Raw genomic sequence first — 57671 nt, forward strand, 5'->3', positions numbered from 1 at the left:
GAAGGCCGTCTACCTGTACGGAGAGGGCTGGAACTTCGGCGAGGTGGCCGACAACGCCCTGTTTGAACAGGCTACCCAGGGAAACCTCGCGGGAACCGGTATTGGCACCTTTAATGACCGGCTGCGCGATGCCGTGCACGGCGGCAGCCCGGTGGATGCCGGAACCACGTTTGTTCAGGGGTACGGCACCGGCCTGGCCACCGACCCCAACGGGGATGCGATCAACGGATCCCCCGGGGAGGCCGCCGCGGCGCTGGCGCGGCACACCGACCTGGTGAAGCTTGGCCTGGCCGGCAACCTCAAGGAATATTCCCTGACGACGGCGGACGGCAGCGTGAAACGCGGAGATGCGCTGGATTACAACGGCCAGGCGGCGGGATACTCCGACGAGCCGCAGGAGACCATCAACTATGTGGATGCCCACGACAACGAGACGCTCTATGACCTGGGGGTGCTGAAGCTGCCGGTCCGGACGCCGATGGCGGACCGGGTACGAATGAACACCCTGTCGCTGGCCACCGCAGCCCTCTCGCAGTCGCCGTCGTTCTGGCACGCGGGAACCGAGCTGCTGCGTTCCAAATCGCTGGACCGCAACAGCTATAACTCCGGAGACTGGTTCAACCGCATTGACTGGACCGGCACCGAATCAACCTTCGGATCCGGCCTTCCGCCGGCGGCCGACAACGAGGAGAAGTGGCCGATCATGGGCCCCCTGCTCGCCGATCCGGCCCTTACCCCCACCGCGGCGGACATCGCCTCGGCGGAGGCCGGAGCACTGGACCTGCTGCGGCTGCGGTCCGGCGTTGAACTGCTGCGGCTGGGCTCCGCCGACCTCATCGGGCAGAAGGTGTCCTTTCCCGGCGGAGGCCCGGAGGCTGCCCCCGGCCTCATTGTGATGAGTATCGATGATCTGGCGGGTCCGGACGCCGACCCCGCCCTTGACGGCGCACTGGTGGTCTTCAACGCAGCCCCGGAAGCTGCCAAGCAGACGGTCCCGGAACTTGCCGGCCGCGGCTATGCACTCTCTCAGGTCCAGCAGGAGGGAGCGGATCCCGTGGTGAGGCAAAGCAGCTGGACGGCAGCAACGGGAACGGTCAGCGTGCCGGGCCGTACCGTTGCGGTGTTCCTGGATCCCCAGGGTGAAGTGCCCGGCGGGCCCGGAAATCCCGGTCCGGGCGATCCTGGTCCGGCCGATCCCGAACCCGCCGAACCCTCCGTGACGCTCAGCACGGGAACAGTACGGCCCGGCGACACCATCACGGCTGAGGGCACAGGCTTCGGCGCGGGAGAGACGGTACAGGTCTGGATCGAGTCGACACCGAAGCTGCTGGGCGCCCGGACGGCGGATGCTGACGGGTCGGTTGCTGTGCAGGTCACCATTCCCGCCGACACCGAACTTGGATCCCACTCCATCCGCATGAGGGGGCTGGCTTCCGGCCTGGATGCGGGTGCTGAACTTAAGGTGGTCGGTCCGCTGGCAGACACCGGCGCTAACCTCCGGCTGGTCTGGCTGGGCCTGTCGCTGCTCGCCCTCGGTGCGGCCCTGATGGGGCCGCGGGCGTGGAGGCTGGTGAGGCGCGGCTAGCGGCGGGTGCTGACCGTCACCGTGAACTTGGGATTGCGGGCCACTTCCCGGGTGGGTCCCACCAGCCGCGCCAAAGCGGACTTGTAGGTCAGGTGGCTGTTCCAAACCGTCCAGAGCTCGCCCCCCGGAGCCAGCACACGCCCGGCATCGGCAAACAGCTTCAGTGCAATGCCGGCATGAACGCTGGCACCGATATGGAACGGCGGGTTCAGCACGATCAGCTCCGCCGAACGGTCCGGATGCCCGGCCAGGGCGTCGCCGCGCCGCACCTGCACCCGGTCCGTGACGCCGTTGGCGGCCATGGTGGCGGCTGCGGAAGCAACCGCAGCCGCTGACTGGTCAGTGGCGATGACCCGCAGGTCCGGCCGGGTCAGCGCCAGGTAGGCGGCGATGGCCCCGGTTCCGCAGCCAAGGTCCACCGCGGTCTGTGCCTGCCGGGCGCCGGCAAGGTGCGGCAGCAGGAACCGGGTGCCAATGTCCAGCGCCGCACCGGCAAACGCTGCGCCGTGGGCCCGCAGCTCCAGCGGGGCCGGGAGCCCGACGTCGTGCCGCCGGGCCAGCGGAAAACGGTTCGCCGGCTGTTCCGCGGCCGGCAGCGGACCGCACACCGTCAGGACCCGGGACTTCTGCCGCGCCAGGCCGGCCGCCACCGAGCCGAACCAGCGCTCCAGCACGCTGTTCATCGCCATGGTCATGTGCTTGAGCCGGCCGCCCGCGTACACCGCCACATCGGGTGCGGCGTGCGCGGCGATGAGTGCGGCAATCTCCTCCAGGGCGTCCAGCGAGCGCGGCAGGCGCAGCAGCACCGTCCGCGCCCCTGACAGCAGTTCAGCATCCAGCGGCAGGGGCCGGTAAGCATCCGCCAGGCCGGCGGCCCGGGCGTTGCGCCCCAGCGCCAGCTCCCCCGAGTACGGGTCCTGATGAACCCGCAGGCCGCGCACACCGTGCAGGGCGGCAGCACCGAGCGTGAGTGCACCGTATGCGTCCCCGATGACGACGACGCCGCTTCCGTTGCCGCGCAGCCGTTCCGCCGCTGTGTCCAGGATCAGACGGTCGGCGGCGTCGTGGGCCTGGAGGTTCTCAGCCTCGACATCGGGCTGCCGGCTCAGCGACTCGAAGGAAAAAGCCGCTTCTCCGGGGAGGCGCCGGGCAGGGTCATGCGTCACAGGTCGATCCATTCTGTTCTCAGGTGTTCGGGGGTGCTGCCGCCGGCGGTGAAGGTGGCCAGGCGTTCGGAAAAGAGATCGATACTGCCGGGAGTGTCCGGCAGCGCCACGGTGATGGTGGCTCCCAGCGCCCCGTAGTCCGTGCCGGTGACGCTGATGCCGGCGTTGCGCAGGTCATTTTCAAGCCGGCCTGCCTCGGCATGTCCGGCGGGCACTGCGTAGAGCTGCATGCGGCGCCGGCGGAGCAGCGGAGCGGTTGCCAGCGCGGAGGAAACCGACTCGGAGTAGGCGCGGATCAGGCCCCCGGCGCCCAGCAGGATTCCGCCGAAGTATCGCACCGTCACCGCTGTGATGTCGCTCAGGTCCGTGGCGCCGTCAAATGTCTCGCGCTTTGTCAGGGCTTCCAGCATCGGCAGGCCGGCGGTGCCGGAGGGTTCGCCGTCGTCGTTGGAACGCTGGATTTCGCGTCCGGGACCGAGCACAAACGCACTGCAGTGGTGCCGGGCGTCATGGAACTCGCGGCGCAGCTCCGCGACCAGTGCGCGGGCCTGTTCCTCGGTTTCGGTGCGGCGGAGCACCGTGATGAAACGTGAGCGCCTGATCTCGAGTTCGGAACGGTGTTCCCCGGCGATGGTGGTGTAGCGCCCCGCCGCCGCGTCGATGTCACTCACCTCTTCAGTTTAGGCGCTGTTCGGGCGCCGGCCGCCGTCCGCGTCCGGCGTCGGCGCACGATAGCCTGAGTCCATGCTGAGAGTAGGACTGACCGGCGGGATCGCCGCGGGAAAATCATTGGCCGCCCGTACGCTCCGGGATCTTGGGGCCCTGGTCATCGATGCCGATGCCCTGGCGCGCGAAGTGGTGGAGCCGGGTACGGAAGGGCTCGCCGCCGTCGTCGACGCCTTTGGGCCGGGCATCCTCGACGGCGAAGGCCGGCTGGACCGGCCGGCGCTGGCGGCAGTGGTCTTCTCCGACGAGGCCAGGCGGGAGACCCTGAACGGCATTGTCCATCCCGCAGTGCGCGCCCGGGCGGCGGAACTGGAACAGGCCGCGGCTCCGGAAACCATCGTGGTTCACGACATGCCGCTGCTGGTGGAAACCGGGCAGCACCGGAACTTCGACTTTGTCCTGGTGGTTGACGCGCCGGAGGAGGAACGGATCCGGCGGATGGCAGCAGACCGCGGCATGAGCGAAGACGCGGCGCGGGCACGGATCGCAGCGCAGGCTTCGGCGGCGGAACGGGCAGCGGCGGCCGACGTCGTCCTCACCAATGACAGTACTGCCGGTGAGCTCGTAAAGGCGGTGCGGCAGTTGTGGGAAACCCGGCTGGTGCCGCTGAACGAGGAGCTGCTCCGGGCCGCGCAGTGACCTTCTCCGGGCCGGCGGATACTGTTCAGCCCTGAGCTAACCGCGCGCACTGCGGACGCATCCTGACCTCGGTGCGGAGTAGCTTTTAATCATGAGTCTTGCGCAGGACATCAACAGAGTTGTCGCCCCCTTTGAAGTAATCAGCGATTACTCGCCGGCGGGCGACCAGCCCACCGCCATCAGGGAACTCGCCGAGCGGATCAAGGCCGGCGAGAAGGACGTGGTCCTCCTCGGCGCCACCGGTACCGGTAAGAGCGCGACGGCGGCCTGGCTGGTGGAGCAGGTGCAGCGGCCCACGCTGATCATGGTGCAGAACAAAACCCTCGCGGCACAGCTGGCCAACGAGTTCCGTGAACTGCTGCCCAACAACGCGGTGGAATACTTTGTCTCCTACTACGACTACTACCAGCCTGAAGCGTACGTTCCGCAGACTGACACCTTCATCGAGAAGGACTCCTCCATCAACGAGGAAGTGGAACGGCTGCGGCACTCGGCCACCAACGCGCTGCTGACCCGCCGCGACGTCATCGTGGTGGCCACCGTGTCCTGCATTTACGGCCTGGGAACGCCTGAAGAGTACATCGAAGCCATGGTGACGCTGCGCAAGGGTCAGCAGATGAACCGCGATGACCTGCTGCGCCGCTTCGTCAACATGCAGTACGCCCGCAATGACATGGACTTCCACCGCGGCACCTTCCGGGTCCGCGGCGACACCGTCGAGATCATTCCGATGTACGAGGAAAACGCCCTGCGGATCGAATTCTTCGGCGACGAGATCGAGAACATTTACACCCTCCACCCGCTCACGGGTGACGTGATCCGCGAGGAAACGGAAATGTACGTCTTTCCGGCATCGCACTACGTGGCCGGAGAAGACCGCATGCAGCGCGCCATCCGCCAGATCGAGGACGAGCTGCAGGTGCGGCTGGCCGAACTCGAATCGCAGAACAAGCTGGTGGAAGCCCAGCGGCTGCGGATGCGCACCACGTATGACCTGGAAATGATGCAGCAGATGGGTTTCTGCAACGGCATCGAGAACTACTCCCGGCACATTGACGGACGCGGTCCGGGTACCGCCCCGCACTGCCTGCTGGACTACTTCCCCGATGACTTCCTGCTGGTGGTGGATGAATCGCACGTGACCATCCCGCAGATCGGCGCCATGTACGAGGGGGACATGTCCCGCAAGCGGACCCTCGTTGACCACGGCTTCCGGCTCCCGTCGGCCATGGACAACCGGCCGCTGAAGTGGGACGAGTTCCTGGAACGGATTGGCCAGACCGTGTACATGTCCGCCACACCGGGCAAGTACGAGCTGTCCAAGTCGGACGGGTTTGTCGAGCAGATTATCCGTCCCACGGGTCTGGTGGATCCGCAGGTGATCGTGAAGCCGAGCAAGGGCCAGATCGATGACCTGCTGGGTGAGATCCGCACCCGGACTGAGCGCAACGAGCGCGTGCTGGTCACCACGCTGACCAAGCGGATGGCCGAGGACCTCACCGGTTACCTGATGGAGCACGGCGTCAAAGTGGAATACCTGCACTCCGACGTCGACACCCTGCGCCGCGTGGAACTGCTGCGCGAACTGCGGATGGGTACTTTCGACGTACTGGTGGGCATCAACCTGCTCCGTGAAGGTTTGGACCTTCCCGAGGTGTCACTGGTGTCCATCCTCGATGCGGACAAGGAAGGCTTCCTCCGGTCCTCCACCTCGCTCATCCAGACCATTGGGCGTGCCGCCCGTAACGTCTCAGGTGAAGTTCATATGTACGCCGACCGGATCACCGATTCAATGGCCAAAGCCATTGATGAAACGAACCGCCGCCGTGCCATCCAGGTGAAGTACAACGAGGACCACGGGGTGGATCCCCAGCCGCTGCGCAAGAAGATTGCTGACATCACGGACTCCCTCGCCCGTGAGGATGCCGATACCAGGGCGCTGCTGGCCGAGGCGGCGGACAAGAAGAACCGCAAGACCACCGGCAAGGGCAAGGGCGGCATCCGAAAGGACGGTTTGGCTGCCGCCCCCGCGGAGGACCTGGCCGGACTGATCGCCTCCATGACCGAGCAAATGCACGCTGCCGCCGCGGAACTGCAGTTTGAACTGGCGGCACGGCTTCGCGACGAAGTAGGCGACCTGAAGAAGGAACTGCGGCAGATGCAGAACGCCGGCCACGCCTAAAGGCCGCACGCCCGGGAAGGATAGATTTTCCGCGCTTCAGCCAGCTTCAACGCGGTGAGAGTGTCCGCCTTGGTGCGCAGCGTCTTCTTCCCGGAGGGAAAGTCCTCGGCCGGAGAAGCCCGGGTGTCAAGGGCCCAGCCGGTTCCCAGCCGGATCAGCGACTGGTGCTTAACGTCGTAGTAACCCTCGCGGGCGGCATAGGCGATCCCCGGTGATCCTGCTGCCGAGGCGAGCAAATGAAAGTGAAACCGGGTGGTGAGCCACTGCTGGTCCGGCCCCGCCGGAATACCTTCGTCCCACACCCGCGTGAAGGGAAAGAAGTTCTCTTCGGCAATCAAATCGGAAAGCTGGTCGTACGCGCGGCGGTCAATGCCCGGGATGGCTTCGAGATAGTTCACCTGCCTGCCCTCGGACAGGGCGGCCTTGATCTGGAGACGGACGGCAGCCACTATCTCATCGAACCGGTTCGCATCCATCATGTCGGCCTGGATGCAGACATTCGTGGCTGCCGGGCGTCTGACGGCCAGCCGGGCAGCCGGGCGCAGGCCGAGGAAGGCATCATCGAGACCGGCGTTCAGTGAGTAAGCCCGGGCACTTTCCGCGTCGCGCACGGTTACGTGGTCAAAGCCGAGAAAGAGGTCGGCGGCTTCCCGCGGGGTGCCGATCAGAGGCATCAGTCCCTGCCCGGTTGCGTACAACCGGGCGCCGGTGAGCTCTTTGACGGCTTTCATGCCGCTGACCAGGGCCGTGTGGTGCGGCCACATCCCGTTGACGTACCCGCCGCCAAGCAGGTGCAGGGAGCTTGCCCGCCGAAGCCGCACCAGGCCCATGTCATAGCGGGGTGAACCAAGGTGCCGCACCAGATGGGAGACCCGCGGGCCCGCCTCGCCGGGCGGAAGTCCGCCGGAGTCCCGGACGGCACGCCAGAGGGTGTCGGTGATGCGCAGCCCCGGGTGCAGCCCTTCGAACAACAGCGACGCCGCACCGGGGTTCGGGCAATCAAGCCACACAACGGCGTTGGGGGCGTTCACGGCCAGGAACCGGAGCCAGGCGGCAGTGATGAACTCGTCGCCGAAATTGGGGTTACCGGCGGTGCTCACCAAATAGTGTTCAGGCTCAGTACTCATGCCTCCAAACGTAGCGGCACCGGGGCCGCGAACGCCGGATTGCCGCCGCCGATTCCGCAGATGACGCGGGTGCACCCGGCGGGTGCTGCGGTAGACTTCTTGGGCGGCGCAGGGGAGTATCCTTTGTCGCTGTACCCGTCAGCACGCGGGGCGTCATCGTTCCGCCGGGTGCAGCGGGCAGTCGCAGCAATGATCTGCTGCGGGTGTCGGAGAGACCTGCGTTTAGTGTCGTGCCCGAAAGGTTTTCCAAAAATGCCCGAGTTACCCGTCGTCTTTGAGGTCGGCACTTTTGTCGTCCTCGGACTTGTCCTGCTGTTTGACCTCCTGCTGGTGGTCAAGCGCCCGCACGAGCCGTCCATGAAGGAAGCCGGCCTGTGGGTCGGGTTTTATGTAGGGCTGGCCCTGCTCTTCGCCGCTGCCATGTTCGTGTTCACCGGCCCCGAGTACGGAAGCCAGTTCGTTGCCGGCTGGGTCACTGAATACAGCCTGAGCATCGACAATCTCTTTGTCTTCATCATCATCATGGCCCGCTTCTCGGTACCCCGTAAGTACCAGCAGGAAGTGCTGATGTTCGGCATCATCATTGCCCTGATCCTGCGCGGCATCTTCATCATCATCGGTGCCGCAGTCATCGAGAACTTCAGCTGGGTCTTCTTCATCTTCGGTGCCTTCCTGCTCTGGACCGCCTACAAGCAGGCCACTGACAACGGTGAGGACGAAGAAGAGGGCAGCGACAACAAGCTGATCGGCAAGCTGCGCCGTGTTCTTCCGATGACCGACAAGTTTGACCAGGGCAAGATCCGCACCGTGGTGGACGGCAAGAAGGTCTTCACCCCCATGCTGATTGTCTTCATCACCATTGGCGTCACGGACCTGATGTTTGCTGTGGACTCCATCCCGGCGATCTTCGGCCTGACGCAGAGCGCCTTCATTGTCTTCACCGCGAACATCTTCGCCCTGATGGGCCTGCGCCAGCTGTACTTCCTGCTGGGCGGCCTGATGGACCGGCTGATCTACCTCAAGCACGGCCTGTCCGTCATCCTGGCGTTCATCGGCGTGAAGCTGATCCTGCATGCGCTGCACGTGAATGAACTGCCGTTCATCAACGGCGGCGAGCATGTTGCCTGGGCTCCGGAAATCCCCACGTTCGTGTCCCTGGCAGTCATCCTCGGCACGATCGTGATCGCCACTGTGGCATCGCTGCTCAGCCCCAAGGCAAAGGCCGTCCAGGCTGTGGCTTCGCTGGAGAACGCACTGAAGGTGTACCGGAACCTTGAGGAGGACGCCCCGCACGAAGAGCGCGTGGAAGCCTATGACAAGGTCACCGAAACCTACCGCAACGCCACCGCAGTGGCCAAGGACCGCAACGACGTCGAAATGCCGGAAATCTCGGACGATGCCCGCGCTGAGTTCCGGGCGAGCAACCCGCGCCGGCAGAACCCTGCCCCGGTGAAGGACCAGGCCGAGCAGGCCGACAAGTAGGAAGCCCCCGACGGCAAAAGCGCCGCTCTTCCCGTGGGAAGAGCGGCGCTTGGCGTACTTTAGCCGGCCTGCGGTGATTCGCCGCGCACCATGGCCAGGAGGCGGTTGAAGATGCCCTCGCCGTCGTCGGCAATGCCGTCGTGGTGGAAGTCGGCGCTTTCCCATACCTGCAGGCCCCGCACGGCACCGGCGGTTTCGAGGGACAGGTCCCGGTCCACGTAGATGTCGTCCGTGTAGACGGCGGCGGCCACCGGCACGGTGTTCCGGGCCAGCACAGCGGTGTCATAGAGCGCCGGCCAGTCTTCTTTGGCGGCCAGCATCCCGGCCGTCTCCTTCAGCGGCACCAGGGCCGGATCCTCGTCGAAGTACCAGGGGTAGACCATTTCGCCGGTGTAGAGGGGTTCCGCCGCGTCCGGCTCGAACTCGGGGAACTCCCTCAGCACCCGCTCGGCAGCCCACCCGGTGGCAGCACCCTGGCCGTAGATGGATTCATGCATCACCGCGTAGAGCGGATTCGCTGCCCGGCTGACCAGCCCGTGGACGGCCTCCAGGAACGTATCGGACAGCCGGTCCCCGTCCGGAGCGGCCACAAAGGCCTCCTGCAGCAGGAGGTGCAGGCCGTCCATCCGGGTGTTGCCGCCCAGGAAGGAGCCGATCATCTGGAAGCGCCGGACGCTCAGCCGCTCACCCGAGGGCAGGTATTCCGGAACGTTGTCCAGATGCCGGGCGATCCGGGTGGTAAGGGCGCGGTCCTGCGGATATTTCGCGAAGTACTCTGCGTTGCGCGCCGCCACACGGGCAAACGTCGCCTGATAGACACGGTCCGCGGGGCCGGTCAGCGGAGCGAGCCCGCCGGTGATCAGCGATTCGCGCAGCCCGTGCGGAGCGAAGGACAGGTAGGTCAGGGTACAGAAGCCGCCGTAGCTCTGCCCATACGTAGTCCACGGTTCCGAGCCCAGTGCTCCGCGGATCATTTCCGCGTCCGCTACGATCGAGTCCGCCCGGAAATGCGTCAGGTACTCCGCCTGTGCGGCCGCGTCCCCGCGCAGGGGGAGGGTCTGCCGGTTGGCTGGAGCAGACAGGCCGGTGCCGCGCTGGTCCAGCATCAAAATGCGGAAGTGCCTGGACGCGGCTTTGGTCCAGCCGCTGAGGGACAGCAGCCGGGAGCCCTTGCCGCCGGGCCCGCCCTGCAGATAGAGCAGCCAGGGGAGCTGCTCGGCCTCGGCCTGCGGCAGCTCGGCGTCGCTGTATTCACGGGCGAAGACGGTGATGGTTTCGCCGTCGGGCACTGAATGATCCAGCGGAACGGAGAAACGATGGTCTGTGACGCGCATGCCGCGTACCTCATAGGGTGCCGAAGCCGTGTGCGGAACGCTCATGCGCCGGCACCGCCAAACGCGGTGAGGGCGTCACCGGTGAGCCGGAACGTGGTCCACTCATCCTGCGGCACGGCACCGAGGGCCTTGTAGAAGCGGATGGACGGCTCGTTCCAGTTGAGGACGCACCACTCCACGCGGGCGTAGCCGCGCTCGACGGCGATTTCCGCCAGGGTGCGCAGCAGCGCCTTTCCCATGCCCGTGCCCCGTGCCTCGGGCCGGACGTAGAGATCCTCCAGATAGATTCCGTGGACGCCCTCCCACGTGGAATAGTTCAAAAACCAGAGGGCAAAGCCCTGCACCGTTCCGGACTCGACCGCCACGTGGGCAAAGATGGCTGGATGCTCACCGAAAAGGTTCTTCTCCAGCGCCTCAACCGTGTTTTTGACGGCGTGCGGCTCTTTTTCATAGATCGCCAGGTCATGGATGAGTTCAAGGATCACGGGGACATCTTCGGGGCGGGCGGGACGTATCTGCATGCCCTCCAGCCTAATCCAGGCGACCTGCCGTGATGACCTTGATGACGGGGCTGCCGGCTTCATCCGAGGCTGCCAGGTCCACCTCTGCGGTGATCCCCCAGTCCAGATGGTTGGCCGGGTCCTTGAAGATCTGCCGGACCTCCCATTTGCCGGGCAGTTCCTTGATGATCAGCAGGTTGGGTCCGCGTCCGTCGGGACCGTCGTCGATGTCCTCGTGCTCTTCGAAGTACGCATCCAGCACGTCGGCCCAGCGGTCGGCATCCCAGCCGGAGCCGCCGTCGAGCTCGCCCAGTGCGCGGTCATCCTCATCCGCGAACAGCTTCACCCGCTGGAACATTTCGTTGCGGACCATGACGCGGAACGCGCGCACATTGGCCGTGAGCTTGTCCGGGACCGGCGGCAGGACCGGTTCGTCGCCGGCAGCAGGGTTGATGCCGTTGGTGAGCTCTTCCCATTCATCCAGCAGCGAGGAATCGGTCTGGCGGACCAGTTCGCCGAGCCACTCGATGATGTCTTCCAGATCCTCGCGCAGCCGCTCCGGGGGGACGGTGTGCAGCAGGGCCTTGTAGGTGTCCGAGAGGTAGCGCAGCAGCACGCCCTCGGAGCGGGCCAGGGAGTAGAACTGGATGTACTCGCCGAAGCTCATGGCCCGTTCGTACATGTCGCGCACAATCGACTTGGGGCTGAGTTCGAATTCACCCAGCCAGGGGGCACCCGAGCGGTACACCTCGAAGGACTGCTCCAGCAGTTCAGCCAGCGGCTGCGGATAGGTGACTTCTTCGAGCAGGGCCATCCGCTCGTCGTACTCGATGCCCTGTGACTTCATGGCCGCAATGGCCTCGCCGCGGGCCTTCTTCTCCTGGGCGGAGAGGACCTGCCGCGGTTTTTCCATGATCGCTTCGATCACTGAGACCACGTCCAGGGCGTAGGACGGGCTCTCCGGGTCCAGGATTTCCAGGGAGGCCATGGCAAACGGGGAGAGCGGCTGGTTCAGGGCGAAGTTCGGCTGCAGATGGACCTTCAGCCGCACGGTGCGGCCGTCAGCGTCGGGCTCGGGGAGGACTTCCACAATGCCGGCGGTCTTCAGCTCCCGGTAGATACTGAGGGCCTTCTTCATCAGGGCCAGCTGCGAGGAGCGGGTCTCGTGGTTGCTGGTCAGCAGCTTCTTGGCTGCGGCAAACGGATCCCCGGGACGCTCCAGCAGGTTCAGCAGCATGGAGTGGGTGATGTTGAAGCTGGAGGTCAAGGGCTCCGGGGTGCCGTCAACAAGCTTCTCGAAGGTCGGCTTGCCCCAGGATACAAATCCGGCCTGCGGCTTCTTCTTCACCACCTGGCGCAGTTTCTTCTGGTCATCACCGAACTTGGCGTGTGCCTTGGCCATGGCCTTGACGTTTTCAATCACGTGTTCCGGTGCCTGCACGACGACGGTGCCCGCCGTGTCATACCCGGCCCGTCCGGCGCGGCCGGCAATCTGGTGGAACTCGCGGACCTTCAGCGGGCGGGTGCGGGTGCCGTCGTACTTGGACAGTGCGGTGATCAGCACGGTGCGGATGGGCACGTTGATGCCCACGCCCAGGGTGTCGGTGCCGCAGATGACCTTCAGCAGTCCGGCCTGGGCCAGCTGCTCCACCAGGCGCCGGTATTTGGGCAGCATGCCGGCGTGGTGCACGCCGATGCCGTGCCGGACCAGCCGGTTCAGGGTCTTGCCGAAACCGGGGGCGAAGCGGAACCCGGCAATCAGCTCGGCGATCTTGTCCTTTTCCTCCCGGGTGCACACGTTGATGCTCATCAGGGCCTGCGCCCGGTCGATCGCTTCGATCTGGGAGAAGTGCACCACGTAGACCGGAACCTGCTTGGTGGCCAGCAGCTCTTCCAGGGATTCCTGGACCGGGGTTTCCACGTAGTAGTAGTGCAGGGGGATGGGCCGCTGCACCGAGGAGACCGTCACGGTGTCGCGGTTGGTGAGCTCGCTGAGTTCGTTGGCGATCCGGGTCATGTCGCCCAGGGTGGCGGACATCAGCAGGAACTGCGCCTGCGGCAGCTCCAGCAGCGGCACCTGCCAGGCCCAGCCGCGCTGCGGATCGGAGTAGAAGTGGAACTCGTCCATGATCACGGTGCCCAGATCCGCGTCCGGTCCCTCACGCAGGGCAATGTTCGCCAGGATTTCCGCGGTGCAGCAAATGATCGGGGCGTCCTTGTTCACGGACGAGTCGCCGGTGACCATGCCCACGTTCTCGGCGCCGAAGATCTCGCACAGGGCAAAGAACTTCTCTGACACCAGCGCCTTGATGGGTGCCGTGTAGTAGCTGCGTTCATCGTGCGCCATGGCGTGGAAGTGCGCGGCAATGGCAACCATCGATTTACCGGAGCCGGTGGGAGTGGCGAGGATGACGTTGTTGCCGGTCACCAGCTCCATCACCGCTTCATCCTGTGCCGGGTACAGCGACATGCCCCGGCTCTCGACCCACTCGAGGAAGGACGTGTACGTCTCGTCGGGGTCGATGGTGCGGGTGCTGGACGGGCCGGAGGCAAGCTGTTCAAGAAGTTTCATGTCCCTACCAGAGTATCGGGCGCGGCTGTGCGCCGCAGACACCCGGCATGACCCCCGATGAACACCCGCCCGCTGGCGGCCCCGTCCCTTTGTTAGGCTCGGCGGCATGAAATGGGATCCCCGGAAATACACACAGTTCTCCTCGCACCGAGACCGCCCCTTTTTTGATTTGACCGCGCGCATCGAAGCCGATGCCCCGGGCCGCGTCGTGGACCTGGGCTGCGGACCCGGCACCCTGACCGCGGCGCTCGCCGCCCGCTGGCCCGAAGCCCGGGTCACCGGCGTCGACTCCTCTGCCGAGATGGTGGAACAGGCGGGCGCTCTTCAGGGTGCTCCCGCGAACCTGGAATTTGTCCGCGCGGGCATCGAGGAATGGGAACCGCAGGCCGGAACCGATGTGGTGGTTTCCAACGCTGCGCTGCAGTGGGTGCCCGGCCACCAGGACCTCATGCGCCGCTGGGCGAAACAGCTCGACGCCGGAGCCTGGCTGGCCGTGCAGGTTCCCGGCAACTTCGGGGCGCCGTCACATGCGCTGATGCGTGAACTGGCTGCGAGCGCTGCCTGGTCGCACAAGCTGGACGGCGTGCTGCGCCACGCCGACGCAGTGGATGAGCCGGAGGATTACCTGGGCCTGCTGACCGAGACGGGGTTTGAGGCAGATGTGTGGGAGACCAGCTACTCGCAGGTCCTGCAGGGAGAGGACCCGGTGCTCGAATGGGTGCGCGGAACGGCCCTGAGGCCGGTTATTGCGGCTTTGGACCCGGATGACTTCCGGCGGTTCGAAGCCGAGTACGCCGCGCTGCTGCGGGAGGCCTATCCGCAGCATGCCTGGGGCACAGTCTTTCCGTTTCGCCGGATCTTCATGGTTGGCCGGAAGACGGGTTAACCGGCGGGTCGCCGCCGGCCGGCGCGCCTGGTCTTCGCCGCCTTCATCAGCGGCGTGTTGAGGTCGGTGATTTGTGCATTCGCGTGGTCCCGGCGGCCGGCTCCGCCGCGCTGGTAGTGCCGGGCCAGGTACAGCGCCCCGCCGAGGGCAAGGAGCAGGAAGCCGGTGATCAGGGCCGCGGGGTCCAGGGACGGCAGCTGGCTGGCTGCGGCGAGGACGGCGAGGACGGGGATGACGGGACCCAGGGGAAGTTTGGCACCCTGGCCCGGCCATTTGCGCACTCCCAGCACAACTGCCGCGACGCTCACCACGATCATGGCAATAATGGCCGCCACGTTGGCGATCGAAACGACGAAGGTGGTGTCGTTGAGGAGCACCAGAAGAACGGTGATCGCCCCCAGCAGCAGCACGCTCACGTAGGGGTGGCCGGTGCGGGTCTGGCGGCCGAGCGCCGGCGGAACATCTCCGCGGGCCACCATCCGGAGCATGATCTCCGAGGCGCCGAGCACATTGGCATTGGCTCCCGAGAGGGTGGACAGGCAGGCAGCGAAGGCCACCAGGACGCCGCCCCAGGTGCCCATGACGATTTCTGCGGCTTGGGAGACACCGGTGGCGGTGAAGACCGTCACTCCGCTGGCCACCATGGCCAGGGCCGTGCCCAGGTAGATAATTCCTGATACCAGCAGAGTGAGCAGGATGGCGCGCGGCACCGTTTTGCGCGGATTCTCCACGGAGCCGGCCATATTGGTGATGACGTTGAAGCCGGTGTAGGCGGTGAACAGAAGCGCTGCCGCTGATAAGACGCCGCCGGTGCCCTGCGGCAGCGGCCGGTCAACCTTTTCCGGTGTCAGTTCCGTCAGGCCCCAGACGGCAAAGAGTACGAGTAGTGCAAGTTTGATGCCCACAATCCAGGTCTCCGCCCTGGCCACCAGCGCCGTCGGCCCCAGGTTCAGTGCCGTCACCAGCACTGTCGCAGCCAGCCCCAGCACCAAAGCTCCGGCAGCCGGCAGGAAATACTCGTGCAGGTAGTCGCCGAAGGAGTCCACCAGATAGGCGATGATGGTGGCTCCGTTGAGGTAGAACGCCCACATCACCACAAAACGCCAAAACGGACTGAGGATATCCCCTACGGGGCCGTAACCGGATTCCCCGTCCTTCGCCCGCGTGGACACCACAATGAAGCACATGGCGCACAGGGCCATGACAATGCCGGCGATGACGTAGCTGAGGACCGCTGCGGGTCCGGCCAGGTTGATGGCCGTTCCGGAGAGGGTAAAGACACCGCCGCCCACCGTGGTGCCGACACCGAAGGCTACGCAGGCAGTCAGTCCGATGCGGGGTTTGACGGCGGCTGAGGGCCCGGAAGCTGACGACGACGGTACTGTGGCCACGGTTTGCACGCTCTCATCGGTCTCCGAAAGGTCCCTTGTTGAGCGTAAAACCCTCAAATGGCAGGGGTCAACGGAGCAGGCGCAGCAGGCCTGTCACCAGCCGCGTTCCTTCCATTCCTGAAGGTGCGGCCGCTCGGCGCCCAGGGTGGTTCCTGCTCCGTGGCCCGGGTGGACCACGGTGTCATCCGGCAGGTAATCGAACACACGTTCTACTGTGTCCGCATACAGCGACGCGAAGCGTTCCGGATCCTGCTGGGTGTTGCCCAGTCCGCCGGGAAAGAGGGAATCGCCGGTAAACAGATGGGCAGGGCCGCTCGGATCGCGGTAGAGCAGGGCCACGGAGCCGGGAGTGTGGCCCCGGAGCTTGATGGCGGTGAGCTCCGAGTTGCCGAAACGCAGCGTGTCCCCCTGGTCCAGGAGCACATCGGTGGGCACCTCTATGTCCGCAGCATCCTCGCTGCCGGCAGCGGTGCGTGCCCCGGTGGATTCCACGGCCTCGGGAAGGGCCCGCACATGGTCCCAGTGGCTGTGCGTGGTGACAATCAGCTCCACCTTGGGCGGGACAGCGGCGTCTGCGGCGGCTTCGCCCAGCATTCGGCTGACCGCCGGAAAGTCGGCAGCGGCGTCAATGAGCACCTGCGCTCCGGTGTCCTTGTCCGTGAGGAGGTAGATGTTGTTGTCCATGCTGGACACGGAGCAGCTGCGAATGGTGACATTCTTCAAATCAAACATGCCGCCAGTCTAGTTCCGCGCTCGCAGATGTTAACCCCACAGTCACAGGCCAAAAGTCTTGTCTGTCCGGGGCGGCGGGCGTACGTTCAGAGGGTGCCGGGAACCCCTCCGGCTTGTTCCTGGAGGAAGCGTGCTCCTAAGGCTTGTCCGGCAGAACCTGGCGCCCTACAAGGGGGCCGTTGCCGCCGTCGTCGTCCTGCAGTTCCTGCAAACCGCTGCCACTTTGTTCCTGCCCACCCTCAATGCCGACATCATTGACCGCGGCGTCGTTAAGGCGGACACCGGCGTGATCCTGGATCTGGGCGGCTGGATGCTCGTGATCACGGCCGGACAGGTGGTCTGCGCCATCGCTGCCACCTACTTTGCCTCCCGGGTGGCCATGAGTGTGGGCCGCAACATCCGGGATGAGCTTTTCACCACGGTGGAATCCTTTTCCGCGCGTGAAATGGGGGTGTTCGGCGCCCCCTCCCTCATTACCCGCACCACCAACGATGTGCAGCAGGTGCAGATGGCCCTGCTGATGACCTTCACGGTGATGGTTTCAGCTCCGATCATGGGAGTTGGCGGAGTGCTGCTGGCGCTGAACCAGGATGTGCCCCTCTCCGGAATCCTGCTGCTGATCCTGCCGGTGCTGTTTATCGTGATCGGGCTGGTCCTGCGCCGGCTGATTCCCCTGTTCCGACGGGCCCAGAAGCAGATTGACCGGGTGAACTCGGTGCTGAGGGAACAGATCATGGGGGTGGCGGTCATCCGGGCCTTCGTGCGCGAGCGCACCGAGGAAGCCCGCTTCGACACCGCCAACGCGGATCTGACCGGGACGCAGCTGCGGACCGCCCAGTATCTGGCCCTGCTGTTTCCGGCTGCCATGCTGGTGGCCAATCTGGCATCCGTGGCGGTGGTCTGGTTCGGCGCCTACCGGATTGACGCCGGACAGATGCAGATCGGTGCCCTCACCGCGTTCATCGCGTACATCATGCAGATCCTGATGGCGGTCATGATGTCGATGTTCATGATCATGATGCTGCCCCGCGCCGCTGTGTGCGCCGAGCGTATCTACGAGGTCCTGGATACGGAAAGCACGGTGCGGGACGCGGATGCTGCCGCGCCCCTGGTGTACGACGGCGGCACCCTGCATTTCCGGAACGTCGGCTACACGTATCCGGGAGCCGAGGACCCGGTGCTGCACGACATCACGTTCACGGCCCGGTCCGGGCAGACCACGGCCGTCATCGGATCCACCGGAGCGGGCAAGTCCACGCTGCTGAACCTGGTTCCGCGGCTGCTGGATGCCACCTCCGGGGGAATCTCCATCGACGGACAGGACATTGAGGCGGTAACGCTGCACTCGCTGCGCAGCGGGATTGGCCTGGTGCCGCAGAAGGCCTACCTGTTCTCAGGCACGATTGGCTCAAATCTGCGCTTCGGACGCCCCGGCGCCACGGATGCCGAGCTCTGGGAAGCGCTGGAGATCGCCCAGGCCGCGGAATTTGTCCGCGCGTCCGAAGGGGCGCTGGAGCACCGGGTGGAACAGGGCGGCGGCAACTTCTCCGGAGGGCAGCGCCAGCGGCTGGCCATTGCCCGCGCCCTGGTGGTGCGTCCGGCGATCTATCTCTTCGATGACAGTTTCTCCGCACTGGACTTTGCCACCGACGCCCGGCTGCGCGCTGCCCTGAGGGAAAGGACACGCAGCTCCACGGTCCTGATCGTGGCGCAGCGGATCAACACGATTGCCGACGCTGCACGGATAGTAGTCCTGGAGGAGGGGCGCATCGCCGGGCAGGGAACGCATGAGGAACTGCTGGAAACCTCTCCCACGTACCGGGAGATCGTTGAATCCCAGCTGACGGCGGAGGAAGTGCAGTGAGCGGGATGCGGGCAGGACACGGGCCGGGTGCCCGCGGGCCGGCTGCCAAACCGCTGAACTTCCGTTCCAGCGTCCGAAGGATCCTGGGCCTGATGAGCCCGGACCGGCTCCGGGTGGCGCTGGTGATGGTTGCCGCCGTCGTGTCCGTGGCGCTCGCCGTCACTGCTCCCCGGATCCTGGGGGAAGCGACCAATGTCATCTTTGACGGCGTGATCGGTGCCGGCCTCCAGCCGGGAATCAGCAAGGCCGACCAGGTGCAGGCGCTGCGGGACTCCGGGGAGGACCAGCTGGCGGACATGCTCGCCGCCATGGACGTGGTGCCGGGGCAGGGACTGGACTTCGGCCGGCTCGGAATGCTGGTGCTGGGAGTGCTGGCCATTTACCTGGCGGCGTTCTTCTTCGGCTGGCTGCAGGCGCGCGTGACCGCACGGGTGGTGCAGGGCGCCATGTACCGGCTCCGTAAACAGGTGGACGGCAAGCTTTTCCGGCTCCCCATGTCCCATTTCCAGCGGGAATCCCGCGGCGACGTGCTCAGCCGCGTAACCAACGACATCGACAACCTGGCGCAGACGCTGTCCCAGACCCTGACGCAGATCATCACCTCAGCACTGACCATCGTGGGGGTACTGGGCATGATGCTGTGGCTCTCGCCGCTGCTGGCCCTCATCGCCGTGATTACCGTTCCGGTGTCCGCCGTTGTCACCGTGCTCATCGCCAAGCGCTCGCAGGTGCAGTTCATGCAGCAGTGGAAATCCACGGGGGAAGTCAACGGGTACATCGAGGAAATGTTCAGCGGCCAGGACGTGGTGAAGGCCTTCGGGCAGCAGGAGCGGGTGGTGGAGGGCTTCCGGCCCGCCAATGAGACGCTGTACCGCTCCTCTTTCAAGGCGCAGTTCGTGTCCGGCATCATCATGCCCACCATGCAGTTCATCTCCAACCTGAACTATGTGGCCGTAGCCGTGGCGGGAGGCCTGCTGGTCGCCAACGGGCGCCTGTCCATCGGGGGAGTGCAGGCCTTCATCCAGTACAGCCGGCAGTTCTCCCAGCCGCTGGGGCAGATCGGCTCCCTCATCAACATGCTGCAGTCAGGTGTGGCGTCAGCCGAACGTGTGTTCGAACTGCTGGATGACAGGGAACAGGACCCCGACCCGGAGGATGCACTCACGATCAGGGACGTGGAGGGCCTCGTTGCCTTTGAGCACGTGGATTTCAGCTACTCCCCGGAAGCTCCCCTGATACGGGACCTGTCCTTTACTGCGGAGCCCGGGCAGACAGTGGCGATTGTTGGTCCCACGGGAGCCGGAAAGACCACCCTGGTCAACCTCCTGATGCGCTTCTATGAGGTGGATTCCGGCCGGATCACCATCGACGGCACGGATATTTCGCGCATGCGGCGCGACGATGTGCGCAGGCTGATCGGCATGGTGCTCCAGGATGCCTGGCTGTTTGAGGGGACCATTAGGGAGAACCTGGCCTACGGGGCGCCGAATGCCACTGACGAGCAGATCATCGAGGCAGCCCGCGCCACCCATGTGGACCACTTTGTGCGCTCGCTGCCCGAGGGGTATGACACGGTCCTGGATTACGACGGCGGTTCGCTGAGCCAGGGGCAGCGGCAGCTGATCACCATTGCCCGGGCCTGGCTGGCAAACCCGTCCATCCTGATACTGGACGAGGCCACCAGTTCCGTGGACACCCGAACCGAGATCTCCATCAGGCTCGCCATGAATGCGCTGCGGGAAGCACGAACCAGCTTTGTCATCGCCCACCGGCTCTCCACCATCCGGGATGCGGACGTCATCCTGGTGGTGCGGCACGGGGAGATCGTGGAGCAGGGAACCCACGAGGCACTGCTGGCAGCTGAGGGGTTCTATGCGGAGCTGTACCGCTCCCAGTTCGCCGGGACACCCTGACGCCGGGACACTCTGACGCCGGGACACCGTGACCCGCCTGACTGACCGGACGGGTCCCCCATGTCAAAATGGAACCGGCATCCATTCTCCAACCTGAAGGCGGTCCCGTGAGTGACGACGTCCTGTCCTGGGTCCGCATCGACGCGGCAAGCTCAGTACCTCCCTTTGAGCAGCTCAGGGTTCAGATCCTTGACGCCGCCAATGACGGAAGGCTTGCCGTTGGTACCCGGCTGCCTCCGGTCCGGGCGCTCGCTGCCCGTATGGGCCTGGCGGTAAACACCGTTGCCAGGGCTTACCGCGAACTTGAACAGGCCGAAGTGGTGACCACGCGCTCGCGGGCCGGCACTGTGATTGCTGCGGCCGGAGACAACGGCAGGCGGCGGGTGGCCGAAGCGGCCCGGGTTTTCGCAGATTCGGTCCGCGCCAACGGGCTGGATCCGAAGGAAGCGCTGACGTACGTCGAGACGGCTCTTCGCCTGCGGTGAAACCGCGGCGTCGAATACTTCTTCGAACCAAACGGTGAACTACAGTGGAAAATGTGTCTACAGCTACCTCTTTGATGGCCGATAGTGCCAACGAGCCGCACAGCGGCAACGATCTCTCCCGCCTGATCGTCAAGGGCGCACGGGAGCACAACCTGCAGAACGTGGATCTGGACTTGCCGCGTGACGCGATGATTGTCTTCACCGGGCTTTCCGGATCCGGAAAGTCCTCTCTGGCTTTTGACACCATCTTCGCCGAGGGCCAGCGCCGCTACGTCGAATCGCTGTCCTCCTACGCCCGGATGTTCCTGGGCCAGGTGGACAAGCCGGACGTCGACTTCATTGAGGGCCTTTCCCCGGCGGTGTCCATCGACCAGAAGTCCACCTCCAAGAACCCGCGGTCCACGGTTGGCACCATTACCGAAATCTACGACTACATGCGCCTGCTCTGGGCACGTGTGGGTACGCCGTTCTGTCCCGTCTGCGGTGAGCCGGTTTCCCGCCAGACCCCGCAGCAGATTGTGGACCAGCTGCTGGAGCTTGAAGAGGGCACCCGGTTCCAGATCCTGGCTCCTGTGGTGCGCGGCCGCAAGGGCGAGTTTGTGGACCTGTTCAAGGAGCTCGCCGCCAAGGGCTACTCCCGGGCAAAGGTCGACGGCGAGCAGATCCAGCTCGCTGATCCGCCCAAGCTCGGCAAGCAGTACAAGCACACCATTGAAGTTGTGGTGGACCGGCTGGTGGCAAAGGACGGCATCCGGCAGCGCCTGACCGACTCGGTGGAGACGGCCCTGGCGCTGGCCGACGGCCGGATCCTTGCCGATTTTGTGGACATCGACGAGAAGAGCGATGAACGGGTCCGGGCCTTCTCCGAGCACCTGGCCTGCCCCAACGAGCACCCGCTGGCCATCGATGAGATTGAACCGCGGTCCTTCTCCTTCAACAACCCCTTCGGTGCCTGCCCGGTGTGCACCGGCATCGGCAGCCGGCTCGAAGTTGACGAAGAACTGGTCATCCCCAACCCGAACCTCAGCCTCGCCGCCGGAGCTGTGGCTCCTTGGGCCCTGGGCAACGCCACCCTGGAGTACTGGAACCGTCTGCTGGCCGGTCTGGCCAAGGAGCTGGGCTTCTCCATGGATGTGCCGTGGAAGAAGCTTCCGGCCAAGGCGCGCGAAGCCATCCTGAACGGCAAGGACCATAAAGTGGTGGTCCAGTACAAGAACCGCTTCGGACGCGAGCGCAAGTACAGCACCGGCTTCGAAGGCGTCATCCAGTACATCCACCGCAAGCACCTCGAAACCGAGTCGGACAGCGCCCGCGACCGGTACGAAGAGTACATGCGGGAGATTGCCTGCCCGGCCTGCGGGGGAGCGCGGTTGAACCCCGCTTCGCTGTCCGTGCTGATCAACGGCAAGAACATCGCAGAGGCGGGCTCGCTTCCCCTGCGCGATGCCGCCGCCTTCTTCCAGGGCCTTGAGCTCACCGCCCGCGAAGCCAAGATCGGCGACCAGGTCCTGAAGGAAATCCTGGCCCGCCTGACCTTCCTGCTCGACGTCGGACTTGAGTACCTCAGCCTGGACCGCCCCGCAGCAACTCTCTCCGGAGGTGAAGCTCAGCGCATCCGGCTGGCCACGCAGATCGGTTCCGGCCTGGTGGGGGTCCTCTATGTCCTGGACGAGCCCTCCATTGGCCTGCACCAGAAGGACAACCGCCGCCTGATCGAAACGCTGGCCCGCCTGCGGAACCTGGGCAACACCCTGATTGTGGTGGAGCATGACGAAGACACCATCCATGAAGCGGACTGGGTGGTGGACATCGGACCGGGTGCCGGTGAGCGCGGCGGCGAAGTGGTCCACTCCGGCTCCCTGGAGGGCCTGCTGAAGAATGAGCGCTCCCTGACCGGTGCCTATCTCTCCGGCCGGCGGAGGATCGAGATTCCGTCCAAGCGGCGCAAGGTGGACAAGTCCCGGCAGCTGAAGATTGTGGGCGCCCGGGAGAACAACCTGCGCAACATCGATGTCAGCATTCCACTGGGTGTCTTTACAGCGGTGACCGGCGTCAGCGGCTCCGGCAAGTCCACCCTGATCAACGACATCCTGTACAAGACACTTGCCGCCAAGCTCAACGGTGCCAAGCATGTTGCCGGCCGGCACACGCGCATTGACGGCCTGGAGAACCTGGACAAGGTCATCCACGTGGACCAGAGCCCGATCGGACGCACCCCGCGGTCCAACCCGGCCACCTACACCGGCGTCTGGGACCACATCCGCAAGCTCTTCGCGGAGACCACGGAATCCAAGGTCCGCGGCTACCTCCCCGGCCGGTTCTCCTTCAACGTGAAGGGCGGCCGCTGCGAGGCCTGCCACGGTGACGGCACGCTGAAGATCGAAATGAACTTCCTGCCGGATGTCTACGTGCCCTGTGAGGTCTGCCACGGCGGCCGGTTCAACCGCGAAACGCTCGAGGTGCACTACAAGGGCAAGAACATTGCCGAAGTGCTGAACATGTCCATCGAGGAAGCCGCGGAATTCTTCGCCGCGTTTGCTCCGATTTCCCGGCACCTGAACACCCTCGTGGACGTGGGGCTGGGGTATGTGCGGCTCGGCCAGCCCGCCACCACCCTCTCCGGCGGTGAAGCGCAGCGCGTCAAGCTCGCTGCCGAACTGCAGAAGCGGTCCAACGGGCGCAGCGTCTATGTGCTGGATGAACCCACCACCGGCCTGCACTTCGAGGATGTACGCAAGCTGCTGCTGGTCCTGCAGGGACTCGTGGACAAGGGCAACACCGTTATCACCATCGAGCACAACCTGGACGTCATCAAGAGCGCCGACTGGCTCATCGACATGGGGCCGGAGGGCGGAAACGGCGGCGGTCAGGTCATCGCGCAGGGCACGCCGGAAAAGGTCGCCAAGTCCGAGGTCAGCCACACCGGCAGGTTCCTCGCGGAATTGTTCGAGAAGCAGAACTGACCGGCATACATTTCCCCTTTCCTGGTCCGGAAGCGAAAAAAGGTATTCCCTGCGGGGAATGCCTTTTTTCGTACCGGGGAGTAGGTGTGGGAAACTGTCCCGGTGAAAGAATCCCGGCTACTAGTGCTTTTCGACCTCGACGGAACCCTCGTGGATCCGGCCGGCAGCATCACCGGCGGCATCAGCGCCGCCCTCGCAGCCGGCGGCTTTCCCGTTCCGGCAGCCGAGGATCTGGAGCGCATGGTGGGCCCGGCCCTGGTCACCTCCCTCCGCGACATTGCCGGCGTTCCCGAAGAACGGCTGGCCGAAGTCATTGCCCGCTACCGGGAGGGCTACCGGTCGGCGGGGATGGCGCAGAGCCGCCCCTATCCCGGCATCCGCGGCGTCCTGGAAGAGTTGAGGGCATCCGGCTGCCTGCTGGCCGTGGCCACGCAGAAACCTGAACCGCTTGCCGTTGAACTGCTTCGCCTGCAGGGACTGCTCAACCTTTTCGATTCCGTTCACGGTTCACCGGCCGATGAGCAGGCGGCCGCGAAACTGGACGGCAAGCGGACCATCATCGGTGCCGCCCTGAACCGCCACGCCGGCTCCTTCGACCGCGCCGTGATGGTGGGGGACCGGATGCACGACGTACACGGCGCCGCCGGCAACGCCCTGGACTGCATAGGAGTGGCCTGGGGGTTCGCGGCGGCCGGTGAGCTGGAAGCCGAAGGCGCTGCCGCCGTCGTGCACTCCGCCGATGAGCTGCTGACGGAGCTGGAGCGCTTCCGCGCGCAGGAAGGAACCTGCGCACATGGGAGTCTATGACCTCACCCGGGCCTCCACCCGCGGACTTATTGCCTCGCTGTGCCGGCCCACCGTGATTGGCCTGGAAAACGTGCCGGCTACGGGTCCCTTCATTGTGGCGGCCAACCATCTGTCCTTCCTGGACAGTGTCCTGACCCAGGCCCTGATGCCCCGGCCCGTGGCGTTCTTCGCCAAGGCGGAATACTTCACCGGAACCGGAGTGAAGGGTGCCGCCATGCGCACCTTCTTCGAAGGCGTGGGCTCCATTCCCGTGGAGCGCGGCCAGCAGGCCGCATCGGTGGCTGCGCTGAAAACCCTGCTGGACCGCCTCGAGGAGGGCTCCGGCATTGGCATCTACCCCGAGGGCACCAGGTCACGGGACGGGCTGCTGTACCGCGGACGCACCGGTGTGGGCTGGCTGGCCCTGACGTCGGGGGCGCCGGTGGTGCCCGTGGGGCTCATCGGCACTGAAAACCTGCAGCCGGCGGGCAAGAAGTGGATCAAGCCGCAGCACTTCACCATGAAGGTGGGACGGCCGCTCTACTTCTCCAGGACCGGGCCGGACCATGCCCTGCCCGCACGCCGGCAGGCGACGGACCGGGTCATGGACGCGATCGCGGAACTCAGCGGCCAGCAACGCGCGGGCAGTTACAACCAGAACAAGCCTGAGGGATAGGTCCCGCAGTTCAGCGTGCCGCGAAAAGGGCGGGTCCGGCGCGGAGCGCCCCCGGGGCGACCGTAGGATGGAACAGTGGCAGATCCAGCAACATACCGGCCGAAAACAGGGGAAATCCCCACCGCTCCAGGCGTTTACCGTTTCCGTGACGAACACGGCCGGGTCATCTATGTCGGCAAGGCCAAGAATCTCCGCTCCCGCCTGAACTCCTACTTTGCCAATCCGCGCGGCCTGCTGCCGAAGACCCGGGCCATGGTCCACACCGCCGCCAGCGTGGAGTGGACGGTGGTGGGCACCGAGCTTGAGGCGCTGCAGCTCGAGTACACCTGGATCAAGGAATTCAATCCCCGGTTCAACATCATGTTCCGGGATGACAAGTCCTACCCCTATCTCGCCGTCACCATGGGGGAGAAGTATCCCCGGGCGCAGGTGATGCGCGGTGACCGGCGCAAGGACACCCGCTACTTCGGTCCTTTCTATCCCGCCAAGGCCATCCGGGAAACCCTCGACACCCTGCTGCGCGTTTTCCCCGTCCGCACCTGCAGTTCCGGAGTCTTCAAGCGCGCCGAGCGCACGGGGCGGCCCTGCCTGCTCGGCTACATCGACAAGTGTTCGGCACCGTGCGTGGGCCGGATCAGCGCGGAGGACCACCGCCGGCTGGCGGCGGAGCTGTGCGACTTCATGTCCGGGGAGGGCAAGCGCTTCATCTCTTCACTGGAAAAGGAGATGCAGGCAGCCGTTGCTGAACTGGACTATGAAACCGCTGCCCGGCTCCGGGACGACATCTCCGCCCTGCGGAAAGTCTTTGAACGCAACAACGTGGTGCTCAGTGAGGACACGGACGCGGACATCTTCGCCCTGGAGGAAGACGAGCTTGAAGCGTCGGCCCAGGTGTTCCACGTCCGCGGCGGACGCATCCGCGGCCAGCGCGGCTGGGTTGTGGAGAAGGTTGAGGACAATGACACCGCCGATCTGGTGGAACACCTGATCCAGCAGGTCTACGGCGAAGCGAATTCAACCGACCGGATTCCCCGCCAGGTCCTGGTGCCGGTGCTGCCGCCCAACTCGGATGAGCTGGCGCAGTGGCTGGGCGGCCTGCGCGGGGCACGGGTGGACATCAGGGTTCCGCAGCGCGGAGACAAAAAGGCCCTGATGGAAACCGTGGCCCGGAACGCTTCCGACGCCCTGCGGCTGCACAAAAGCCGCCGCGCCGGAGACATCACCACGCGGTCGGCCGCCCTGCAGGAACTGCAGGAGGCACTCGATTTGCCGGTGGCACTGCTGCGCATCGAGTGCTACGACATTTCCCATGTCTCGGGCACCAACGTGGTGGCGTCCATGGTGGTTGCCGAGGACGGACTCCCCAAGAAATCTGACTACCGCAAGTTTTCCATCACCGGCGACGCCGCACGGGATGACACATCGGCGATGTACAACGTCATCTCCCGCCGCTTCCGCAACTACCTGGCCGAGAACGCGGACCCCGCAGCGGACCCGGACGCCCGGTCCGAGGCGCCTGCAGACCTGCCCGCGGACCGTACCGGAACCGACGTCCAGCCGCTGACGGACACCCTCACCGCCGCCCCTAAAGCCAAGTTCGCCTACCCGCCCAACCTGGTGGTGGTCGACGGCGGCCAGCCGCAGGTGGCCGCGGCTTCACGGGCGCTGGCAGACCTGGGTATCACGGATATCTACGTGGTGGGTCTGGCCAAGCGCCTCGAGGAGGTCTGGCTGCCGGACAGTGATTTTCCGGTCATCCTGCCGCGGGCCTCCGAGGCACTCTTCCTGCTCCAGCGCATCCGCGATGAAGCGCACCGCTTTGCCATCACGTTCCACCGCCAGAAGCGGGCCAAGTCCATGACGGCGTCGCTGCTGGACGATATTTCCGGACTGGGGCCGGCCAAGCGGACCGCGCTGCTCAAGGAATTTGGTTCGGTCAAAAAACTGCGGGCTGCATCGGTTGAGGACCTGCAGCGCGTTCCGGGAATCGGGCCCGCGCTTGCCGCATCGGTGCACGCCCAGCTGGCCTCGGCGAAGACCGAAACGGGCGCACCGGCTGTCAATATGGCCACCGGCGAAATCCTCGAAACTTAGCTAGGCTGGGTAATTGGCTCATTCCCCGGCCGCAGCCGGAAAACCAGCAAGGAACAGGACAACTGAAATGATGGAAGAGGACGCGCTGACCCCGGTCAAGCCCGCCGAATCGGAGCTGCTGGTGGTCACCGGCATGTCCGGTGCCGGACGCAGCACGGCCGCCAACGCGCTCGAGGACCACGGCTGGTATGTGGTGGAGAACCTGCCGCCGCTGATGCTGGGAACGCTGACCGAGCTGGTCTCGCGCATGCCTCATTCCATTCCCAAGCTGGCCGTGGTGATAGATGTCCGCAGCAAGGAACTGTTCCAGGACATCCGGGAGGCGCTGAGCGGGCTGCGCGCCGCGGGTGTCTCCTACCGGCTGCTGTTCCTCGATGCCGAGGATGACACCCTGGTCCGCCGCTTCGAGCAGGGACGGCGTCCGCACCCGCTGCAGGAAAACGGCAGCATCCTTGACGGCATTGCCGCGGAACGTGATGTGCTGAAGGAACTGCGTGCCTCTTCGGACGTCATCGTCGACACCTCCAAACTCAATGTCCACGCCCTGGCCACCACGATCACCGAACTGTTCACCGAATCCGGTCCCATTGTGCTGCGCCTGAACGTCATGAGCTTCGGCTTTAAATACGGCCTTCCCGTGGATGCCAACTATGTGGCCGATGTGCGCTTCATCCCCAACCCGCACTGGGTTCCGCAGCTGCGGCCCCACACCGGTCTGGACACCGACGTGCGGGACTACGTCCTGGGTGCCCACGGCACGCGGGATTTCCTGGACCGTTATGTGGACGCACTCGAACCGGTTATCGACGGATACCGCCGGGAGAACAAGCACTACGCCACCATTGCCGTCGGCTGCACCGGCGGGAAGCACCGCTCTGTTGCCGTGACCGAAGAACTGGCCAAGCGCCTCGCCCAGCTGCCGCATGTCACCGTCAGCGCCCATCACCGTGATCTCGGGCGCGAGTAGATGAACTTCCTGACCGGATCCCTGCCCATCCTTCCCCAGCCCGCAGCGGACCGCGGAACGGGCGGGCAGGATTCCCGGGCTGTGGTGGCCCTGGGCGGCGGTCACGGACTGTCTGCGTCGCTCTCCGCACTGCGCCTGCTTACCACTGACCTGACGGCCGTCGTCACGGTGGCCGACGACGGCGGATCCTCCGGCCGCCTGCGCGAGGAGCTGGGCGTCCTGCCGCCGGGAGACCTGAGGATGGCCCTGGCAGCTCTGTGCGATGACACGGATTGGGGCCGCACCTGGCGCGACGTCATGCAGCACCGCTTCCAGTCCCGGCCCGGTGTGACCGGTTCGCTGGACAACCATGCCCTGGGCAACCTGCTGATCGTGACCCTGTGGGAACTTCTGGGGGACCCGGTGGCCGGTCTGCAGTGGGCCGGCGCCCTGCTCGGTGCCCGCGGCCAGGTCCTGCCGATGTCCACCATGCCGCTCACCATTGAAGGCGACGTCCAGCGCCGCCCGGAGCACGGCGGTCGGCTGGAACTGATCACCGGACAGGCCCGGCTTGCCGCTGCCGGTGTCCGGGGAAAGGTCAGCGAAGTCAGGTTGACTCCGGCGGATGCCCCGGCCTGCCCGGAAGCGCTGGCGGCCATCGAGCGGGCGGACTGGATTATTCTGGGACCGGGCTCCTGGTACACCTCCGTGCTGCCGCATTTGATGCTGCCGGACCTGCGCAACGCCCTGTGCAGCAGCCGCGCCAAGGTGTGCCTGACCATGAACCTGAGCAATGAGACCAAAGAAACAACGGGCATGTCGGCGCTGGACCATCTGGCGGAGATCCGGCGGTATGCTCCGGAGCTGCAGGTAGACGCCGTGCTGGCCGACCCCGGCGTGATTGAGGACCCGGACGCTTTCGGCGAGGCCGTAGCAGGCATGGGCGGCCGGCCCGTTTTCGGTAAGGTGGGGGCTGCGACGGGGCGGCCGATCCATGATCCGCTGCGCCTGGCAACCGCATACCACGATATCTTTGGGGAGAACTAGGAGTGTATTTGTGGCGTTGACCGCAGCAGTAAAAGAGGAACTTTCACGACTGGATGTGAAAAAGTCCTCCGTCCGCAAAGCGGAAGTATCGGCCTTGCTGCGATTCGCCGGAGGACTGCACATCATCTCCGGCCGTATTGTGATTGAAGCAGAAGTGGACCTGGCGTCCACAGCCCGGCGGCTCCGGGCCGCCATTGCCGAGGTGTACGGGCATGCCGCGGACATCATTGTCGTGTCCGGCGGCGGACTGCGCCGCGGCAACCGCTACGTGGTGCGGGTGGTCAAGGACGGTGAATCCCTGGCGCGGCAGACCGGCCTCCTGGATGCCCGCGGGCGTCCCGTCCGGGGCCTGCCCTCAGTGGTGGTCAACGGCTCCGCAGCTGACGCCGAGGCCGTATGGCGCGGTGCGTTCCTGGCCCACGGTTCGCTGACTGAGCCCGGACGTTCCTCCTCCCTGGAAGTCACCTGTCCCGGCCCCGAGGCAGCGCTGGCACTGGTGGGCGCCGCCCGCCGGATCGGCATCGCCGCCAAAGCCAGGGAAGTGCGCGGCATCGACCGCGTCGTGATCCGCGACGGCGACACCATTGCCGCCCTTCTCACCCGCATGGGGGCCCATGACGCCCTGATGGTCTGGGAAGAACGGCGCATGCGCAAGGAAGTCCGCGCCACGGCAAACCGGCTGGCCAACTTCGACGACGCCAACCTGCGCCGGTCGGCCCAGGCCGCCGTCGCCGCCGGGGCGCGGGTGGACCGCGCACTGGACATCCTGGGCGAGGACGTTCCGGATCATCTTCGCTATGCCGGCGAGCTGCGCGTGGCACACAAACAGGCTTCCCTGGACGAATTGGGCCATTTGGCTGATCCGCCCATGACCAAGGACGCCATTGCCGGCCGGATCCGCCGCCTGCTCGCCATGGCGGATAAGCGGGCAGCTGAATTAGGCATCCCCGGCACTGAGGCGAATGTGACTCCTGAGATGCTTGATGAGTAGCACCCAAGCATAAGATGGGCTAAGCATGCTGCCTATTGGCGGCGCTCAAGTTTCCGGGTGGAAAACCCCGTCCGGATAACCGATCCGACTTTCATTGGAGGATTTTTGTGAACGAATACACACTGCCGGAACTTCCCTACGATTACGCCGCGCTGGAGCCCAACATCTCCGCACGCATCATGGAGCTGCACCACGACAAGCACCATGCGACGTACGTAGCCGGAGCCAACACGGCGCTGGCACAGATGGCAGAAGCACGGGAAAAGGGCGACTTCGCCAGCATCCCGAAGCTCTCCAAGGACCTGGCGTTCCACGTTGGCGGCCACGTCAACCACAGCATCTTCTGGAACAACCTCTCTCCCGAGGGCGGCGACAAGCCGGTCGGCGAACTCGCAGCAGCCATTGATGACTTCTTCGGTTCCTTTGATGCGTTCCGCGGCCAGTTCACCGCTGCCGCCACCTCGCTTCAGGGTTCCGGCTGGGCCCTGCTGGCCTACGAGCCGCTGGGCAAGAACCTCGTCATCGAGCAGCTGTACGACCAGCAGGGCAACGTGCCGGTTGGCACCATCCCGCTGCTGATGCTGGACATGTGGGAGCATGCCTTCTACCTCGACTACGTCAACGTGAAGGCAGACTACGTCAAGGCTTTCTGGAACATCATTAACTGGGCGGATGTCGCCACCCGGTTCGATGCTGCTCGCAACGGTGCCCACTCGCTGGTGCTCCCCGCGTAATTCAGGTCTCCGGCCCGCTTTCTGCCTCCGTACCGGTTCGCTCAGGGGACCCGGCGCGTAGGATGAGTCCGAGGGTTCCCGCCCTGCCGCACGGCTCGGCGGGAACCTCTTGGAGTCACGGGGAAGGTGTTCGCCGTTCGTCCCAGGATTGTCCCGGCAACCCGTCCCTGCCAGACCAGTGGCCTACGCACACAGGGTCACGCTCTTCGGTACACCGCAATCAAGGAGACAGAAAAGTGACTACTCGTGTTGGAATCAACGGCTTCGGACGCATCGGTCGAAACTACTTCCGCGCAGCACTGGAGCAGAACGCCGACCTCGACATCGTGGCCGTCAACGACCTCACCAGCCCCGAAACCCTTGCCCACCTCCTGAAGTACGACTCCGTCACCGGCCGCATCGGCACAGATGTGGAAGTGCAGGGCGGAGATCTGGTGGTGGGTGGAAAAACGATTAAGGTCCTGGCCGAACGGGACCCCTCAAACCTGCCCTGGAAGGATCTCGGCGTTGACGTCGTGATCGAGTCCACCGGGTTCTTCACCAAAGCCGAAGATGCCAGAAAGCACCTCGACGCCGGCGCCAGGAAGGTCCTGATTTCCGCCCCCGGCAAGGGAGCGGACCGGACCATCGTGATGGGTGTGAATGACGGTGAATACAACCCGGAGACCGACAACATTGTGTCCAACGCTTCCTGCACCACCAACTGCCTGGCGCCGCTGGCCAAGGTCATTAACGATGCCTTCGGAATTGAACGCGGACTCATGACCACCGTCCACGCCTACACTGCGGACCAGAATCTCCAGGACGGTCCGCACCGGGACCTTCGCCGGGCCCGGGCAGCGGCGCTGAACATCGTGCCCACCACCACCGGTGCCGCTAAGGCCATCGGCCTCGTGATTCCGGAACTCGACGGTAAACTGGACGGCTTTGCCCTCCGGGTGCCGGTCCCCACCGGGTCGGTTACCGACCTTACGGTGACCCTGGCCAAGGAGGCCAGCGTTGAGCAGATCAACGACGCGTACAAGGCCGCCAGCGACGGTGCCCTGAACGGCTACCTCCGGTACACCGATGAGCCGCTGGTGTCCTCGGACATCGTGACGGATCCGGCCTCGTGCATCTTCGATTCGGGGCTGACCCGCGTCATGGGCAACGAAGTCAAGGTGGTCGGCTGGTATGACAACGAGTGGGGCTACTCCTGCCGCATGGTGGACCTGACCAAGCTGGTTGCCTCCACGCTGTAAGGCCCCCGTCCGGCCGTGCCGGCTGCCCTGCAAATCCCACAAGCCCCCAATGCCCGCAAGGGATGTAAAGGTAGACATGACAGTCAAGACTCTTGAGGAACTGATCAACGACGGCGTCGATGGTCGGTATGTGCTGGTCCGCTCGGACCTGAATGTGCCGCTGGACAACGGCACGGTGGCCGATGACGGACGCATCCGTGCGTCCATCCCGACCCTTCAGAAACTGGTGGAACACGGCGCCAAGGTGATCGTCATGGCGCACCTGGGACGGCCCAAGGGCACACCGGATGAAAAGTACTCGCTGCAGCCCGCCGCAGACCGGTTGGACGAGCTCGCACCGTTCGCGGTCGAATTTGCCGCCGACGTGGTGGGGGAGAGCGCGCATGAGCTGGCCGGTTCCCTGGCCGCGGGCTCCGTCCTGGTGCTGCAGAACATCCGCTTTGATCCGCGCGAAACGTCCAAGAACGACGACGAGAGGCTGGCCCTGGCACGCGAACTTGCCGGGCTCACCGGAGACAACGGTGCCTACGTTGATGATGCCTTCGGTGCCGTACACCGCAAACACGCCAGTGTGTACGACATTGCCGAGATCCTCCCTGCATACGAGGGCGACCTGGTGCACACCGAGGTTGAGGTGCTCAAGCGGCTTACCGAGAATCCCGAGAAGCCCTACGTCGTCGTTCTGGGCGGCTCCAAGGTTTCGGACAAACTGGCCGTCATCGAGAACCTCATGGAGCGCGCCGACTACCTGCTGGTGGGCGGTGGAATGGTCTTCACCTTCCTGGCTGCCCAGGGCTACAACGTGGGGGCATCGCTGCTGGAGTCGGACCAGATCGAGAAGGTCAAGGGCTACCTCAGCCGTGCCAAAGAGGTTGGCTGCGAGTTTGTCCTCCCCACCGACATCGTGGTGGCGGACAAGTTCGCTGCGGACGCCGACGTCGAGGTGGTTCCCGCGGATGCGATGGAGAGCAGCCGGTTTGGTGCCTCCGGCATCGGCCTGGATATTGGCCCGGACTCTGCTGCGGCCTTTGCCGGGAAGATCGGTTCGGGCCGGACCATTTTCTGGAACGGTCCCATGGGCGTCTTCGAGTTTGATGCGTTCGCCAACGGCACCCGCACGGTTGCCCAGGCGCTGAAGGACTCCTCCGGCTTTTCCGTGGTTGGCGGCGGCGACTCCGCCTCGGCTGTCCGGAAGCTGGGCTTCAGCGACAGCGACTTCGGGCACATCTCCACCGGCGGCGGTGCTTCCCTGGAATACCTGGAAGGCAAGAAACTGCCCGGCCTGACGGTCCTGGACCAGTAAAGCCCCGGTGCGGGCCGCTGCCATCCGGCGGCGGCCCGCACTCCCATGTCCGCCTGCCGTACGGCAGCTGCATGTTTCCCCACAGCCAACTGATGACGAATATTTGAAAGCGGAGCAATAATGACTACGTCGACCAACGGCAAGTTTGATCGGACACCGCTGATCGCGGGCAACTGGAAGATGAACATGGACCATGTCCAGGGCATCACCCTGCTGCAAAAGCTTGCCTGGACACTCAAGGATGCACAGCACGACTACCACCGCGTGGAGGTGGCTATTTTTCCCCCGTTCACCGATTTGCGCAGCGTCCAGACGCTGATCAACGGTGACAAGCTGGACATCGAATACGGTGCGCAGGACCTGTCGCCGAAGGACTCCGGTGCCTACACCGGTGACATCTCGGGCCAGTTCCTCTCCAAGCTGGGCTGCAAGTACGTCCTCGTAGGCCACAGCGAACGCCGGACCGTGCACGGTGAATCCGATGAGCTGCTCAACGAAAAGCTCAAGGCCGCCTACCGCAATGATCTGGTGCCGGTACTGTGCGTCGGCGAAGGACTGGAAATCCGCCAGTCCGGCAACCACGTTGCCCACACCCTGGAGCAGGTCCGCAGCGACCTCGCCGGCCTTGATGCAGACCAGGTCTCCGCACTGGTCATCGCCTATGAGCCCATCTGGGCCATCGGCACCGGTGAGGTTGCCGGTCCCGCCGACGCACAGGAAATGTGCTCGGCCATCCGCGCCGAGATCGCGGACCTGTACGACGATGCCGTCGCCGCCAAAACCCGGCTGCTGTACGGCGGCTCCGTCAAGGCACAGAATGCCGCCAGCATTCTGAAGGAACGCGACGTGGACGGCGTGCTTGTTGGCGGTGCCAGTTTGGATGTGACCGAATTTGCTAATATTGTCAGGTTCGAACAACATCTGGTGACCGACTGATTTGCAGCTGACCTGCACCGCAGTGCACGTCTCCATTCCGTGAGTCACCCCCGAAAGGCCGTACGTGGAAATTCTGAAGATTGTCCTGCTGGTTCTTCTAGCCATCACCAGCCTGCTGCTGACGTTGCTCATCCTGCTTCATAAGGGACGCGGCGGCGGCATGTCGGACATGTTCGGCGGCGGCATGACGTCCAGCATGGGCTCATCAGGGGTTGCCGAACGCAACCTGAACCGCTTTACCGTGGCGCTCGGATTGTCCTGGGGCCTGGTCATCATTGCCCTCGGCCTAATCCAGCGCTTTTCCGGCGAAGCCTAGGTATTCCACGGCCCCCGGCCAGCGGACTTAAACCACAGAAGCCCCGGAGATCCGCCAGGACCTCCGGGGCTTCTATGTGCCCGGGGGAAACTAGTCCGCTGCGGCGGCGCCCGTTCCTTCCGGGTCCAGGAGCCGTTCAGGCAGCTGAGAGGCAGCCGCCTGGTCAATCAGCCAGCGGGTCTTGGTGCGCCCGTGCGCACCCCCGGCCGGAACCTGGACCGAGCCGGCACCGGCCAGCGCAAGGCCCACCGCTCCGGCCTTGTCCTCGCCTGCCACGGTAAGCCAGACCTCCTCGGCGGTGTTGATGGCTTCCATGGTCAGTGACACGCGCTCAGCAGGAGGCTTGGGCGCGTTGGACACCGCCACCACGGTTTCACCCGTGGTCCGCACGCCCGCCATTTCGGGAAACAGCGACGCAATATGGGCGTCCGGACCGACACCCAGCAGGAGCACATCGAAGCGGGGCAGCCGTGGATCGATCGATTCGAACCCCGGAGCCAGCTCTTCCTGCGCCGCTTCACTCGCCAGCGCCCGTGCATAGGCCAGAGCGGCTTCTCCGGCGCTGGACACCTCATCGGCGGCCGGCACGGGATGAACCCGGGCCGGATCAACGGGCAGCCGGGAGAGCAGGGCATCCGCAGCCTGGGCGGCATTGCGGTCGGGGGAGTCAGCAGGAAGGAACCGCTCATCACCCCACCAGAAGTTCACCCTGGACCAGTCCACCGCGGAGCGCGCGGGCGCCGTGGAGACAGCGTCGAGGACCGCGATGCCCACAGTCCCGCCCGTGAGTACCACGGTGGCGACTCCGCGCCGGCTCTGCACGTCCACCAGCTTGGTGATCAACCGGGCCGCTGTGGCAGCGGTCAGGGCCTGCACGTCGGGGTGAATGCTCACGCCGTTGGGAGAATGCATCATGCGGTTATCCCTTCCTGGGACAGGCAGGCTGCCAGCCCCTGTGTCAGTACTTCACCGTAGACTTCGTCAGGATCGAGCCGGCGGAGTTCCTCAGCCAGGCAGTCACGCAGATTACGGCGCGGCAGCGGTATCTGCTGCTCAGGCTGGCCGGGCTGCGTCAGGTACGCCGTAAGCTGGTCCGGACGGAACAATTCCACGTTACCGCCGTCACGCTCGAAGACCACGGACCCGATGCCGGTTCCCGGCTCACCTTCGACAATCTTCACGGGAACCTTGAGCGCGTACTTCAGCCAGGCGGCGAGCAGGAAGGTGCTGGCCGAGTCGGAGGCACCTGCAACGGTTACCGCGGTGACCGGATCAGTGCCGGCTTCATCGAGCACCGCTGCGAGCTGGATCCGCCAATCCGTCAAACGGGTCCAGCTGAGGTCGGTGTCACCGTCCGCATACGCCTCGCCCAGCGCCAGCAGAGCCCGTTTGGGATCGTCCGCGGTTGCGGCGTCGGTAATGCGCCGGTGCGCGATGCCGCCCAGGGGTGTCTGCGCCGGATCCACGGGAACACCGTGGGGCCACCACACCACAATGGGAGCGTCCGGCAGGAGCAGGGCCGAGACAAGGGACACGCTTTCCCCGGCGAGTTCACCGTGCCGGTAAAGGACAATCACCTCGGAAGCACCCGCGTCCCCGCCCACGCGGATCTCGGCGTCCAGCCGGGTGGTGTCATCGGCGGAGCCGCCCGCCAGCACGATAATGCGGCAGGGATGCTCCCGGCTCGCCTCGTTGGCGGCGGCGATGGCCTCCTCCACGAAATCGGGCTCGGTGTCCACCACCAGGGTCAGGACGCGGCCCAGGGTGACCACCCCGCCCTTTTCCCGCATGGCCACAATCTCTTTGGACACCTTGGATGTTGTTGTGTCCGGCAGATCTACAATCACGGCCTTCTCCAGGTCCTTCCGTCTTGGGCAAGCAGTTCATCAGCGGAGCCGGGGCCCCAGCTCCCGGGAGCATAGGGCTCCGGCTGGGTGCCCAGGGAGGCCCAGTACTCTTCGAACGGATCCACAATCTTCCAGGACAGTTCCACTTCCTGATGCCGCGGGAACAAAGGAGGCTCACCCAGCAGGACGTCCAGGATCAGGCGTTCGTATGCTTCCGGACTGGACTCCGTGAAGGAATGTCCGTAGCCGAAGTCCATGGACACGTCCCGGACTTCCATCTGCGTGCCGGGAACCTTGGAACCGAACCGGATGGTGGCGCCCTCATCGGGCTGCACCCGGATCACCACGGCGTTCTGGCCGAAGTCATGGTCATTGTGGTCGCGGAAAAGAAGGTTGGGTGCACGTTTGAACACCACGGCAATTTCCGTGACCCGACGGCCCAGACGCTTGCCGGCCCGAAGGTAGAAGGGAACCCCGGCCCAGCGGCGGGTATTGATGTCCACCCGGATGGCAGCGAAGGTCTCGGTGGTGGAATCCGGGTTGAAGCCTTCTTCCTCCAGGAAACCGGTGACCCGTTCTCCGCCCTGCCAGCCGCCGGTGTACTGTCCGCGCGCTGAGTGCTTGGACAGGTCCTCGGGGAGCCGGACGGCGGCAAGCACCTTTTCCTTCTCGGCGCGCAGATGATCGGCGTCGAAGGAGATGGGCTCTTCCATCGCCGTCAGCGCCAGCAGCTGCAGGAGGTGGTTCTGGATGACGTCGCGGGCTGCACCCACGCCGTCGTAATACCCGGCGCGGCCGCCGATGCCAATGTCCTCAGCCATCGTGATCTGGACATGGTCAACGAAGTTCGCGTTCCAGATCGGCTCAAACAACTGGTTGGCAAAGCGCAGTGCCAAGATATTCTGGACCGTTTCCTTGCCCAGGTAATGGTCAATGCGGAACACCGAATCTGCCGGGAAGACGGACTCCACCACGTTGTTCAGTTCCCGGGCGGACTGCAGGTCGTGGCCGAACGGCTTCTCGATGACCACACGGCGCCACTTGCCCTCAGACGTTTCGGCCAGGCCGTGCCTGGAAAGCTGCTGGCAGACCTGCTCGAAGGACTTCGGCGGAACGGACAGATAGAACGCATGGTTGCCCCGGGTGCCGCGCTCGGTGTCCAGCGTCTCCAGGGTGTCTTTGAGCTTGGCGAAGGCCTCATCGCTGTCGAAGCCGCCCTCAACGAAGCGGATGCCTTCCGCCAGCTGCTTCCAGACGTTCTCGTTGAAATCTGTGCGGGCATGGCTCTGCACCGAGTCCTTCACCTGGGCGGCGAATTCCTCGTTGCTCCAGGGCCGCCGGCCAAAGCCCACCAGGGAGAAACTGGGCGGAAGCAGCCCACGGTTGGCGAGATCGTAGACCGCCGGAATGAGTTTCTTCCGGGCCAGGTCCCCGGTGACCCCGAAGATCACCAACGAGGACGGTCCGGCAATGCGGGACAGCCGGCGGTCCCGGGGGTCCCGCAGCGGGTTGGCGGCACCCGTCTTTTCATCTGCGGGCATCTAGCTGCGTCCGCCTTCCGATACCAGGCTGCGGACGGCTGCTTCCAGTTCCCGGACACCCTGTTCACGGTCCGTGAAGTTCAGCCGCAGGACCGGCCGGCCCTGGTCCGCCAGGACGGAGGCATCGCCGGCTGCCTGGGCAGAGATCAGCTCCCCGAAGGTGAACGGACGGCCGGGAACGGAGAGGTCTTCCTGCGGCGTGCCGGTGATCTGCAGGTAGGCGCCCTGGGCGGGCCCGCCCTTGTGGAACTGTCCGGTGGAGTGCAGGAAGCGCGGTCCCCAGCCAAACGTCACCGGACGGCCGGTGGCCGCGGCCAGCTCGGGGCGGATGGACTCCAGTTCCGACTGACGGTTCCGGTCCAGATAGGCCTGGACACTGAGGTAGCCGTCGGCTCCCAGCTGCCCCAGCAGGGCGGAAAGGGCTGCGGTCAGGGTGCCGGCGCTGCCGAGCAGTTCGGACGGGGCACGGACTTCCACAGCACCGTCAACGAAGTTGGGTTCCGTGGGCTCCGGCCGGGCGTCCAGCATGCCGCGGGCTGCCTTCTTGGCTGCCTCGACGTCGGGCTGGTCAAAAGGATTGATGGCCAGCAGCCGGCCGGCTACAGCGGTGGCAAATTCCCAGAGGATGATCTGCCCGCCCAGGGAACCGGCCACGACAACCTGGTCGCCTTCCGGTTCCGGATCCGTGTCCACGGCCACCAGGCGCGCGGTGAGCACGTCGGAGGCACCGGAAGTCGTCTCAGGGGCACCGGCTTCGGCGACTACGGGCAGCAGGCCCGTGCCCAGTTTCCCCGTGGACTCGGCAATGAGCTGCTCGGCCCAGTCGGGGAATCCGGCCAGTCCCGACCCCTCGTCCACAATGACCACCTTGTTGCGCAGCGGGTCGGTTCCGCCCAGGGCGGCACCGAGCTGCAGGCCGATGTTATCGGCTGCATTGTCGCTGAGGATCTCCAGGGCGTCTTCGGCATCATCGAGCAGTGCTTCGATGTCCGCGCCGGCCAGGCCCGACGGGACCAGCCCAAAGGCGGTGAGGGCGGAATAACGGCCGCCCACGTTCGGATCGGCGTTGAAGACGGCGCGGTAGCCGGCTTCGCGGGCGGCACCGTCAAGGGGCGAACCCGGGTCGGTGACGACGACGATGCGTGACTTGGCGTCAATTCCGGCATCCGTAAACGCCTGTTCGAAAATGCGGCGCTGGGAGTCGGTCTCCACCGTGGAGCCCGACTTGGAGGACACCACAATGACGGTCTCCTCCAGACCGGATGCCAGGGCGGCGCGGACGACGTCGGGGTCCGTGGAGTCCAGGACCGTCAGGTCCACGCCGGCGGTGCGGGTAATAACCTCCGGGGCCAGGGAAGAACCGCCCATGCCGGCGAGGACCACGCGGGTCACTCCCTCGGCGGCCAGTTCTTCCCGCAGCCCGCGGATCTGTCCAACGAGCGGCCGGGAGGCCTCGGAGGGGTTCAGCCAACCAAGGCGGATCGAGGCCTCTGCTTCTGCATCGGGTCCCCACAGAGTGGGGTCCTGGGCAAGGAGACGGGCGGCTACCTCATCACGCACCAGGGCAGGTACGTTCTTTTCAACGGCGGCCAGCGCGGCCCCGGCTGCTTCGAAGGACAGTGTGGTCATTTTTCCTATGCCTCTTTCGCGGTATCCAGAGCGGTCTGAACGGTCTCGAGGAGTTCTCCCCAGCTGACCACGAACTTGTCCAGGCCTTCGGTTTCGAGCTGCTCGACGACGTCGTTGTAGGAGATGCCAAGGCCGTCCAGTGAATCCAGAACGGCGCTGGACTCCGCGTAGGTCCCGGTGATGGTGTCGCCGGTGATCTCGCCGTGGTCCGCGGTGGCGTTCAGGGTCTTCTCCGGCATGGTGTTGACCGTGTGCGGTGCCACCAGGCCGGTGACGTACAGGGTGTCCGGCAGTGCCGGGTCCTTGACGCCCGTGGAAGCCCAGAGCGGACGCTGTGCGTTGGCGCCGGCCGCTGCCAGGACCTGCCAGCGCTCGGTGGCGAACTGCTCCTCGAACACCTGGTAGGCGAGGCGGGCGTTGGCCAGGCCGGCCTTGCCCTTCAGTGCCTTGGCTTCGTCGGTGCCGACGGCGTCCAGCTGCTTGTCGATCTCTGCATCCACGCGGGACACAAAGAAGGAAGCAACCGAGTGGATCTTGGACAGGTCATGTCCGTTTTCCTTCGCCTGTTCAATGCCCACCATGTAGGCGTTGATGACCTCGCGGTAGCGCTCCAGCGAGAAGATCAGCGTGACGTTGACGCTGATGCCCGCGGCCAGGGTGGCGGAGATGGCCGGCAGGCCTTCCCTGGTTGCCGGGATCTTGATCAGCACGTTGTAGCGGCCAACCTTGTTGAACAGTTCCTTGGCTTCCCGGATGGTGCCCTCGGTGTCACGGGACAGGCGGGGATCAACCTCGATGGAGACACGGCCGTCCACGCCGTGGGTGGCTTCAGCCACGGGGGCGAAGACATCGCAGGCCTGCAGGACGTCGTCGGTGGTGATCTCGAAAACGGCCTTGTCCACGTCGGCGCCGGAGCGCGCAAGCTGCTGCACCTGTGCGGCGTAGGACTCGCCGTTGGCCAGGGCGGCGGCGAAGATGCTCGGGTTGGTGGTTACGCCAACCACGTTCTTGGTGTCCATGAGGTCCTTGAGGGACCCGGAGACGATGCGTTCGCGGGACAGGTCGTCCAGCCAGATGGATACGCCGGCTTCGGAGAGCCGTGCGGTGGGTGTGGAAGTCATGAATAGTCTCCTTGTAGCTGGATTTACTTCTGGTCGCCGGTCTCGGTGGACTGCCCGCCGGACGGTGCGGCAGTGGTGCCCGACGGCGGGGTGTCCACGCCGTGTGCGGCTGCCAGCGAATCGCGTGCCGCCTCGGCGACGGCGTCGGCGGTGATGCCGAACTCGCGGTAGAGGGTCTTGTAATCCGCGGATGCACCGAAGTGCTCCAGGGAGACGCTGCGTCCGGCATCGCCCACGAGCTCACGCCAGCCCTGGGCGATTCCGGCTTCCACCGAAACCCGGGCCTTGATGTCCTTGGGGATAACCGACTCGCGGTACCGGGCGTCCTGCCTGTTGAACCATTCGATGCTGGGCATGGAAACCACGCGGGCGGCAATGCCCTCAGCTGCAAGGGCTTCGCGGGCCTCAACGGCCAGCTGGACCTCTGAGCCGGTGCCAATCAGGATGACGTCCGGAGTGACAACGTTTCCGTCGCGCACGGCTTCGGCGAGGACGTAGCCGCCGCGGGAGACGCCGTTTGCCGAGGCAAAGGAATCGGCCGTTGCCGCGCCCTCACCGCGTTCGTAGGTGGGAATGTTCTGGCGGGTCAGCACGATGCCGGCCGGGTTCTCCGTGTTTTCCAGAATGGTCTTCCAGGCCACGGCTACCTCGTTGGCGTCGCCGGGGCGCACCACGTCGAGTCCGGGAATGGCACGCAGCGAGGCGAGCTGCTCCACCGGCTGGTGGGTGGGGCCGTCTTCGCCGAGGCCGATGGAGTCATGCGTCCACACGTAGATTGACGGCACACCCATCAGCGCGCCCAGGCGGATGGCCGGGCGCTGGTAGTCACTGAAAATCAGGAACGTACCGGAGAAGGCACGCGTGTTGCTGTGCATCGTGATGCCGTTGACGATCGCCGCTGCGGCGTGTTCGCGGATGCCGAAGTGCAGCACGCGGCCGTACGGGTTTCCGGACCACGCGTCGGTCTGCCGGCCGGCCGGGATGAAGGACGGGGAGCCCTCGATGGTGGTGTTGTTGGACTCGGCCAGGTCCGCCGAGCCGCCCCAGAGTTCAGGCAGTACCGGGCCGATGGCCGAAAGCACCTTGCCGGACGCGGCGCGGGTGGACATGTCCTTGCCGGCCTCGAACTCGGGCAGGGAGTTCTCCCAGCCCTCAGGCAGGGTGCCGTTGCTGATGCGCTCCAGCAGGGCGGCGCCCTCGGGGTTAGAAGCCTTCCAGGCCTCAAAGCGTTCGTCCCACTCGCGGCGTGCCTCAGCACCGCGGGAGACGGCCTGGCGTGCGTGTTCCAGCACGGCGGGGTCCACGTCGAAGGACTTCTCCGGGTCGAAGCCCAGCGTTTCCTTCAGTGCGGCAACCTCGTCCTTGCCCAGGGCGGAGCCGTGGATCTTGCCCGTGTTCTGCTTGTTCGGCGACGGCCAGCCGATGATGGTCCTCAGCGAAATGATGGACGGCCTGCCGGTTTCGGCCTTCGCCGCCAGCAGCGCGTTGTACAGCTCGTCAACGTCTTCCACATATTCACCGGTCTTGGTCCAGTCCACCCGCTGGGTGTGCCAGCCGTAGGCTTCGTAGCGCTTCAGGACATCTTCGGTGAAGGAGATGTCCGTGTCGTCTTCAATGGAGATGTGGTTCTCGTCGTAGATGACAACCAGGTTGCCGAGCTCCTGGTGGCCGGCCAGCGAGGAGGCTTCAGAGGTGACGCCTTCCTGCATGTCGCCGTCGGACGCGATAACCCATGTGGTGTGGTCAAACGGGCTCTCGCCCTGCGGGGCATCGGCGTCGAGCAGGCCGCGGAGGCGGCGCTGGGCGAAGGCGAAACCCACGGAGGACGCCAGTCCCTGGCCCAGCGGGCCGGTGGTGATTTCGACGCCGGCGGTGTGGCGGTACTCGGGGTGGCCGGGGGTCTTGGAGCCCCAGGTGCGCAGTGCCTCAAGGTCACCGATCTCCAGGCCGTAACCGGACAGGAAGAGCTGGATGTAGAGCGTCAGCGAAGTGTGCCCGGGGGAGAGGATGAAGCGGTCCCTGCCGGTCCACTGGGGATCTGACGGATCGTGGCGCATCAGTTTCTGGAACAGCAGGTACGCTGCCGGCGCCAGGCTCATGGCCGTTCCCGGGTGTCCGTTGCCGACCTTCTCGACGGCGTCCGCAGCCAGGACACGCGCAGTGTCCACTGCCTTGCGGTCCAGATCTGTCCAGGTCAGTTCTTGCTCTTCCATATGTGGCACGTTTACCGGGCCCCTCTCTCACTACAGTTGACCGGCGCCCTAGACGCCGGAGACTCCTGGATGCGCTGGTTATCCAGAACATCCGGTTCCTTAACCACAACAACAGGACGCGGAATGGAATCCTTACCGCAATTCGGCATATTCCTTGTTTTTACTGTCCCGCACGGTGCTGCCCGGCGGCTATTAGGCGGCCGCGGGAAAGGTCCGCTCCAACCTTATCCCGTAGGCAGCGGCAATGGGCGTATCGTTTACTTCCGCGGGACATATGGCCGTTTTGCCGGTACCGCGGGGTGCCGCACTGCAGGGCTTCGTTTTCTACAGCCGATAGAGGCTATGATGATGGTGGACTTTTCCGGCCCAGATTGGATGATGTGATCGCCCCGTGACAACGCAGCAAGCCCCAGCCGACCTTCCGGTGTATACCGGCAAGATGACGGCAGGACGTAAGCTCCGGGCCTACGTGGCACTCACCAAGCCCCGGGTCATCGAATTGCTGCTGGTGACCACGCTGCCCACCATGATCTTTGCCGAGCGCGGACTTCCCGGCCTGTGGCTCGTGGTCTTCACCATGGTTGGCGGCGCCCTTGCGGCCGGCAGCGCCGGTGCCTTCAACTGCTACATCGACCGGGACATGGACAAGCTGATGAAGCGGACCAAGAACCGTCCGCTGGTTACCGGCGAAGTTTCCCCGCGCGAAGCACTCGTGTTCGCCTGGGCCCTGGGCATTGTTTCCATTGCCCTGCTCTGGTTCGGCGCCAACCCGCTGACCGGCCTTCTGGGTCTGGGTGCAATCCTCCTCTACGTGGTCTTCTATACGCTGATCCTCAAGCGCCGCACCACCCAGAACATTGTGTGGGGCGGCATCGCCGGCTGCATGCCGGTGCTGATCGCCTGGGCCGCCGTGACCAACAAGGTGGAATGGCCGGCAATCATCCTCTTCCTGATCATCTTCCTGTGGACGCCGCCGCACTACTGGCCGCTGTCCATGAAGTACGGCGAGGACTACCGCAACGCCTCAGTGCCGATGCTCGGTGCAGTAGCCGGAGCCAAGCTGGTGTCGGTGCAGGTTGTCCTCTATGCCTATGCCACCGTGGCCTGCTCGCTGCTGCTCATCCCGGCCGGAGGCGCAGGCTTGGTCTACACCCTGGCCGCTGTCCTGTCCGGCGTCTGGTTCCTGGCCGAGACCCACCGCCTGCACAACCGGGCACAGCATGAAAACGTCACGGACAAGACCGCCATGAAGGTCTTCCACGGCTCCATCAGCTACCTGACCATCCTGTTCCTGGCGCTGGCCATCGACCCGTTTGTGGGCAGCCCGCTGCTGTAGGACCTGGCCGGCGGCACACGACGCCAACAAGACATACCGGGAAGGGCCGGAGGTTAACGCCTCCGGCCCTTCCTGTGTCTCTGGACCGTTCTGGTGTCTGGACCGTTCTGGTGTCTGCGGGCGGTTACGTTCCTCCGCCGACTGACCCGTTGATGCCGTTCCGCCGCAGGGATTCCGGCAGCGTCTGTACTCTCGGGCGGGGATTGCGGCAGGACCTGTCCACTCGGTTCTCACGCTTAGGAATGCGCCTGCGGCCGGCCGCCTTCCCCGCCGAGTGTCCGGACCAGGTTCTTTCCCCCGTCGAGTGACCCGTTGATGCCGTTCCACCACAGGGATTCCGGCAGCGTCTGTACTCTCGGGCGGGGGCTCTGCCGCATAAGAATCCGCCGCACGAATCATCGTCCGCACGAAAAACGGGCCGGACTCCGAAGAATCCGGCCCGTCAAGGCTTTTGTGCTGATGCCGCCGCGGGAGCTTAGCCCCGGCGTGAAGCGGCGGCGCCGGCCTGGCGGGCAACCGGGTCAGTGCCGGGAACCTGCCGCGAGAACCCGGTGAAAACCACGTGGGCGGCTGCAGCGGTGAGCAGTGACGCGCCCAGCATGTGCAGCCCCACCAGCAGGATCGGCAGGTGCATGAAGTGCTGGGTGTAGCCGATCACGGCCTGGATTATGACGACGACGGTCAGCAGGAGCAGCGAGGAGCGCAGACGCCCGTCAGCGGCGTGCCGGTACACCAGATAGAGCGCCACAACGAGGGCAAAGACCAGCAGGTAGACGGGCACCACGTGCAGGCGGGTGACGAGATCAGGATCAAACCCGTTGCGGGCCGCCCCGTGGTCACCGGCATGCGGCCCGGAGCCGGTGACGATGACGCCGAGGACTACGGAGAGTGCGGAGAGGACGCCGAGGGCGCCGAGCAGCGGACGCAGCGTGCGCGTGGCCAGCGGACCGTTGGTGGAAGCCACCTGCTGCGGAGAAAGCCAGGCGCGGTTCACGAGAATCGTCGCCAGCACAATCAGCACCATCGAAACGATGAAGTGGCCGCCCACAATCCACGGATTCAGCCCGGTCCAGACCGTGATGCCGCCCAGCAGAGCCTGCGCGGGAATCCCGGCCAGCAGTGCAATCGACAGTTTGAACAGGTCACGGCGCTCGGCCCGGATTTTCCAGACGCTGTACACCATGGCAAACGCCACGGCGGCCAGCACAAAGGTCAGCAGCCGGTTGCCGAACTCGATGATCCCGTGGATGCCCATTTCCGGGGTGGTGGTCAGGGAATCCGGCGTGCACAGCGGCCATTCCGGGCAGCCCAGCCCGGAAGCGGTGAGGCGCACGGCACCGCCGGTGACGACGATGCCGATGTTGGCCACCAGTGAGGCTACGGCAAAAGCACGCACTGTCTTGTTCACGGCAGGTTTGGTCCCGTCAGCCTGTGCAGGGACGACGGGCGATGAGGCTCGGCCGGAAGATGCGGATGACACGGAATTCAGCTCCATTTGAACCAGCGGACAGCGGCAAGGCCGCCCAGAATTGTCCACGCCAGAAGAATCAGCGTGGCGGGGAAATTAAAAGAAGAGTCGATGAGTGCGGAGCGCATGGCTTCACCCAGTGCAGCGGAGGGCAGGATTTCCACGAAGGGCTGCATGATGTCGGGCAGGTTACCGGCGGGGATGATGATCCCGCCGACGGCAGCCAGCAGGATCCACAGCAGGTTGGTGACCGCCAGCGTTGCTTCGGGCCGGGCGGTGCCGGCAACCAGCAGACCCAGCGCCGTGAAGGCCGCAGCGCCGATCAGCAGCGATATGAGGCCCAGCGGGATTCCGGACCAGGACGGTTCCCAGCCCAGGAACGCCGCAACGATGCTCACCACCACCACTTGGATGGCCAGGACGGCGACGACGGCGATTGCCTTGCCGGCGATGAGCCCGGCCTTGCCCAGCGGGGTGGTGGACAGGAACCGCAGGACGCCGTAGCGGCGGTCAAAGCCGGTGGCGATTCCCTGCCCCGTGAACGCGGTGGACATCGCGCACAGGGCCAGGATGCCCGGGGTCGCCATGTTCACGCGGGACGTCCCGTAGCCGTCGAGGATCGGTGTCACTGACAATGCAACCAGCGCCATGAGCGGCAGGAATACGGCCAGAATCAGCTGTTCGCCGTTACGGAGCATCGTGACGGCTTCATAACGTCCCTGATTCAGGATGCGTACCGGAAGCGAAGCGGGGGCGCTCATCGGATTTCCCTTCCGGACAGGTCGAGGAAGACGTCTTCCAGGGATCGGGATGCCATGTGGATGGCTGACGGAAGGATGCCGGCGCGTGCCCACCACGCGGAAAGCCCGGCGATATCACCGGGCGTGAGGGCTCCGCGCAGGGTGTAGTGTCCGGGTACCGATTCCCTGACCACCAGATGGGAAAGCCCGACGGCGGCCAGATCAAGCCCGGGTGCGGCGTCGAAGGTGAGAAGCCGCTGATCGGCCAGTTCGTCGGTCTGCGCCGTGAGCTCAGCGACAGTGCCCTGCGCCACCGTCCTGCCGGCATCGATGATGTAGACGTAGTCGGCCAGTTTTTGCGCGTCGTCCATCAGATGGGTGGTGAGGATGATCCCCAGGCCGTCATCACGCAGCTCGGAGATGAGGTCGAAGACAATCTGGCGGGACTGCGGATCGAGACCGGCGCTGGGCTCGTCCAGGAAGAGAACCTCCGGACGGCCGATCAGTGCGGCGGCCATGGCCAGCCGCTGCTTCTGCCCGCCGGAGAGGCGGCGGATATTGGAATTGGCGAAACTGCCGATGCCGAGCCGCGAGACCAGTTCATCCACCGGGCGGGGGTCCGCGTACATGGAGGCGATGTGATGAAGCAGGGGGACCGGGCGCGCGGACGGGGGGAGGCCGCCGTCCTGCAGCATGACACCTACCCTGCTGCGAAGTTCAGCTCCTGCCCCGTAGGGCTCCTGTCCCAGCAGCCGTACTTCGCCCCCGTTGATGGGCTGCAGCCCCTGGGCGCACTCCAGCGTGGTGGTTTTTCCGGCGCCGTTGGCCCCGAGCAGGGCGGTGACTGAACCGCGGCGGGCGGAGAAGTTGACGCCGGCCAGCACCCGGATCATCTTGCCGTCGAGACCGGCTACCGGGCCGCAGTCCTTGATCAGGCCTTTTATGGTCAGGCAGGGTTCATCGTTGGGCACCGTCATATTCTACGTTAGGTAGTACAGCGTCCTGCACCCGGCCGGCGGTCCCCGGGCAGCGGGGCGCTGGATAGCCTGTCCTTACTGGCAGGCAGGAACAAATTACGTCATGCTTGTGTTGTGTATTCTGTGAGTAACTCTGAGCCGAAGGCAGTCGCCAAGCCGGCAGCAGCCCGCGAAGCGGAGGAACGCACCCGGGACCGTGTCCTGGGCGCGGTGCTGGAGCATGGCCCGGTGAGCGCCGCGGAGCTGGGCGAACGGCTGGGGTTCACCCCCGCAGCGGTCCGCCGGCACCTCGATGCGCTTTCCGCCAAGGGGCTGATCGAAGTCAAGCGCGTGAACAATCCGTCGTCGGGTGCAGGACGGCCGGCGCGGCGGTATGTTTTGAGCAAGCAGGGTCAGGCGTATCTGGGCAACGACTATCTGGATATCGCCACCGAAGCCCTGCGCCAGCTCGGCCTCGCAGCCGGGCCGGAAGCGATAGAGAAGTTCGCCGCCGAACGTTTCGAGCGGATGGAAGAGCGCTACCGTCCGGTTGTTGAAGCGGCCGGTCCCGCCGTTCAGGACAAGGCCGAAGCTCTGGCAGCAGAGCTGACCAAGGACGGGTTTGTCGGCTCGACCACCCTGATCGGAACGGCGAAGCAGCCCAGCACACTGCTCAGCGTCCAGTTGTGCCAGGGACACTGCCCCATTCAGGGACTCGCCAGTTCCTACACGGTCTTCTGCGACAAGGAAACCGAAGTTTTTGCCCGGCTGCTGGACGTGGATGTCCGTCGACTTTCCACGCTTTCCCGCGGCGGGCATGTTTGTACGACCCACATACCCGTGGGCCGCACCAGGTCCGAGGCGCACGTCCCCGTGCACGCCGAAACCAATAAGTCCACATCCATTCATCAGCAAGAAAGGCCGTGATGACGGATCAAGCAACCCAGAAGTCAACGGCACCCGCCGCGGTGCCGGATTCTGTGATTTCAGACATCCTGGAGAAGAACCCGGAGCTCGAGGGCATCGGTACCTACGAATACGGATGGGCCGACTCCGACGTCGCGGGTTCAAACGCCCGCCGCGGACTCAGCGAGGAAGTTGTCCGGGACATCTCGGCAAAGAAGAATGAACCCCAGTGGATGCTGGACCTTCGCCTGAAGGGTCTGAAGTATTTCGACCGGAAGCCCATGCCCACCTGGGGTGCGGACCTGTCCGGCATCGACTTCGACAACATCAAGTACTTTGTGCGCTCCACGGAGAAGCAGGCCAACACCTGGGAAGACCTCCCCGAGGACATCCGCAACACGTATGAGAAGCTCGGCATCCCCGAAGCTGAGCGCGGCCGCCTGGTCTCCGGCGTTGCCGCCCAGTACGAGTCCGAGGTTGTCTACCACCAGCTCCGCGAGGATCTGGAACGTCAGGGCGTCATCTTCCTGGACACCGACACCGCACTGAAGGAACACCCGGAGATTTTCCAGGAGTACTTCGGCACCGTGATCCCGGTTGGCGACAACAAGTTCGGTTCGCTGAACACCGCCGTGTGGTCCGGCGGTTCCTTCGTCTACGTCCCCAAGGGCGTCCACGTGGAGATCCCGCTGCAGGCCTACTTCCGCATCAACACGGAAAACATGGGTCAGTTCGAGCGCACCCTGATCATTGCGGACGAGGATTCCTACGTCCACTACATCGAAGGCTGCACCGCACCGATCTACACCTCGGACTCGCTGCACTCCGCCGTCGTCGAAATTATCGTGAAGAAGGGCGCCCGCGTCCGCTACACGACCATCCAGAACTGGTCCAACAACGTGTACAACCTGGTGACCAAGCGCGCCATTGCACACGAGGGCGCCACCATGGAGTGGATCGACGGCAACATCGGTTCCAAGGTCACCATGAAGTACCCGGCCGTCTACCTGGTGGGCGAGCACGCCAAGGGTGAGACCCTGTCCATCGCCTTCGCCGGCGAGGGCCAGCACCAGGACACCGGGTCCAAGATGGTCCACATTGCTCCGAACACCAAGAGCTCCATTATTTCCAAGTCCGTGGCCCGCGGCGGCGGGCGTGCAGCCTACCGCGGCCTGGTCCAGGTCCGCGAAGGCGCCAAGCACTCGGCCAACACCGTGCGCTGTGACGCCCTGCTGGTGGACACCATCTCCCGCTCGGACACGTATCCGTACGTGGACATCCGCGAAGATGACGTCACCATGGGCCACGAGGCCACCGTTTCCCGCGTCAGCGAGGAACAGCTGTTCTACCTCATGTCCCGCGGCCTTCCCGAGGACGAGGCAATGGCAATGATCGTGCGCGGCTTTATTGAGCCGATCGCCCGTGAGCTGCCGATGGAATACGCCCTTGAACTCAACCGCCTCATCGAACTCCAGATGGAAGGAGCCGTCGGTTAATGTCGAAGCTTAACGACGTCGTCGAAAACGTGACCGAAAAGGTCAGCAATGCAGTAGAGGAAGTCAAAGCCCGGATTGGTGCGCCCTCAGGGGACAGCCGCGTCCGGATTGACGGATTCACAGAAGAGGGAGAGAACCTCTCTCCGCTGAATGAATCCTCCTCGGTTCTTGGCGGCGACAGCAGCAAGTCCCACAGCCACGGTGCAGGGGCAGGCATTCCGGACAGCTCACGCGCCGGACGCCTGACCTCCTACAACCGCAGCGATTTCGGCAAACTGACCGGACGTGAAGAAGACTGGCGGTTCACCCCGCTCAAGCGCCTTCGCGGCCTGCACACCGCCGAACTCACCGGCACCGCCCCTGAGGTTGCCGTTGTGGCACCCGAGGGCGTCCGCGTGGAAAACGTGGCGCGCACCGATGCCCGCATCGGCTCCGCCGGCATCCCGGAGGACCTGGTGGCAGCTGCCGCCTGGGAAGCCTTCACCGAGGCCACCGTAGTGACCATCCCGGCTGAAACTGTCGTGGACGGCAGCGTAACGCTGACCATGACCGGTGCCGGGAAGGATCCCGCAGCCCAGCACGTGGTCATTACCGCGGAGAAGTTCGCCAAAGCTGTGGTCGTCCTGGATCACAAGGGATCGGCAACGCTGTCCCAGAACGTGGAAATCGTCGTCGAAGACGGTGCTGAACTGACCGTTGTGTCCGTTCAGGACTGGGATGACGACGCCGTTCACGCGTCTGCGCAGTACGCCCGGATTGGCCGTGACGCGAAGTTCAAGCACGTCGTCGTCAGCCTCGGCGGCGACCTGGTGCGCGTGACCCCGTCCTCGAAGTTCACCGCGACGGGCGGCGACGTCCAGATGTTCGGCCTGTACTACGCGGACGCCGGCCAGCACCTGGAACAGCGGCTGTTCGTGGACCACGCAGTGCCCAACTGCAAGTCCCGCGTCATGTACAAGGGCGCGCTGCAGGGCCGCGATGCACACACCGTTTGGGTAGGTGACGTCCTGATCCGCAAGGAGGCAGAAGGCACCGACACATACGAGGTCAACCGCAACCTGCTGCTCACCGACGGCGGCCGCGCAGACTCCGTACCGAACCTGGAAATCGAAACCGGTCTGATCGAGGGTGCCGGCCATGCCAGCGCCACGGGCCGTTTCGATGACGAGCACCTGTTCTACCTGATGGCCCGCGGCATCCCCGAGGACGTTGCCCGCCGCCTGGTGGTCCGCGGATTCCTCAACGAGATCATCCAGCAGATCAAGGTTCCGGCACTGGAAGAGCGACTCACTGAGGCCGTCGAGCGCGAACTCGCAGCAGTCGAGAGCTAGCACCCGGTTCCCCGGACGCCGTGCAGCATCCGGGGAACGGAAGCTGCACCCACACTTTTTGAAGCTTAAATACGCACCAGAGCGTGCAAAGGAGAAAGCGTAACTCGTATGTCTACTCTTGAGATCAAGGATCTTCACGTCAGCATTGAGACCGAACAGGGTGTCAAGAAGCAGATCCTGAAGGGCGTCAGTCTGACCATCAACACCGGTGAGACGCACGCCATCATGGGCCCCAACGGCTCCGGCAAGTCCACCCTCGCCTCCACCATTGCCGGGCACCCCCGCTACGTCGTGGACAGCGGCTCCATCACGCTCGACGGCGAAGATGTCCTGTCCATGAGCGTGGACGAGCGCGCCCGCGCCGGCCTTTTCCTGGCCATGCAGTACCCGGTGGAGGTCCCCGGCGTGACCATGACCAACTTCCTGCGCACCGCCAAGACTGCGCTCGACGGCGAAGCACCCTCCCTGCGCCACTGGACCAAGGACGTCAAGGCGGCCATGTCCCAGCTGCGCATTGATGCCGACTTCGCGTCGCGCAACGTCAACGAAGGCTTCTCCGGCGGTGAGAAGAAGCGCGTGGAGATTCTCCAGCTCGAGCTCTTCCGCCCGAAGTTCGCCATCCTCGACGAGACGGACTCCGGCCTGGACGTTGACGCCCTGAAGGTTGTCTCCGAAGGCGTCAACCGCGAGCACGCCAAGGGTGACATGGGCACGCTGCTCATCACGCACTACACGCGCATCCTGCGCTACATCAAGCCGGACTTCGTTCACGTCTTCGTTGACGGCCGGATCGCCGAGCAGGGCGGCCCGGAGCTGGCAGACCGCCTGGAAGAAGAAGGCTACGACCGGTTCACCGGTGCCAACGCCACAGCGGCCACCGCTACCGCCAACGCCCTGAAGGCCTAGGCACCACCCTGACCGATACAACTGCACAGGAGCAGATGATGAGTGAGCCGAACCTGGCCCAGACGTCCCTTGAGGACATCGAAGAGGCCCTGAAGGACGTCATCGACCCCGAGCTGGGCGTGAACGTCGTTGACCTGGGGCTGCTCTACGGCCTTCGGTACGCGGACGACGGCGCCCTGCTGATCGACATGACGCTGACCACCGCTGCCTGCCCGCTCACCGATGTCATCGAAGAGCAGGTTGGCCAGGCACTGGACGGCGTTGTGGACGACTGGCGGCTGAGCTGGGTCTGGATGCCGCCGTGGGGTCCGGAGAAGATCACCGACGACGGCCGCGACCAGATGCGCGCGCTGGGCTTCAATATCTAAGAACGTGCACCAAAGAGCAGGGCCGCTTTCCCGCGCAGCGGGGGAGCGGCCCTGCTCTTGTCTTGGCGGTTGCGGGTGCCCGGGCGCGACGGCTGGTGTTACCGTCGGCCCATGGAGAAGACAGACTCTTCCGGAACCTGGTACCTGTTCGACTACGGCATGGTGATATCCGCCGAACCGGAGCCGGAAGACTGGGCTGCGCTGGAACGCGAAACCGGACTCCGGGGCCTGGCGGCGGCGTCGGGTCCGTACTGGAATCACCGGGATGATTACGACGCCGGCCGCCACACGCCCGCCCAGTACTGGGCCCGGGTGCTGGGCCGGCCGGTAGGCGCGGAACAGCTGCGGGCACTGGAGGAACTGGATGCCGCCCAGTGGGCCCATGTGAACGCGGACACCCTGGCCGTACTGGAGACCCTGTCGGAGGAAGGCGCCCGGCTGGCCCTGCTCTCCAACATGCCCGCCTCAATGGCCGATCAGTACCTTCGGGAAGCAGCGTGGCCTGCCCGCTTCACCCGCACCTTCTTCAGCGGACCGCTGGGCATGAGCAAGCCGGACCCCCGGATCTTCACGCATGTCCTGGACGAACTGGGAGCGGTACCGGCGGACGTTGTCTTCATTGACGACAACGTCCGCAACATCGGGGCGGCCCGGGAGCTTGGGCTGCACACGGTGCACTTCAGGCCGGGCACGGACCTGCGGCAGGAACTGGCCCGCTTCCGCAAGAGGTCCGGGCACTGAGACGGTTAGGGGTTATCCAGGTCCGGGGCGCTGAAGGTGTTACAGGAAGCGATGGTCCCGCCGTCGTAACCCTGCATGAACCAGGCCTGGCGCTGGTCGCCCGAACCGTGTGTCCAGCTCTCCGGATTCACCTGGCCGGCGGCCATGGACTGGATCCGGTCATCGCCGATGGCGGCGGCGGCGGAAAGGGCGTCCTGCACATCTGCCGCCGTGAGCTCCGCCAGGAAGGGTTCAGTGCTGCCGGGAGCCGGTACCGACGCGGCATTGCCCGCCCACAGCCCTGCATAGCAGTCCGCCTGCAGCTCGGTCCGCACAGCGGCTGAATCAGCACCGCGGGGATCGGAGGCCGAGGCACCCAGGACTCCGGTCAGGTTCTGGATGTGGTGCCCAAACTCATGCGCCACCACGTACTCCTGCGCCAGCGGGCCGCCGGAAGCTCCGTAGCGGGCCACAAGCTCGTCAAAGAACGCCGTGTCGTAGTACGTCTGCTCATCAGCCGGGCAGTAGAAGGGGCCCACCGCGCTGGTCGCGGATCCGCACCCGGTATCGGTGCGTCCGCTGAAGAGTACAACGCCGGGTTCGGTGTAGGCCATTCCCTCCGCCGCCAGCGCCGGACCCCAGTAGCTGTCCAGGCTCTCGGCGGTTCCGACAATCCGGCAGTCGAGGCGCTCGTTCGCGTCCGCCCCGTCCAGGCACTCGGAAATGCTCTCTGAATAACCGGAACCGGCGGAGCTGCCGCCGTCGCTCAGCCCCAAGCCGTCCACCACATCGGAGCCGAAGATCAGGGACAGGATGAGGATGAGTCCTCCGCCGAGCCCGCCGCCCACGGCAATACCTTTGCCCCTGCCCCGCCGGTCGCTGACCCGGGAGGAGTCCAATCGTGCATTTTCGTTAAAACTCATTCCCCGATTATCCCCGGCCCTCAGCCTGCCTGCGTTTGGGGACATCGGGGCTGCCCGAGGACTCCCCGATGCCGCGGGCGGCCAGGGCGTCACCGGTCTGCTGGGCATAGGCCACGGCCCTGATCACCACTGGAACGGTGAGGGCGCGCGGGTTCCGTTCCAGGCCGCGGGCCATGGCCGAATGGCGCACGTCCTGCGCCGAACCGAGCAGGAACGGAATACTGCGCAGCATCAGGGCCAGCGTCAGTCCAAAGCGTTCCGGATCCGCACCGAGGAACCGGAACGGTCCCGCCAGCGCCACAAGCCCGTCCAGCAGATCCTGCAGAGCAGTGGTGAGGGTCAGCAGCCGGGCCGCAGCTACGCACACCACAATGTTCCCCACCACCAGAAGCGCTGCGGCCGGACCGTTGGACCAGGCCTGGAAGACTCCCAGCAGCAGCAGGATGGGCCACATCAGTTTCAGGGGCCGCCACGATTCCGACAGCAAACGCGCTGCGGCATAGGCTCCGAGCACCAGTAAGAAAGCCGCGCCCAGCACCGGCAGCGCTCGAAAGGCCAGCACACCGGCGGACAGGATGACGACGGCGGCTGCCTTCAGCGCCAGCGGCGCCCGGTGCACGGGGGAATTGCCGGGCCGGTAGGCGCCGAGCAGGTGGGAGGAGCCCCTCACGGCAGTCCTTTCGGGGCGTGTTCTCTCACGGCATGCCCTTTGCGGCGGGGACGCTGCCGGAGCCCAGCGCCAGCGTCCGGTAGGCGGCCAGCGCAGCGCCGGGGGCGCCGTCGAACACGATCCTGCCGTCCTCAACGACCAGGATCCGTTCCGCATCCGCCGCGAAATCAAGGTCGTGCGTTGTATAGATCATCTGCTGCGGCAACCCGGCCAGGATGCGGCGCAGCGCCGCGGTGTTGCGCAGGTCCAGCAGCGTGCTGGGTTCATCGGCCACCAGGACATCCGGTTCAACCGCCAGCACCGAGGCCAGGGCCATGAGCTGGCGTTCTCCGCCGGAGAGGTCATAGATGCTGCGGTCAGCCAGGTCCAGCAGTCCGAATGCGGCCAACCTGTCCTCAGCCGCTGCACGGCGGTGGCTCCGGTTGCGGATGGATGCACGCAGGGACAGTTCGACGTCGTCGCGCCCGGTGGGCATGACCAGCTGGGAGAGCGGATCGGTAAAGACAAATCCCACCCGGCGGCGAATCCGGCTGCCGTGGCGCACCGTGTCCAGCCCGTCCACGGTGACGGTTCCTGTGTCCGGCGCCAGCAGTCCGTTGAGCAGTTTCAACAGCGTTGACTTGCCGGAGCCGTTGGCGCCGACCACGGCAATCCGGGACTCATCCAGATCCAGGGTGAAGGGGTGCAGGATGGGGGCGGGAGAGTTCCCGGCGGGAAGCTCACCCGCCGGAGAGGAAGACGGCCCGGGGGAGCGGAGCACCGACACCTCCCGCAGGCGGATCCGGGCCATCAGCGGCCCTTTGCTGCCAGCCGGGGGAAGGCCGTGAAGACACTGACGCCCACAGCTGCTGCGAGCAGGTTCTTCAGCACATCGCCGGGCCAGAATGCGATGTCAGCGGCCAGGGCCGCCGGAAACTCAAGCTTCGCATTGAGCATGAGCCCGGCGATGCCCAGCGGATGCACGCAGAGGAAGCTGGCGGCCATGGCGGAGACGAAAAGCAGCGGAAATCGCGCCCGTCGGGCACGCCGCAGGACAATCCGGGACAGCAGTCCCACAACGAAGGCTGCGGGTACAAAGGCCAGCAAATAGCCGGCTGAAGGTCCGGCCAGGACGCCCAGCCCGCCGCTGAAGCCGCTGAAGACCGGCAACCCGGCCAATCCGGCGGCCAGGAACAGGGCAACAGCAGCGGCTCCGCGGGAAGGTCCCAAAATAATGCCCGCCAGCATAACGGCCAGGGTTTGGAGGGTAATGGGAACCCCGGAGCCCAGGGGCACTCCGGGGAGCAGGGAGAACGAGGCGACCAGGGCGGCAAAAACAGCAATAAGGGACAGGTCCGAAGCATTCCAGCGGCGGCGGGAGAGCCGCTCCCGGCGGGAAGGTGCCGCAGCTTCAGCGGAGGAAGTGCTCATCAGCTCTCATTTCGTAGGACGTCTACAACAGGGGGTCAGCGGGAGCGCCTCTTCATCGCCGCATCCTAGATGACCCTAACCTCGCAACCCGCTAATTCCTTTGGAGGTTTTCTACAAATTGCCGATCAACGGTAGACTGGAAAGGCTGTGATCGCAGCGTATGTACTATCCCCGAACCCCTCGAAAGGTCCACTGAGTGATTTCCGTATCTAATCTCGAGCTCCGTGCCGGCGCACGTTTGCTCATGGAAGCGGTTTCATTCCGTGTGGACAAAGGGGACAAGATCGGATTGGTGGGCCGCAACGGCGCGGGCAAAACCACTCTGACCAAAGTCCTCGCAGGGGAGGCCCTGCCCGCAGCAGGTCATGTGAAGCGTTCGGGCGAGATTGGCTACCTGCCCCAGGATCCGCGCACGCCGGACATGGAACAGCTCGGCCGGGACCGCATCCTGTCCGCCCGCGGTTTGGACAAGGTCTCCGCGCAGCTGAAGAAGTGCCAGGATGAAATGGCCAGCGATGACCCCAAAATCTCGCAGAAGGCCATGAACCGCTATGACCGGCTGGAGGCTGAGTTCCTCTCCGCCGGCGGTTATGCCGCAGAGTCTGAAGCGGCAACCATTACCGCCAACCTGGCCCTGCCCGACCGGCTGCTGAACCAGCCGCTGAGCACCCTTTCCGGCGGCCAGCGCCGCCGTGTGGAACTGGCCCGGATCCTGTATTCGGATGCGGAAACCATGCTCCTGGATGAGCCCACCAACCACCTCGACGCCGACTCCATCTCCTGGCTGCGCGAGTTCCTGAAGAACCACACCGGCGGGTTGATCGTGATCAGCCACGACACCGAACTGCTGGAGGCCACGGTCAACAAGGTCTTCAGCCTGGACGCCAACCGCGCCACCATTGACGTCTACAACATGGACTGGAAGCGCTACAAGATCCAGCGCGAAACCGATGAGCGTGCCCGGAAGCGGGAGCGCGCCAATACGGAGAAGAAGGCCGGCGTCCTGCTGGCCCAGGCCAATAAGATGAAGGCCCGTGCTTCGGGTGCTTCAGCGGCGCAGAGCATGCTCAAGCGCGTGGATCGTCTCCTCGGCGGCTTGGACGCAGTCCGCGCCTCCGACCGGGTGGCCGCGCTGCGTTTCCCGGACCCCGCTCCCTGCGGCAAGACGCCCCTCATGGCCGAAGGCCTGAGCAAGAGCTACGGCTCGCTGGAGATCTTCACCGATGTGGACCTGGCCATTGACCGCGGTTCCAAAGTGGTCATCCTCGGCCTCAACGGTGCGGGAAAAACCACGCTGCTGCGCATGCTGGCCGGCGTCGACACCCCGGACACCGGAAAGCTCATTCCGGGCCACGGCCTGAAGGTGGGCTACTACGCGCAGGAGCATGAAACCCTGGATACCGAGCGCACCGTGCTGGAGAACATGCGCTCCTCGGCGCCGGACATGGATGATGCCGAAGTGCGCAGCGTGCT

At 65.1% G+C, this 57671-nt stretch carries 48 protein-coding genes and 1 pseudogene (2 of these 49 cut by a window edge); 28 read left to right on the forward strand and 21 right to left on the reverse strand.

Features of this window, described 5'->3' with window-relative positions:
• On the forward strand, positions 1-1585 hold the end of the coding sequence (gene pulA / locus QMA10_RS00480; RefSeq protein ID WP_356833134.1) for a pullulanase-type alpha-1,6-glucosidase. The gene continues 4607 nt to the left of window position 1, outside the view; only the last 1585 of its 6192 coding nucleotides appear in the window; its start codon lies beyond the left edge, outside the window; it ends in the stop codon at positions 1583-1585.
• On the opposite strand, the gene QMA10_RS00485 is transcribed toward pulA, so the two are convergent.
• Positions 1582-2763: a methyltransferase gene (locus QMA10_RS00485; RefSeq protein WP_290165070.1), complete on the reverse strand. Its 1182-nt coding sequence runs from the start codon at positions 2761-2763 to the stop codon at positions 1582-1584. The genes pulA and QMA10_RS00485 overlap by 4 nt on opposite strands.
• Positions 2748-3422, reverse strand: coding sequence for a YigZ family protein (locus QMA10_RS00490; RefSeq protein ID WP_290165072.1), 675 nt, complete (start codon positions 3420-3422; stop codon positions 2748-2750). Before QMA10_RS00490 ends, QMA10_RS00485 begins: the two co-directional genes overlap by 16 nt.
• 73 nt (positions 3423-3495) lie before the next feature.
• Here QMA10_RS00490 and coaE point away from each other — a divergent pair, with 73 nt between their 5' ends.
• Together coaE and uvrB are read left to right on the forward strand one after the other, a co-directional pair.
• Positions 3496-4116 carry a dephospho-CoA kinase gene (gene coaE / locus QMA10_RS00495; RefSeq protein WP_290165074.1) on the forward strand — a complete coding sequence of 207 codons (621 nt, stop codon included), beginning with the start codon at positions 3496-3498 and terminating at the stop codon, positions 4114-4116.
• A 91-nt stretch (positions 4117-4207) separates the two neighbouring features.
• On the forward strand, positions 4208-6298 hold the full coding sequence (uvrB, locus tag QMA10_RS00500) for an excinuclease ABC subunit UvrB (protein ID WP_290165076.1): 2091 nt from the start codon (positions 4208-4210) through the stop codon (positions 6296-6298).
• Here uvrB and QMA10_RS00505 read toward each other — a convergent pair.
• The gene (locus QMA10_RS00505; protein WP_290165078.1) at positions 6295-7425 is read right to left on the reverse strand and encodes a polysaccharide pyruvyl transferase family protein; all 1131 of its coding nucleotides are present in this window, start codon (positions 7423-7425) and stop codon (positions 6295-6297) included. The genes uvrB and QMA10_RS00505 overlap by 4 nt on opposite strands.
• Positions 7426-7677: 252 nt before the next feature.
• Here QMA10_RS00505 and QMA10_RS00510 point away from each other — a divergent pair.
• Positions 7678-8646 (forward strand): annotated as a pseudogene (locus tag QMA10_RS00510) (TerC family protein); the annotation flags it as partial.
• Between the two features lie 320 nt (positions 8647-8966).
• Here the strand turns inward: QMA10_RS00510 and QMA10_RS00515 are convergent.
• The 3 genes from QMA10_RS00515 to QMA10_RS00525 are packed head-to-tail and all read right to left on the reverse strand — an operon-like array spanning position 8967 to position 13313.
• On the reverse strand, positions 8967-10286 hold the full coding sequence (locus QMA10_RS00515) for an alpha/beta fold hydrolase (RefSeq protein WP_290165080.1): 1320 nt from the start codon (positions 10284-10286) through the stop codon (positions 8967-8969).
• Positions 10283-10762 carry a GNAT family N-acetyltransferase gene (locus QMA10_RS00520; RefSeq protein WP_290165082.1) on the reverse strand — a complete coding sequence of 160 codons (480 nt, stop codon included), beginning with the start codon at positions 10760-10762 and terminating at the stop codon, positions 10283-10285. The genes QMA10_RS00515 and QMA10_RS00520 overlap by 4 nt, the downstream gene beginning before the upstream one ends.
• Positions 10763-10772: 10 nt before the next feature.
• Positions 10773-13313, reverse strand: coding sequence for a DEAD/DEAH box helicase (locus QMA10_RS00525; RefSeq protein ID WP_290165084.1), 2541 nt, complete (start codon positions 13311-13313; stop codon positions 10773-10775).
• Between the two features lie 106 nt (positions 13314-13419).
• Between QMA10_RS00525 and QMA10_RS00530 the strand changes: the two genes are divergently transcribed.
• Positions 13420-14199 (forward strand): trans-aconitate 2-methyltransferase, encoded by a 780-nt coding sequence (locus QMA10_RS00530; protein ID WP_290165086.1) that lies wholly within the window; start codon positions 13420-13422, stop codon positions 14197-14199.
• On the opposite strand, the gene QMA10_RS00535 is transcribed toward QMA10_RS00530, so the two are convergent.
• Entirely contained in the window at positions 14196-15590 is a 1395-nt protein-coding gene (locus QMA10_RS00535; protein WP_290165088.1) for an APC family permease, read from the reverse strand. The two genes, QMA10_RS00530 and QMA10_RS00535, sit on opposite strands and share 4 nt — an antisense overlap.
• 93 nt (positions 15591-15683) lie before the next feature.
• The gene (locus tag QMA10_RS00540; protein WP_290165090.1) at positions 15684-16322 is read right to left on the reverse strand and encodes an MBL fold metallo-hydrolase; all 639 of its coding nucleotides are present in this window, start codon (positions 16320-16322) and stop codon (positions 15684-15686) included.
• Positions 16323-16452: 130 nt separating this feature from the next.
• Between QMA10_RS00540 and QMA10_RS00545 the strand changes: the two genes are divergently transcribed.
• The 15 genes from QMA10_RS00545 (at position 16453) to secG (ending at position 34617) form a co-directional block, all read left to right on the forward strand.
• Positions 16453-18186, forward strand: a complete 1734-nt coding sequence (locus QMA10_RS00545; protein ID WP_290165092.1) for an ABC transporter ATP-binding protein — start codon at positions 16453-16455, stop codon at positions 18184-18186.
• Between the two features lie 5 nt (positions 18187-18191).
• On the forward strand, positions 18192-20099 hold the full coding sequence (locus tag QMA10_RS00550; RefSeq protein ID WP_290165305.1) for an ABC transporter ATP-binding protein: 1908 nt from the start codon (positions 18192-18194) through the stop codon (positions 20097-20099).
• Between the two features lie 107 nt (positions 20100-20206).
• The gene (locus QMA10_RS00555; RefSeq protein WP_290165094.1) at positions 20207-20584 is read left to right on the forward strand and encodes a GntR family transcriptional regulator; all 378 of its coding nucleotides are present in this window, start codon (positions 20207-20209) and stop codon (positions 20582-20584) included.
• Positions 20585-20658: 74 nt separating this feature from the next.
• Complete coding sequence (uvrA, locus tag QMA10_RS00560; RefSeq protein WP_290165307.1) at positions 20659-23547, forward strand: excinuclease ABC subunit UvrA; 2889 nt, start codon at positions 20659-20661, stop codon at positions 23545-23547.
• A gap of 123 nt (positions 23548-23670) precedes the next feature.
• Positions 23671-24354, forward strand: coding sequence for an HAD hydrolase-like protein (locus QMA10_RS00565; protein WP_290165097.1), 684 nt, complete (start codon positions 23671-23673; stop codon positions 24352-24354).
• On the forward strand, positions 24341-25009 hold the full coding sequence (locus QMA10_RS00570) for a lysophospholipid acyltransferase family protein (protein ID WP_290165099.1): 669 nt from the start codon (positions 24341-24343) through the stop codon (positions 25007-25009). Before QMA10_RS00565 ends, QMA10_RS00570 begins: the two co-directional genes overlap by 14 nt.
• Before the next feature lie 75 nt (positions 25010-25084).
• Positions 25085-27103: an excinuclease ABC subunit UvrC gene (gene uvrC, locus QMA10_RS00575; RefSeq protein ID WP_290165101.1), complete on the forward strand. Its 2019-nt coding sequence runs from the start codon at positions 25085-25087 to the stop codon at positions 27101-27103.
• A 67-nt stretch (positions 27104-27170) separates the two neighbouring features.
• A complete protein-coding gene (gene rapZ, locus QMA10_RS00580; protein WP_290165103.1) occupies positions 27171-28070 on the forward strand; it encodes an RNase adapter RapZ in 900 nt (299 codons plus the stop codon).
• Positions 28071-29096, forward strand: a complete 1026-nt coding sequence (gene yvcK, locus QMA10_RS00585; protein WP_290165105.1) for a uridine diphosphate-N-acetylglucosamine-binding protein YvcK — start codon at positions 28071-28073, stop codon at positions 29094-29096. It begins immediately after the preceding gene.
• A 10-nt stretch (positions 29097-29106) separates the two neighbouring features.
• Positions 29107-30087 carry a DNA-binding protein WhiA gene (gene whiA, locus QMA10_RS00590; RefSeq protein ID WP_290165107.1) on the forward strand — a complete coding sequence of 327 codons (981 nt, stop codon included), beginning with the start codon at positions 29107-29109 and terminating at the stop codon, positions 30085-30087.
• Between the two features lie 107 nt (positions 30088-30194).
• Positions 30195-30821, forward strand: coding sequence for a superoxide dismutase (locus tag QMA10_RS00595; protein ID WP_290165110.1), 627 nt, complete (start codon positions 30195-30197; stop codon positions 30819-30821).
• Positions 30822-31057: 236 nt separating this feature from the next.
• The gene (gap, locus tag QMA10_RS00600; RefSeq protein ID WP_290165112.1) at positions 31058-32062 is read left to right on the forward strand and encodes a type I glyceraldehyde-3-phosphate dehydrogenase; all 1005 of its coding nucleotides are present in this window, start codon (positions 31058-31060) and stop codon (positions 32060-32062) included.
• Positions 32063-32138: 76 nt separating this feature from the next.
• Positions 32139-33365 carry a phosphoglycerate kinase gene (locus tag QMA10_RS00605; protein ID WP_290165114.1) on the forward strand — a complete coding sequence of 409 codons (1227 nt, stop codon included), beginning with the start codon at positions 32139-32141 and terminating at the stop codon, positions 33363-33365.
• Between the two features lie 120 nt (positions 33366-33485).
• Positions 33486-34301, forward strand: coding sequence for a triose-phosphate isomerase (gene tpiA / locus QMA10_RS00610; protein WP_290165116.1), 816 nt, complete (start codon positions 33486-33488; stop codon positions 34299-34301).
• Positions 34302-34365: 64 nt separating this feature from the next.
• Positions 34366-34617 (forward strand): preprotein translocase subunit SecG, encoded by a 252-nt coding sequence (gene secG, locus QMA10_RS00615; RefSeq protein ID WP_104054195.1) that lies wholly within the window; start codon positions 34366-34368, stop codon positions 34615-34617.
• A 90-nt stretch (positions 34618-34707) separates the two neighbouring features.
• Here the strand turns inward: secG and pgl are convergent, their stop codons facing one another.
• Genes pgl through tkt form a run of 6 tightly spaced genes read right to left on the reverse strand, consistent with a single transcriptional unit; the run spans position 34708 to position 42968 of the window.
• Entirely contained in the window at positions 34708-35529 is an 822-nt protein-coding gene (gene pgl, locus QMA10_RS00620) for a 6-phosphogluconolactonase (protein ID WP_290165309.1), read from the reverse strand.
• Positions 35529-36464: a glucose-6-phosphate dehydrogenase assembly protein OpcA gene (locus QMA10_RS00625; protein WP_290165124.1), complete on the reverse strand. Its 936-nt coding sequence runs from the start codon at positions 36462-36464 to the stop codon at positions 35529-35531. The genes pgl and QMA10_RS00625 overlap by 1 nt, the downstream gene beginning before the upstream one ends.
• Complete coding sequence (gene zwf, locus QMA10_RS00630; RefSeq protein ID WP_290165126.1) at positions 36461-38005, reverse strand: glucose-6-phosphate dehydrogenase; 1545 nt, start codon at positions 38003-38005, stop codon at positions 36461-36463. The genes QMA10_RS00625 and zwf overlap by 4 nt, the downstream gene beginning before the upstream one ends.
• Positions 38006-39634 (reverse strand): glucose-6-phosphate isomerase, encoded by a 1629-nt coding sequence (locus QMA10_RS00635; RefSeq protein ID WP_290165128.1) that lies wholly within the window; start codon positions 39632-39634, stop codon positions 38006-38008.
• Positions 39635-39639: 5 nt separating this feature from the next.
• Positions 39640-40755 (reverse strand): transaldolase, encoded by a 1116-nt coding sequence (tal, locus tag QMA10_RS00640; protein WP_290165129.1) that lies wholly within the window; start codon positions 40753-40755, stop codon positions 39640-39642.
• A 23-nt stretch (positions 40756-40778) separates the two neighbouring features.
• Complete coding sequence (gene tkt, locus QMA10_RS00645) at positions 40779-42968, reverse strand: transketolase (RefSeq protein ID WP_290165131.1); 2190 nt, start codon at positions 42966-42968, stop codon at positions 40779-40781.
• Positions 42969-43407: 439 nt separating this feature from the next.
• Between tkt and QMA10_RS00650 the strand changes: the two genes are divergently transcribed.
• On the forward strand, positions 43408-44304 hold the full coding sequence (locus QMA10_RS00650; protein ID WP_290165132.1) for a heme o synthase: 897 nt from the start codon (positions 43408-43410) through the stop codon (positions 44302-44304).
• A 475-nt stretch (positions 44305-44779) separates the two neighbouring features.
• On the opposite strand, the gene QMA10_RS00655 is transcribed toward QMA10_RS00650, so the two are convergent.
• Genes QMA10_RS00655 through QMA10_RS00665 form a run of 3 tightly spaced genes read right to left on the reverse strand, consistent with a single transcriptional unit; the run spans position 44780 to position 47489 of the window.
• Positions 44780-45784 carry a COX15/CtaA family protein gene (locus QMA10_RS00655; RefSeq protein ID WP_290165134.1) on the reverse strand — a complete coding sequence of 335 codons (1005 nt, stop codon included), beginning with the start codon at positions 45782-45784 and terminating at the stop codon, positions 44780-44782.
• 5 nt (positions 45785-45789) lie between these two features.
• Positions 45790-46533, reverse strand: a complete 744-nt coding sequence (locus QMA10_RS00660) for an ABC transporter permease (protein ID WP_290165136.1) — start codon at positions 46531-46533, stop codon at positions 45790-45792.
• Positions 46530-47489, reverse strand: a complete 960-nt coding sequence (locus QMA10_RS00665) for an ABC transporter ATP-binding protein (RefSeq protein ID WP_290165138.1) — start codon at positions 47487-47489, stop codon at positions 46530-46532. The genes QMA10_RS00660 and QMA10_RS00665 overlap by 4 nt, the downstream gene beginning before the upstream one ends.
• A gap of 123 nt (positions 47490-47612) precedes the next feature.
• On the opposite strand from QMA10_RS00665, the gene QMA10_RS00670 reads away from it, so the two are divergent.
• From QMA10_RS00670 to QMA10_RS00695, 6 genes are all read left to right on the forward strand, one after another.
• Entirely contained in the window at positions 47613-48395 is a 783-nt protein-coding gene (locus QMA10_RS00670) for a MarR family transcriptional regulator (RefSeq protein ID WP_290165140.1), read from the forward strand.
• Positions 48395-49870: a Fe-S cluster assembly protein SufB gene (gene sufB, locus QMA10_RS00675; protein ID WP_290165142.1), complete on the forward strand. Its 1476-nt coding sequence runs from the start codon at positions 48395-48397 to the stop codon at positions 49868-49870. The genes QMA10_RS00670 and sufB overlap by 1 nt, the downstream gene beginning before the upstream one ends.
• Complete coding sequence (gene sufD, locus QMA10_RS00680; protein WP_290165144.1) at positions 49870-51201, forward strand: Fe-S cluster assembly protein SufD; 1332 nt, start codon at positions 49870-49872, stop codon at positions 51199-51201. Before sufB ends, sufD begins: the two co-directional genes overlap by 1 nt.
• 108 nt (positions 51202-51309) lie before the next feature.
• Positions 51310-52107: a Fe-S cluster assembly ATPase SufC gene (sufC, locus tag QMA10_RS00685; RefSeq protein WP_290165146.1), complete on the forward strand. Its 798-nt coding sequence runs from the start codon at positions 51310-51312 to the stop codon at positions 52105-52107.
• 38 nt (positions 52108-52145) lie between these two features.
• Positions 52146-52475 (forward strand): metal-sulfur cluster assembly factor, encoded by a 330-nt coding sequence (locus QMA10_RS00690; protein WP_104054819.1) that lies wholly within the window; start codon positions 52146-52148, stop codon positions 52473-52475.
• A gap of 111 nt (positions 52476-52586) precedes the next feature.
• On the forward strand, positions 52587-53216 hold the full coding sequence (locus tag QMA10_RS00695; RefSeq protein WP_290165149.1) for an HAD family phosphatase: 630 nt from the start codon (positions 52587-52589) through the stop codon (positions 53214-53216).
• A gap of 5 nt (positions 53217-53221) precedes the next feature.
• Here QMA10_RS00695 and QMA10_RS00700 read toward each other — a convergent pair whose 3' ends face one another.
• The 4 genes from QMA10_RS00700 to QMA10_RS00715 are packed head-to-tail and all read right to left on the reverse strand — an operon-like array spanning position 53222 to position 56198.
• Complete coding sequence (locus tag QMA10_RS00700; RefSeq protein ID WP_290165151.1) at positions 53222-54118, reverse strand: neutral zinc metallopeptidase; 897 nt, start codon at positions 54116-54118, stop codon at positions 53222-53224.
• A gap of 7 nt (positions 54119-54125) precedes the next feature.
• On the reverse strand, positions 54126-54788 hold the full coding sequence (locus tag QMA10_RS00705; protein WP_290165153.1) for an energy-coupling factor transporter transmembrane protein EcfT: 663 nt from the start codon (positions 54786-54788) through the stop codon (positions 54126-54128).
• A 25-nt stretch (positions 54789-54813) separates the two neighbouring features.
• Positions 54814-55578, reverse strand: coding sequence for an ABC transporter ATP-binding protein (locus QMA10_RS00710; protein WP_290165154.1), 765 nt, complete (start codon positions 55576-55578; stop codon positions 54814-54816).
• Positions 55578-56198, reverse strand: a complete 621-nt coding sequence (locus QMA10_RS00715; RefSeq protein ID WP_290165156.1) for a biotin transporter BioY — start codon at positions 56196-56198, stop codon at positions 55578-55580. Before QMA10_RS00715 ends, QMA10_RS00710 begins: the two co-directional genes overlap by 1 nt.
• Positions 56199-56394: 196 nt before the next feature.
• Here QMA10_RS00715 and QMA10_RS00720 point away from each other — a divergent pair, with 196 nt between their 5' ends.
• Positions 56395-57671: the 5' portion of an ABC-F family ATP-binding cassette domain-containing protein gene (locus QMA10_RS00720; RefSeq protein ID WP_290165158.1), read on the forward strand. Its footprint extends 322 nt past the window's final position; 1277 of the gene's 1599 nt are visible here — the first part of the coding sequence; its start codon is at positions 56395-56397; its stop codon lies off the right edge, out of view.

Origin of the sequence: Arthrobacter sp. APC 3897, assembly GCF_030407495.1 — a bacterium.
GTDB lineage: Bacteria > Actinomycetota > Actinomycetes > Actinomycetales > Micrococcaceae > Arthrobacter_B.

Bases quoted from the DNA above. Each gene is read 5' to 3' on its own strand.
- QMA10_RS00485 (WP_290165070.1), bottom strand. From the start codon at position 2,763: ATGGATCGACCTGTGACGCATGACCCTGCCCGGCGCCTCCCCGGAGAA.
- coaE (WP_290165074.1), top strand. From the start codon at position 3,496: ATGCTGAGAGTAGGACTGACCGGCGGGATCGCCGCGGGAAAATCATTG.
- uvrB (WP_290165076.1), top strand. From the start codon at position 4,208: ATGAGTCTTGCGCAGGACATCAACAGAGTTGTCGCCCCCTTTGAAGTA.
- QMA10_RS00505 (WP_290165078.1), bottom strand. From the start codon at position 7,425: ATGAGTACTGAGCCTGAACACTATTTGGTGAGCACCGCCGGTAACCCC.
- QMA10_RS00515 (WP_290165080.1), bottom strand. From the start codon at position 10,286: ATGAGCGTTCCGCACACGGCTTCGGCACCCTATGAGGTACGCGGCATG.
- QMA10_RS00520 (WP_290165082.1), bottom strand. From the start codon at position 10,762: ATGCAGATACGTCCCGCCCGCCCCGAAGATGTCCCCGTGATCCTTGAA.
- QMA10_RS00525 (WP_290165084.1), bottom strand. From the start codon at position 13,313: ATGAAACTTCTTGAACAGCTTGCCTCCGGCCCGTCCAGCACCCGCACC.
- QMA10_RS00530 (WP_290165086.1), top strand. From the start codon at position 13,420: ATGAAATGGGATCCCCGGAAATACACACAGTTCTCCTCGCACCGAGAC.
- QMA10_RS00540 (WP_290165090.1), bottom strand. From the start codon at position 16,322: ATGTTTGATTTGAAGAATGTCACCATTCGCAGCTGCTCCGTGTCCAGC.
- QMA10_RS00550 (WP_290165305.1), top strand. From the start codon at position 18,192: ATGCGGGCAGGACACGGGCCGGGTGCCCGCGGGCCGGCTGCCAAACCG.
- uvrA (WP_290165307.1), top strand. From the start codon at position 20,659: ATGGCCGATAGTGCCAACGAGCCGCACAGCGGCAACGATCTCTCCCGC.
- QMA10_RS00570 (WP_290165099.1), top strand. From the start codon at position 24,341: ATGGGAGTCTATGACCTCACCCGGGCCTCCACCCGCGGACTTATTGCC.
- rapZ (WP_290165103.1), top strand. From the start codon at position 27,171: ATGATGGAAGAGGACGCGCTGACCCCGGTCAAGCCCGCCGAATCGGAG.
- yvcK (WP_290165105.1), top strand. From the start codon at position 28,071: ATGAACTTCCTGACCGGATCCCTGCCCATCCTTCCCCAGCCCGCAGCG.
- QMA10_RS00605 (WP_290165114.1), top strand. From the start codon at position 32,139: ATGACAGTCAAGACTCTTGAGGAACTGATCAACGACGGCGTCGATGGT.
- tpiA (WP_290165116.1), top strand. From the start codon at position 33,486: ATGACTACGTCGACCAACGGCAAGTTTGATCGGACACCGCTGATCGCG.
- pgl (WP_290165309.1), bottom strand. From the start codon at position 35,529: ATGCATTCTCCCAACGGCGTGAGCATTCACCCCGACGTGCAGGCCCTG.
- zwf (WP_290165126.1), bottom strand. From the start codon at position 38,005: ATGCCCGCAGATGAAAAGACGGGTGCCGCCAACCCGCTGCGGGACCCC.
- QMA10_RS00635 (WP_290165128.1), bottom strand. From the start codon at position 39,634: ATGACCACACTGTCCTTCGAAGCAGCCGGGGCCGCGCTGGCCGCCGTT.
- tal (WP_290165129.1), bottom strand. From the start codon at position 40,755: ATGACTTCCACACCCACCGCACGGCTCTCCGAAGCCGGCGTATCCATC.
- tkt (WP_290165131.1), bottom strand. From the start codon at position 42,968: ATGGAAGAGCAAGAACTGACCTGGACAGATCTGGACCGCAAGGCAGTG.
- QMA10_RS00650 (WP_290165132.1), top strand. From the start codon at position 43,408: ATGACGGCAGGACGTAAGCTCCGGGCCTACGTGGCACTCACCAAGCCC.
- QMA10_RS00660 (WP_290165136.1), bottom strand. From the start codon at position 46,533: ATGAGCGCCCCCGCTTCGCTTCCGGTACGCATCCTGAATCAGGGACGT.
- QMA10_RS00665 (WP_290165138.1), bottom strand. From the start codon at position 47,489: ATGACGGTGCCCAACGATGAACCCTGCCTGACCATAAAAGGCCTGATC.
- sufB (WP_290165142.1), top strand. From the start codon at position 48,395: ATGACGGATCAAGCAACCCAGAAGTCAACGGCACCCGCCGCGGTGCCG.
- sufD (WP_290165144.1), top strand. From the start codon at position 49,870: ATGTCGAAGCTTAACGACGTCGTCGAAAACGTGACCGAAAAGGTCAGC.
- sufC (WP_290165146.1), top strand. From the start codon at position 51,310: ATGTCTACTCTTGAGATCAAGGATCTTCACGTCAGCATTGAGACCGAA.
- QMA10_RS00690 (WP_104054819.1), top strand. From the start codon at position 52,146: ATGAGTGAGCCGAACCTGGCCCAGACGTCCCTTGAGGACATCGAAGAG.
- QMA10_RS00695 (WP_290165149.1), top strand. From the start codon at position 52,587: ATGGAGAAGACAGACTCTTCCGGAACCTGGTACCTGTTCGACTACGGC.
- QMA10_RS00700 (WP_290165151.1), bottom strand. From the start codon at position 54,118: ATGAGTTTTAACGAAAATGCACGATTGGACTCCTCCCGGGTCAGCGAC.
- QMA10_RS00710 (WP_290165154.1), bottom strand. From the start codon at position 55,578: ATGGCCCGGATCCGCCTGCGGGAGGTGTCGGTGCTCCGCTCCCCCGGG.
- QMA10_RS00715 (WP_290165156.1), bottom strand. From the start codon at position 56,198: ATGAGCACTTCCTCCGCTGAAGCTGCGGCACCTTCCCGCCGGGAGCGG.